This is a genomic window from Burkholderia reimsis (assembly GCF_003294055.1).
Taxonomy (GTDB): domain Bacteria; phylum Pseudomonadota; class Gammaproteobacteria; order Burkholderiales; family Burkholderiaceae; genus Burkholderia; species Burkholderia cepacia.
Genome location: NZ_QMFZ01000043.1, coordinates 1 through 56549 on the forward strand (window position 1 = coordinate 1; position 56549 = coordinate 56549).

Genomic DNA, 56549 nt, shown 5'->3' on the forward strand with positions numbered 1-56549 from the left:
ACCCACCCGCTCGCGCCGACGCGCCTCCCACCGAACTGGTCCTGAAGACGACCGCGCCGCGCTTGCCGGCGCAGTTGCTGGCCCGCGCGCGGCTGAGCCTCGCGTCGCCCGCTTTCGACGGCCGGCCGGTCACGCTCGTGCAGGCGCCAGCCGGTTACGGCAAGACGTCGCTGCTCGCGCAATGGCGCCGCGAGACCCTCGCGCTCGGCCGCGCGGTCGTGTGGCTGTCGGCCGACGAGCGCGACGATGCGCCCCGGTTGCTGCAGGGGCTCGTGCAGGCGGTGCGGACCGGTTGCGCCCGGCCCGGCTTCGGGCGCCTGATCCCGCCCGGCGCGGCCGACGCGGCGCGTGCGCTCGAGGGCGTGACCGCCTGGCTGGCCGAGGTCGCGCAACTGTCGATCGACGCGCTCCTGATCGTCGACGATGCGGAGCGGTTGCCGCCGGCCGGCCTCGAGGCGCTGACCTACGTGCTGCACAATGCGCCGCAAAACCTGCATGTCGTCGTCGCTGCGCGGCGCGGCCTCGACCACACGGCCGGCGACCTGCTCGCCGGCGGGCAATGCACGCTCGCGGGCCCCGACTGGCTGCGCTTCACGCTCGACGAGACGATCGCGCTGGTCGGCGCGCGTTTTGCGCAGCGGGTCGATGCCGACGCGTGCGCGCGGCTGTTCGAACGCGTCGACGGCTGGCCGCTCGGCCTGCAGCTCGCGATGGCCGCGATGGCGCGCTCGGCCGATCCGCGCCAGGCGGTCGACGCGCTCGCCGCCCGCGTGGACGGCACGCGTGACCGCCTCGTCGAGCTGCTGCTCGCGAACCTGTCGGCCGACGACACGGCGTTCCTGATCCGCACGAGCGTCGCCGATCGCCTGCATCCGTCGCTGTGCGCCGCGCTGCTCGACGACGCGGACGCGCCTGGCCGTCTCGCGCGGCTCGCCCGCGACACGCCGCTGTTCATCGCGTCGGACGATTCGGACTGGTGCCGCCTGCATCCTCTCGTGCGCGACACGCTGCGCGACCGCCTGGCCGCGGACGCCGGGCGCAACGCATTGCATGCGCGTGCGGCCGCCTGGCTCGACGCGCACGGGATGACCGAGGAAGCCGCGCGCCACGCGTATGCGGCCGGCCAGTTCGAGGTGGCGTACGCGCTCGCGCAGCGCTGCCTCGAGGATGCGATCAAGCAGGGCCGCATCAACGACGTGCTCGACTGGCTCGCGCTGCTGCCCGACGCGGAGCTCGACAAGCGCCCGACGCTGCGCATCGCGGTCGCGTGGGCACTGGCGCTCGGCGAGCGCCACGTCGAGGCGCAGCGCCAGATCGCGGGCATCCTCGCCGACGCCGGCACGCCCGCGGCGATGCGCTACGAATGCGCACTGATCCTCAGCGCGGCCGCGTATTACGCCGACGAAATCGACCGTTTCGTCGAGCTGTTCGAACCGTGGGCCGACTTCACGCCGCCGGCGGCGACCTGGCTCGCGCAAATGCACGCGAACCGGTTGTCGGCGCGCGCGATCATCGTCGGCGAACCAGCGCAGGCGCGCCGCTTCCAGCACGCCGCGCCGCGCGGCGAGACGGCGGCCGGGTTCGGCTACGTCGCGCGCTGGGGCGAGCTGATCACGGGCCTGAGCTACCTGCGCGAAGGCCAGGTCCGGCTGGCCGACGACACGTTGTCGCCGGCGCTGGCACGCGCGGAAGCCGATCTCGGGCGCCGCCATCCGCTCACCTGCATGCTCGCGGCGATGTGCGCGGCGCTCGCGTACGAGGCCGACCGCGTCGACCAGGCCGCCGCGTTGCTCGCGAACCGGCTCGACGTGCTCGAACATGCGGGCACGCCCGATACCGTGCTGCTCGGCTATCGCACCGCCGCGCGCATCGCGCTGCTGCGCGGCGTCGAGCACCGCGCGATCGACCTGCTCGAAGCGCTCGACGCGATGGGCGTCGCGCGCCGCCTGCCGCGCCTGTCGGTCGCGAGCCTCGCCGAACAGGTGCGCATTCACGCGGCGCGTTATCGCGAGGCGACCTGCCATGCGCTCGTCGAGCGGATCGATGCGATCGCGGCCGCCGAGTTTCCGTCGCACGGGCCGTTGTGGCGGCGCCCGGTCGTGCTGCTGCAGGCGAGCGCGCATGCGGGTGCGGCGCTGGCCGCGCGCCGCTGGGACGACGCGCGCGCGGCGCTCGACGAAGCGGCGGTGCTGGCCCGTGAAATGAGCATGGGGCAGGCGCGCATCGAGATCATGGCGCTCGGCGCGTTCGCGCGCGAACAGTCCGGGGGCGGCGGCCGCGCGCTGCTCGACGAGGCGATGAACCTCGCGGAGCTGTTCGGGCTCACGCGCACGCTCGCCGACGCGCATCCGGCCATCGCCGACTGGGCACGCCGCGCCGGCGACGAAGCGGCCGCCGGCGCCGGCCCCGCGCGCCACGCACTGCCGCCGCCGCGCATCGTGCCGCCCGCCCCGCGCGGCGCGGCCAGCCCGCGCGCGGTGCCGAGCGTCGTCTTGACGCCGAAGGAGCGCGCGATTCTCGAGCTGCTCGCGCGCAACCTGTCGAACAAGGAGATCGCGGTGGCGCTCGCCGTCGGCGAGGAAACCGTGAAGTGGCACCTGAAGAACCTGTTCGGCAAGCTCGACGCCAGCTCGCGCAAGCATGCGGTGCGCCGCGCGCTGGTGCTCGGCCTGCTCGAAAGCGCGCCGTAACGCCGGTTCCGCTGATCGGGCGGCGCCCCCGCCTTCACCTCCACCTCCACCTCCCGCGATTCTCCGCAACCCTGCCCCCCGCGCATGGGGGGGAGCGGCCGCCCGCCGTTGCGTAGTCTTTCCGCATGGCTCACGCGGGCGCCGCCTGTCACGTCTTCCCGCCCGCCTCGTTGCTTCCCCGCTTCACCCGGACGGGCTCGATCCCGTCCGGTCCAATACGACCCTGGAGACTTCATGAAGACGAAACTGGCCGCGCTCGCGGCGCTTGCCGGCTGTTCGGCGCTCGCGCACGCGCAATCCTCCGTCACGCTCTACGGCGTGGTCGACACGGGCCTGCTGTACCAGAGCACGTCGGCGGCGTCGTTCAGCCCCACCGCGCCGAATACGGGCAAGGTGTTCCGCATGAAGGACGGCGGCATCTACTCGAGCTTCTGGGGCATCAAGGGCAGCGAGGACATCGGCGGCGGCTACAAGGTCAACTTCAAGCTGCAGGGTTCGTTCGACAGCGGCACCGGCAAGCTGCAGCTGAGCGATACGCCCGGCGCCGTCGCGATCTTCAACCAGGTCGCGTCGCTCGGCGTGTCGGGCCCGTTCGGCACCTTCACGGCCGGCCGCCAGATCGTGCCGATGATCTATGCGATGGCCGACACCGACGTGCGCAACGCGCAGTTCTTCGGCAGCGTGCTGACCGCGTGGCTCGGCCTGAACACGGCGGCCGGCTGGCCCGGGACGAGCACCAACGGCGCGATCGGCGCGCTGTACGACAGCAATGCGCTCGTCTACCAGTCGCCGGTGTTCGCAGGCGCGTCGATCGCGCTCGAATACGCGCCGGGCGGCGCGGCCGGGCAGTTCCAGGGCGGCACGCGCGAATCGGTCGTGCTCAGGTATGCGAACTACGGGCTGACCGCGTCGGCCGTGTACTACAACGGGCACGACACGAACCCGGCGCCGGGTGTCGCGCCGACCGGCGTCGACAACAACCGCTTCGTCTACGTCGGCGCGAAATACACGATCCGCGACTTCTCGGTGTCGGCGTCGTACGGCAACGGCCGGAATCCGTCGCATGCGGACAAGGTGAACCTCGACATGCTGTCGGCCGGCATCGGCTATCGCTTCACGCCTTTCCTTCAGGTGAGCTCGGCCGTGTATTACCTGAAGGATCGCAACGTCTCGGCGAACAAGTCGACGTCGGTCGTGCTCGCGGCCGACTACAGCCTGTCGAAGCGCACGACGGTCTATGCGCAGGTCGGCCACGTGAACAACCGAGGCACGATGGACCAGATGCTCGTGTACGGGCAACCGGTCGCGCCGGGCGTCGGCACGACGGCCGCGATGGTCGGGCTGCGGCACAACTTTTGATGGCTGCGGGGCATGTGGCGGACGTGCGGCCGCCATTGGGGACCCTCGGCGGCCGCCGCCAGCATCGATCGCCGGGATCGGCTACAGTGGGCGTTTTCGGCGCGCGCCGTCCCGCCGCCGCGCCATCGACCGTGGCGCGCGGCAGCAAGGACGGTGCGCAAGTCATTCACTTCGACGAGCGAACCTTCATGCCCGATCTGTCCGCCTTCCCGATCACGCAAAAGTGGCCGGCCCAGCATCCCGACCGTCTCCAGCTCTACTCGCTGCCGACGCCGAACGGCGTCAAGGTGTCGATCATGCTCGAGGAAACCGGCCTGCCGTACGAGCCGCACCTCGTGCGCTTCGACACGAACGACCAGTTCTCGCCCGCGTTCCTGTCGCTGAACCCGAACAACAAGATCCCGGCGATCATCGATCCGGACGGCCCCGACGGCAAGCCGCTGCCGCTGTTCGAATCGGGTGCGATCCTGATCTATCTCGCGGACAAGACGGGCCAGTTGATCCCGAAGGATCTCGCGGGCCGCTACGAGACGATCCAGTGGGTGATGTTCCAGATGGGCGGCATCGGGCCGATGTTCGGCCAGGTCGGCTTCTTCCACAAGTTCGCCGGCCGCGACTACGAGGACAAGCGCCCGCGCGACCGCTACGTCGACGAGTCGAAGCGCCTGCTCGGCGTGCTCGACGCGCATCTCGCGAACCGCCAGTGGGTGATGGGCGATACCTACACGATCGCCGACATCGCGATCTTCCCGTGGGTGCGAAATCTTGTTGGTTTCTATGAAGCGGGCGATCTGGTCGGCTTCAGTGAATTCCGCAACGTCAAGCGGGTGCTCGATGCGTTTGTTGCGCGTCCGGCTGTTGCGCGTGGGCTCAATATTCCGGCGCGGGGCTGAGCGGCTGGGCGGGTCGCGCGTTGTGCGGCCCGCGTGGCTGCGGACTTGAAACGCTCGCTGCATTGGGCGGCGGGCTTTCGGGAGGCATTGCGATTTTCCGGGGAATGCTGGGGAGACGGTCGGTGTTCGGCCATTTTCGGCCGGTGGCCAGATGTTTGAGACGGACGCCGGAACGCCTCTTGGAAGCGCTACAGCAGTCAGTCAATCTTCTAAAATTGACTCTTGGCGACTTAGGATGCATCGGGACACCCCCGTAATCTCACTCCACTTTGTGTTAAAAAAGAACACGGTTGTGGTAATACTATGCAAGTCTTGGGGTGGAAAATCGCCCGCTAACTAGATCTCCGCAGATCGCACAAGGGCTTGAGATCAACGGCGCGGGCAGTTTCAAAACAGATTTTTGTCACTTTTCGAGGGAGCATTAATGAGCGCCGACACGTGGCTTGAGTTAAGCGAGAAAACTCTTACCGAAGAGTTTGATAACATCAGCCAATCTCTGACTAAGTTTAAGTTCTTGCGTGTTGATTCGCCAGAAGATTTACTCGCGCTGAGAAAGTTCCTGTTTTCCTCAATGGAAGCAGGCTTCTTTAAGTCCGGAAAGCATATGAAAGCTTTCATGCTTCTTAACTATGATCCTAAGTTTAACAACGAACTAGGCATCAGTAGAAAATGTTTTGTTGACAAGGACTCGGCCAAATCTTGGATGGGCAAGATGCAGAAGGAGTTTCATCCTGATGCCTCGATTGATCGGCAGAAAGAGAAAGCGAGCCAAGAAGGATCGGCTCAAGACTATAGTCTTGATGAAGTTAGTCAAGCGATAAACGTGCTTTACAAAAAAATGACGGGAAAGGCATGAGCAATCTTTCTGTTAGATATTACGATCTAAATGCACTTTCCGACCCATTCATTATTAATGAAATTTCTCAGGCCACGATAGATCAGCTAGATAGGGGTAATGTGGAGGTGATCGCCAACGCTTTGTATGCAAATACAAAGATTTGCGTGAATGGCATTCCCTACATAAAAGTAAATGGAATTGCAAGCATTATCAGAACAGGGAACTCAGGTTTGGAAAGAGCACTTGTCTACCAAGGAATTCCTGGCCTCCTGCCCAAGTCAGAAGTTGTTTCTATTGACGGATACGATCACATTTCGGGGCCGTCTTTAGCAGCGATTCTTGACGCCAGAATAGCGACGAGAAGTGGCAAAACAAGACAATATTTGACAATTGCCTTAAACCTTTATAGGCAAATTTTGCTCGCCCCGGGGGTTAGAGATCTGAAGGAAATATTTTTTGAAGAAATCAACGCAAGACGGTCGGATCTTAAGAAAGAAAGGATTGGTGCATTTGGAATTGCTCATTGTGAGTTTACGGGCGCGCGTATAGAAGATTTTTCTAAAGTGGAATTTTCCCATATCGATAGTGTCGTTTATAATCCGAGTAGAGCGTTGGACATCACGAATGGAGTTATTATTCTTGGCTCGATTCACGCCGATATGACGCGCCAAGGGATTCATACCTTCGAGGAAGTCTACCAGTATTGCGTTTCGCGCAACTACTCTACTGCTTGGGCCGAATAGGACGAGCGAGTTCTTGTCTGGGCTCACCGCGAATTCTCGCGGTCTAATGGTCGCCTGTAATCGCAAATGGCTGTAACGACCAATTAGGTGCTGGCTGCCAAGAGTCAACAAGCGGCCGCAGCACTTCGAGACCGTACGGCCCGTCGACGGTTGCCGAACAGCGTGCTCGGTCACTGTTTTTTTGGAGAGTCTAAGATGTTGCTTGCACAAACCGTGAATTTCCCGTACGGCGGACGATCGGTAATAGAGGAATCAGCCTTCGCTCCTTATGCAAGCGACGTATCATTGGGGTGCCGCTCCTTTAGTGGCTACATGATAGATGGTGACTTGCGCTTATAATTAATTGTCGAATTATTTTTTGGGAGCCAATCTTGCCTGAGTGGAGTAAGTACCGCGTTGGTACACCATCGACCCGGAAAAACTGGGTGAATACAGATTGCCAGAAATTTGATGCAGTTGGGCACGTCGCACATCTGGATGCTGCGATAAACATAATCCGAGATGGCAAGATAAAGCCAGGGCTCGTTTTTGATCATTCACGGTTGAACAAGAGCCGAACTTTGGTGTCATGGGCGTCGCCGAATTACTGGTCAAATGGGTACAGATACGGAAACGTGCGATTTGATTTTAATTTTCGCGATTTGGTTGAGAGGAAAAGATATTATTGGGTAGAGGCCATTGATTATCAACCAGCTGCTTGTCGCATCTTAATCACGGATCAGGATTACGCCGGTCTTTTGACGCCCTACGATCCACAATTACACGACGGGCCGTGGCGCTTTGATAGTTCAAGCAATATTGACTACTACAATGGTGATTTCTGTCTTGAATTTATGTTTGAACAAGAGATTGAACTCGCTGGTATGTGCGATCTGTCATTCGTAGATCATCACTCTAAATTCTGCTCGATATACCGATCGGACCCAGGGCGCTGCGATGAGAAAGGGGAAATTGGTGGAAGAGCAGGCGCAACGTTTTTGGGGAAAGTTACTGCTGGCGCACTTGATTTGTCGGCCGTTGCGCAGTACTGGGTCCAAAACACGGGTGAACTTTCCAATCAATTTATCTACGGACTTAGCTTCGTCGCACGACGAGTGACTCACAATTGCAAATTCGTAGGAAATTTGACGGCAAGCAATCAAGCCGCAATCAGTGTTGCACGGGCAATTATGAACGCAATGGCAATTGGACACAAAGATGAGATTGTCGCGCTTGCCAGTATGTTTCAATCCGAAACTGATCTACTTCAGACAGTCGCCAATCTGATAAATGATTCACTTGGATTAAGCAAATCAGCAGAAATCCTTCGCGCGCTGACCGATTAGGGGCTCGCTGGTTTTGGGACATTATCTCGTGCTCGTCGGTCGCAGCGAACGGCCAGAGAGGTTCGCAGACCCGCCACTAGATTTTTGAAGTCGATAGACGCCTTCGGGTCGCCAAGCGACATCCACGAAAATTCACGCAGAACCGTGCTTTTGCCCGCAGCGTGCATTTGCGTGACGAATTCCGCGGCGCTACTTTCCTTCCGGCTCTCCTGACGCCCCGCCCCCCACCCCCGCCAGCAGCTTCTCCAACAGTCGCGACAACTGCGCCTGCTCATCATCCGACAACACGGCCAGCAACTGGCGCTGGTTGTCGATGTGCGCGACGACCGCTTCGTCGATCAGCGCACGACCGGCGTCGGTCAGCGCGACGAGCGTGCCGCGCCCGTCGGCCGGGTTCGGCCGGCGCTCGACCCAGCCGGCCTTCTGCAGCCGGTCGATGCGCGCGGTCATCCCGCCCGACGACATCATCAGCGCGTCATACAGCGCCGTCGGCGTCAGCGCGAACGGCGCACCGCCGCGCCGCAGCGTCGCGAGTACGTCGAATTCGCCCGGCTGCATCCCGTAGCGCGCGAACAGCGGATTGAGGCGGTCGCGCGCGATCACGAGCGCCGCTTCCTGCAACCGCCCCATCACCACCATCGACGACGCGTCGAGATCCGGACGCTCGTTACGCCATTGCGCGAGCGCATGCGCGGCTCGATCCACCTGATCCATTAACCCTCCTCGGCCCACTAGTTATCTTGACGTCGAGATAAATCGGCGTTTATCTTGATGTCGAGATACTTTACATGAAAATCGCGCGGCGCCCTTCCGGGGCCGCGCACCGATTTCGAGGGCCTTGCGATGAATCGCTTCACTTCCCCCGGATGGCGGCTCGCCGCCATCGTGCTCGTCGGGCTGAACCTGCGGCCGGCGCTCGCCGCGGTCGGCCCGCTGCTCGACATGATCCAGCGCGCGACCGGCATCGGCGACGGCGCGGCCAGCCTGCTGACGACGATCCCGATCCTGCTGATGGGGCTCGGCGCGCTGAGTGCGCGGCGCCTGCAGCGCGTGACCGGCATCGCGGGCGGTGTGTGGCTCGGCGTCGCGCTGATCGGGCTGGCGTGCGTGTCGCGCATCGGCGCGCAGCACGCGTGGCTGCTGCTCGCGAGCGCCTGCTGCGCGGGTGTCGGGATCGCGATGGTGCAGGCGCTGCTGCCCGGCTTCGTGAAGGCCCATTTCGCGACGCGGATCGGCGGCGCGATGGGCGTCTATTCGACGTCGATCATGGGCGGTGCCGTGCTCGCGAGCGTCGTCGCGCCGTTCGCCGCGGCCCGCTGGGGCTGGCTCGCCGCGCTCGCGGGCTGGGCGCTGCCGGCCGCGGTGGCCGCGCTGGCGTGGCCGCTGGCCAGCCGCGGCGGCAACATGCTTGCCGCCGGGCCGGCGTCGGCAACGCATGCGCGGCCGTCGCGCTCGCCGCGCGCGTGGCGGCTCGCGCTGTTCTTCGGCATCGCGACCGGCGCGTACACGCTCGTGCTCGCGTGGCTGCCGCCCTACTACATGCGGCTCGGCTGGTCGCCGACGGCGGCCGGCAGCCTGCTCGGCGGCGTGACGCTCGCGGAGGTCGTCGCGGGGCTGACGATCTCGGCGACGATCGACCGCCTGCCCGATCGCCGGCCCGCGCTGCATGCGGCGATCGCGTCGCTGTTCGTCGGCTTGCTGGTGATGCTGGCCGCGCCCGAAGCGCTCGCGTTGCCCGCCGCGCTGCTGATGGGCGCGGGGATCGGCGCGCTGTTTCCGCTGTCGCTGATCGTCACGGTCGACCATGCGGCGACGCCGGCCGATGCCGCATCGCTGACGGGGTTCGTGCAGGGCATCGGCTACCTGATCGCCGGGCTGTTTCCGTTCGCGGCCGGCATCGTGCGCCAGCATCTCGCGGACCTGACGCCTGCGTGGGTCGCGATGGCCTGCCTGTGTGTCGCGCTGTTCGCGCTGGCCGCGGGGTTTGCGCCGCGGCTCGCGCGGCGTTTTGCGCGTGCCTAGCGCGGGCCGGGGAACACGGCCGTTGCCGCTCGGCTGCGGCCGCCGCTCAGTTGACCGGCTCGCAGAAAGACACCTTGTCGCGCAGCGCCTTGCCGGCGGCAACCGGATCCTGCCCTGCCGGCAACGTCACGGAAACCGACGTGTGCTCGGTCGTGCTTTTCGGCTTCAGCCCCGGCCAATGCGTCTCTTTCCAGGTAGCGATCCAGTCGAGCTTGCCGGCACTCGCACCGGGCACGAAGCGCAGCCGCAGCGAGCCGTCGAAGTCTTCGCTGCAATGCGGCGAGTGCTGGTACTCGCGTTCGGAAAAGCATGCGCGAATCTGCTTGTCGCAACTGAACGGCAGCTTCGATATCCGTGGCGTGCCCGCATGCCCGCCATTCGGCCGCAGTTCGACGAAGTCGGCATTTTCCCAGCTTCCGCCGCCGCCCGAATAGCTTTCGGACCATCCGGCCAGCACCGCGACCGCGAAGCGCTCGCTGCCGAGCGGGTACAGCGCCGGGTAGATCCCGAGCGGTGGCGCCTCGCCATCGCCGTCGACGCGGTCGGCGGGCTGGTAGTCGGAGAAATCCCACCGCTGCAGGACTTTCCAGCCGGTGGCGGACGCAAAGCTCACCTTCAGCAACTGCGGGCCGGGCAGGATCGCATAGTAATTGCCGGGCGCGTCGTTCCTGACCCGGTACAGCGACGGCGCCTTGCTTGCGTCGCTTGGCTGGCCTGCCGTACCGCAGGGTGCCGAAACCAGTTGGCAGACCCTGGGTATCCAGTCGCGATCGGGCACGGCGGCTTTCGCGACCTCGACGAACGGTATGGCGCGGGCTTCGTTTGCTTCGGCGGTGGCTTGCGCTGCGGATACCGCCAGCAAAGCGGACGTCAATCCCGCCAGGCCGAAAATGACCGATCGAATACCGTGATTCATTCAGCAATGTCCTTGTGATTGACTGCGGCGCGACGGCATGCGCGATACCGAACGCAAATCGTCGACCCTGACGCGGAAGCTACGTTCGCGGCGCACGCGACAACGCATCGTACTGGAGCGTGGTCGTGCTCAACCTGATCCCCGTCGTCGGCATAGCCGCGTCGATCCTGATCCTCGGCGAATCGGCAGCACCGATCTACTTCGCCGGCGATGCGATCACGATCGACGCGGCGCTCTGCACGCACCTGCGCGAACGCCGTGCCCCTGCGTGATCAACCCTCACTCGCGTACAACGTCGAATCCGCAAACCCTTCGGCGTCGAGCACGCGCCCGATCAGGATCAGCGCGGTGCGCTCGATCTGCGTGCCCTGCACCTTGCCGACGATGTCGGCGAGCGTGCCGGTCACGCGTTCTTCGTCCGGCCAGCTCGCGCGATAGATCACCGCGACCGGGCAATCGGCGCCGTAATGCGGCAGCACTTCGTCGACGATGCGGGCGAGATGGCGCACGCCGAGATGGATCGCGAGCGTTGCGCGGTGCGCGGCGAGCGAGCCGAGCGCTTCGCCTTCCGGCATCGTCGTCTTGCCCGCAAAGCGCGTGAGGATCACCGTCTGTGCGACGCCGGGCAGCGTCAGCTCGACGCCGAGCGTCGCCGCGCATGCGGCCGTGGCCGTCACGCCGGGCACGATTTCGTACGGAATCCCGAGTGTCTTGAGACGGCGGATCTGCTCGCCGATCGCGCCGTACAGCGACGGGTCGCCCGAATGCACGCGCGCGACGTCCTGCCCTTTCGCGTGCGCGGCGGCGAGTAGCGCGACGATGGCATCGAGGTCGAGCTCGGCCGTGTTGACGACCTGCTCCGCGCGATGGCCGTCGAGCACGGCGGCCGGCACCAGCGAACCCGCATACAGGATCACCGGGCACGTGCGCACGAGGCGCTGGCCCTTCACCGTGATCAGCTCCGGGTCGCCGGGGCCCGCGCCGATGAAATACACCGTCATCGAAAAATCTCCGTCAATTCATGGGATGACCGGCCGCGCGGCGTCATGCGCGCGCGGCCGGATCGAGCGCGTCGATGAGCGCCGCGGTCGAGTCGAACGCGCGGTCGGCGTCGGGCAGCGGCGGCCGGCGCAGCATCACGACCGGCAGCCTGCGTTCTCGCGCGACGTCGAGCTTGGCTTCGGTGGCCGCGCCACCGCTGTTCTTGCTGACGACGACGTCGATGCCCGCCAGCGCGAACAGCGCGCGCTCGCCCTCCAGCGTGAACGGCCCGCGCGCGGCGACGACCTGCGCACGCGCGTTGCCGGGATGCGGGTCGAGGCAGCGCACGAGCCAGAACTGGTGCGGCGGGATCGCGTCGAGATGTGCGAGCGGTTCGCGCCCGAGCGTGAACAGCGGCCGCCGGAACGGCGCGAGCGCGGCTTCGATGCCGGCCCAGTCGTCGACCATGCGCCAGTCATCGCCGGGTTGCGGCGACCACGGCGCGCGGCGCAGCGCCCACAGCGGCACGCCCGCTTCACGCGCCGCGGCGGCGGCATTCGCACTGATTTGCGCGGCATACGGATGCGTCGCGTCGATCACGAGGCCGATGCCGGCGTCGCGCAGATACGCGGCCAGCCCGGCCGCGCCGCCGAAACCGCCGACCCGCACGTCGCAGCGCAGGTCGTCGGGCGTCTTGCCGAGGCCGGCGAGACTATAGACATGATGCGGGCCGAGCGCGCGCGCGATCTTCAGTGCGTCGCCGGTACCGCCGAGCAGCAGGATGCGCGCGCTCATCGCGCTGCCCCGACGAAGCGGCCCTGCCGGTCGATCGCGAACATCTCGACCGCTACCGACGGCGGCACGATGTCGCGCGCGACGCGCAGCGCGTGCGCACAGACGAGATCGCCGAGCGGCACACCGTCGGCGTGCGCGAGCTTCAGCGCTTCCTGGCTCGTGTTCGCGGCGCGCATCGCCGCCTGCAGTGCGTCGCTGGCGCCGGCCTCGGCCGCCCACTGCGCGAGCAGCGGCAGGTCGATGCTCGAATGGCGGCTGTGCAGGTCGAGATGGCCGGCCGCGAGCTTGCTGAGCTTGCCGAAGCCGCCGCACATCGACAGCCGCGCGACCGGCGCGCGCCGCAGGTGCTTGAGCACCGCGCCCGCGAAATCGCCCATCTCGATCAGCGCCATGTCGGGCAGGTGGTAGTGCGCACGCATCGCATCCTCGCTTGCGTTACCCGTGCACGCGGCGATATGCGTGATGCCGTTCGCCCGCGCGACGTCGATGCCCTGGTGGATCGACGCGATATAGGCCGAGCACGAGAACGGCCGCACGATGCCGGTCGTGCCGAGGATCGACAACCCGCCGACGATACCGAGGCGCGGGTTCATCGTCTTCAGCGCGAGCGCCTCGCCGCCCTCGACGCCGATCGTCACGTCGAAGCCGCCCGCATAACCGTGCTCGGCCGCGAGCGCTTCCAGGTGCGTCGTCATCATCTGGCGCGGCACCGGGTTGATCGCCGGTTCGCCGACCGGCAGCGTCAGCCCCGCGCGCGTGACCGTGCCGACGCCCGGCCCCGCGTGAAAACGCACGCCGGGCGCCGCCGCGAGCGCGACACGCGCGAAGATCAGCGCGCCGTGCGTGACGTCCGGATCGTCGCCGGCATCCTTGATCGTGCCGGCTTCCGCGCCGTCGGCCGTCGTCCGGCAGAACTCGAGCCGCATCATCACGCGCTGCCCCTTCGGCAGCACGATCTCGACCGCATCGTCCGCGCGCCCCGCGAGCAGCAGCCGCGCGGCGGCGAGCGACGTCGCGGTCGCGCAACTGCCGGTCGTGTAGCCGAAGCGTAGCGGCGCGGGCTGTTCGGGGGTCTCGTCGCGCATCACGCGTCCGTCGTATGCGTCGTGGCCGGCGATGCCGCCGTGTCGGCCGTGTCGACCGTGGCCGGCTTGCGCACGTCGTACAGCGTGACCGGCAGCGGCTGGCGCCACGTGTCGAAGCGGCCGAGCGGCTCGGCATGCGCGAGCGACACGCGCGTGAGCGTGCCGCCATGTGTCTCGCGCCATGCGGCGAGCGCCAGCTCGCCCTGCAGCGTGACCGCGTTCGCGACCAGCCGGCCGCCGGGCTTCAGCGATGCCCAGCACGCGTCGAGCACGCCGGCCGCGGTCGCCCCGCCGCCGATGAAGATCGCGTCGGGTGCGGCGAGCCCCGCGAGCGCCTCGGGCGCGCGGCCCGCGACGAGTTGCAGGCCCGGCACGCCGAGCGCGTCGCGGTTGTGCTCGATGAAGCGCTGCCGCTCCGCATGCGCTTCGATCGCGATCGCCTGGCATGACGGATGCGCGCGCATCCATTCGATGCCGATCGAGCCGCTGCCGGCGCCGACGTCCCACAGCAGCTCGCCGGGCACGGGCGCGAGGCGGCCGAGCGTCATCGCGCGCAGGTCGCGCTTGGTGAGCTGGCCGTCGTGGCGGTATGCATCGTCGGGCAGGCCGGGCGTGAGTGCGCGGCGCGGCGCGTCGGGGCCGGCCCGGCAGTCGAGTGCGACCAGATTGAGCGCGGCCGTTTCGGCGACGCGCCAGTCCTGCGCGAGCCCGTCGAGACGCCGCTCGAGCGGGCCGCCCAGATGCTCGAACACGCTGATGCGCGTCGGCCCGAAGCCGCGTGCGACGAGTTCGGCCGCGACGGCGGCCGGCGTCCGGCCGTCGGCGCTCAGCACGAACAGGCGGCGGCCCGGCAGCAGGTGGCGCGCGAGCGCCGCAAGCGGACGGCCGACGAGCGAAACCGCGCCGACATCCTGCAGTGCCCAGCCGAGGCGGGCGGCCGCCAGCGACAGCGACGACGGCGCGGGCAGCACGCGCCATTCGTCAGGGGACAGCGAGCGCGCGAGCGTGGCGCCGACGCCGAACAGCATCGGGTCGCCGCTGGCGAGCACGCAGACGGGCGACATGCGCCGTGCAAGCACGCCCGCAAGGTCGAACGGCGACGGCCACGCTTCGCGCGCGGCCGGCAGCCGTGCGGGCAGCATGTCGAGATGCCGCTTCGCGCCGACGACGAGCGTCGCGTCGAGCAGCGCGCGGCGCGCGCTGCGGCCGAGCCCCGCGTAACCGTCGTCGCCGATGCCCACTACCGTCAGCCACGCCGTCATGCACCCTTCCCCATCGTTCGATTCCATCCCGTTTGTTGCGATGCGCGGCTGCCGGAGCGCCGCGCGTTGATTCGTTTCCATGGCGTGCGCGTCGCCCGACGGCCGGTGCGACACGGCCACGACGTCAGCCGAGCGGCACGCCGACGACAAACGTCAGCAAGGCCAGAACCATGCCGCCGATCGACGCGATCAGCAGCCAGCCGAGCAGCAGCCACATGAGCGGCTGCGCCCCGCTTTTCCTGTACAGGAGCGTGCCGCCCGCGACGATCGGCACGCCGAGGCCGGCGAGCCCGACATTCTTCGGCCACTCGGCCGACGGTGCAAGCGGGATCAGCACGCATGCGAGCAGGACCCATGCGGGGATGGCCAGCAGGCCCAGTGCGATGCCCATGCCGAACAGTTCCGTCCTGCCGAGTTTCATGGCGGATGCCGGCGCTCGCCGATCTGATGTCGAGGCGCCAATCCTACCATTTGCGAGACAGCGCAAAACCGTCTGCGGCCATGCTGCGACGCCGTTGCGCGACGCACCGCCGATGCCGGATCGTCGCGAAAATCGGGTATCCTACGGCCGTTCGTTCGCCGGTGCCCTTCGGGGCCGAAGAGGGAACACAGGGCGCACCACGCGCCGCTGTGGCTGCCCCCGCAACTGTAGACAGCGAGCCGATCTCCCCCTCATGCCACTGGTTTCACCGGGAAGGCCGGGAGCCGGCGCCGACCTGTCAGCCAGGAGACCTGCCGGCCAGAAAGTGCGTGCGTGCCAGTCGGCGTCGGGCGGGGTGTACCGACGCGTTGGCCGCGGCGCGACACTGCCCCCGTACCCCGTGAGTTCCGCCCCCGATTCGATTCCTGCGTCGCCCGTCGTGCGCCCGTCGGCTTGCCCGGGGCTCGTGCGCGTGGTCACGGCCGCCGACGGCGGGCTGTGCCGGATCAAGCTGCCGGGCGGCCGGCTCGATGCGCGTCAGGCGCGCGCGATCGCCGCCGCCGCGCGTGCCTGTGGCTCCGGCGCGATCGACGCGACCAATCGCGCGAATCTCCAGCTGCGCGGCATTCGCGCCGACGCGGCCGACGCGCTGATACGCGCGTTGCTCGACGCGGGCCTCGGCCCGTCCGTCGACGCAACCGAGGATGCCGTCGCCGATACCGCCGCGCTCGCCGCGAGCGACGACGTCCGCAACGTGATGCTCAGCCCGCTCGCCGGCGACGACCCCGCCGCCCTCGTCGACAGCCGCGCGCTCGCCGCGCCGCTCCTCGACATGCTGGCGCGCGAGCCGCGCCGTGGCGAACTGTCGCCGAAATTCTCGATCCAGCTCGACGGCGGCGAATCGGTTGCGGCGCTCGATCATCCGCACGACATCTGGCTGGCCGCGTGGCGTCGCGGCGACGGTGCGGTGCGCATCGCGGCCGGGCTGGCCGGCTGCCCGCCGGTCGCGCACGACGCCCGACCGGCCTCGGTCGATGTCGCGCCCGATCAAGGTGTCGCACTGGTCCGCGCGCTGCTGCTCGCGTTCCTCGATCTCGCACCGGCGGACGTCACGCGGATGCGTGCCCTGCTCGCGACCTGCGGCGAACGCGCGCTGCTCGAGCGCGCGCGGCACTATGTGCCGTTCGCGCTTGCGGCCGATCCGGCGCTCGCCGGCTGGCGTCGCGCGCGCACCGATCCGGCGCTGCGTTTCGGCGTACACCCGTCGCGAGATGCCGCGCGCTGCCACGTCGGCGCGCAATTCCCGCTCGGCCGGCTCGACGCCACGCAACTGGAACGGCTCGCCGCGCTGGCCGAAACCGACGGCGACGGCACGCTGTCGATGACGCCCTGGCAAGGCGTGTTCATGCATCGCGTCCCGCGTGAACGCGCGCCGGCCACGCTCGATGCGCTGGCGTCGCTCGGCCTCGTCTGCGCGTCGTCCGACCCGCTGGCGTCGCTCGTCGCGTGCACCGGCAGCGCGGGCTGCGCGAAGGCGCGCGCCGACACGAAACACGACGCGCTCGCGCTCGCCGCGCGCATCGGCCATGCGGCCGACGTGCACCTGACCGGCTGCGAGCGCCATTGCGCGCTGCCGCATCCCGCGACGCACACGCTCGTCGCGGTTGCGCCCGCGCACTACGACCTTTACCGGCGCGATGCGGCCGCGGGCCTCGGCGCCCCGCTCGCGCGCCATCTGACGATTGACCAGGCCGCGGCCCGACTGACGGGCATGCGGCACAGCCAGGACACCACCGATGCTTGACTACATTCGCGACGGGCAGGAAATCTACCGCCAGTCGTTCGCGACGATCCGCGCCGAGGCCGACCTGTCGCAGGTTCCGCCCGACCTCGAGAAACTCGCGGTGCGCGTGATCCATGCGTGCGGGATGGTCGACGTCGTCTACGACCTGCGCTTCTCGGCCGGCGCCGGCACGGCGGGCCGCACGGCGCTCGCGGCCGGCGCGCCGATCCTGTGCGACGCGCGCATGGTCGCCGAAGGCATCACGCGCGCGCGGCTGCCGGCCGGCAACCGCGTGATCTGCACGCTCGGCGAGCCGGAAGTGCCCGATCTCGCGCGGGATCTCGGCAACACGCGTTCGGCCGCCGCGCTCGAACTGTGGCGTCCGCAGCTCGCCGGCAGCGTCGTCGTGATCGGCAATGCGCCGACCGCGCTGTTCCACCTGCTCGACATGATCGACGCCGGCGCGCCGCGCCCCGCCCTGATCCTCGGTTTCCCGGTCGGCTTCATCGGTGCGGCCGAATCGAAGGCGCTGCTCGATGCCGACAGCCGCGGCGTCCCCTACGTCACGCTGCTCGGCCGCCGAGGCGGCAGCGCGATGGCCGCTGCGGCGGTCAACGCACTCGCGACGGAGGTCGAATGACGACCGCGCGCGGACGCCTGTTCGGGGTCGGCGTCGGCCCCGGCGATCCCGAACTGATGACGATCAAGGCGCTGCGCGTGCTGCAGGCCGCGCCCGTGGTCGCGTATTTCGTCGCGAAGGGCAAGAAAGGCAATGCATACGGCATCGTCGAGGCGCACCTGCGGGACGGGCAGACGCAACTGCCGCTCGTCTATCCGGTGACGACCGAGGCACTGCCGCCGCCGCTCTGCTACGAGACGGTGATCGCCGACTTCTACGACACGGCCGCCGCGGTCGTCGGTGCGCACCTCGATGCGGGGCGCGACGTCGCGGTGATCTGCGAAGGCGACCCGTTTTTCTACGGCTCGTACATGTACCTGCACGACCGCCTCGCGCCGCGCTACGACACCGAGGTGATCCCCGGCGTATGCGCGATGCTCGGCGGCACCGCCGTGCTCGGCCAGCCGCTCGTCTATCGCAACCAGAGCCTGTCGGTGCTGTCGGGCGTGCTGCCCGAGCACGAGTTGCGCACGCGGCTCGCGCAGGCTGATGCGGCCGTCGTGATGAAGCTCGGCCGCAATTTCGACAAGGTGCGGCGCGTGCTCGACGAGCTGGGGCTCGCGAAGCGCGCGCTGTATGTCGAGCGCGCGACGATGGCGAGCCAGCGCATCGTGCCGCTCGATGAAGTCGATCCGATGGCGTCGCCGTATTTCTCGCTGCTCGTCGTGCCGGGGGAAAAATGGCAAGGATGACGACCCCGCCCGCGATCGTGATCCTCGGCGCGGGCGCGCTCGATACCGCGCGGCGCATCCAGGCGCGTTATCCGGGGGCCCGCGTGCACGGCCTCGCATCGCGCGTCGCCGCCGACGTGCCGTTCGACGATCTCGGCGCGCACTTGCGCGAACTCTATGCACGCGGCCTGCCGATCGTCGCGCTGTGCGCGGCCGGCATCGTGATCCGCTGCATCGCTCCCGCGCTTGCCGACAAGGGCGTCGAACCGCCCGTGCTCGCGGTGGCGGAAGACGGTTCGGCGGTCGTGCCGCTGCTCGGCGGGCTGACGGGCGTCAACGTGATGGCGCGTGAAATCGCCGCCTGCGTCGGCGTCGCGCCGGCGATCACGACGAGCGGCGAACTGCGCTTCGGCGCGTGCGTGCTCAATCCGCCGGAAGGCTATGCGCTCGCCGATCTCGCCCAGGGCAAGCGCTTCGTGTCCGATCTGCTCGCGGGGGCGTCGACCCGCATCGACGGCGCGGCGCCGTGGCTCGACGATGTCGCGCTGCCGCGCGACGCCGCCGCGGCGCATGCGATCCGCGTGACGCCCGAAGCCTGGCGCGGCACGCATGACGAGCTCGTGATTCATCCGCGCAGCGTGGTGGTGGGCGTCGATGCGCACGCTGTTCACGCGGATGGCGCGCTCGCGGCACGCATCGCGGCGTCGCTCGACGCGCAGGGGCTCGCCCGGTTGGCGCTCGCGGCCATCGTGGCGCCCGCAGCGGCGATCGGCGATGCCGCGCTGGAGGACGCGGCGCACACGCTCGACGTGCCGCTTCGTTTCGTCGATGCAGACGTCGACGGCGACGGTGACGGCGGCGTACCGGCCGATGCGGCCGATGCGGCCGCGCTGCTCGGCCGCGCGTTGCGGGTCGTGCACACGCTGCGGGCCACGACGAACGGCATCGCATGCGCGGTCGCGTCGCATCCGGTCGATCCCGCCACGCTCGGCCGTGCGCGCGGCCGCCTGACGGTGCTCGGGCTCGGCCCGGGCGGCGCCGCGTGGCTCACGCCGGCCGCGCGCGCCGCGCTCGCGGACGCGACCGACATCCTCGGCTACACCACCTACGTGAACATGGCCGGCCCGTTCCGCGACGACCAGCGCGTGCACGGCACCGACAATCGCGAGGAGATGCAGCGCGCGCGCCATGCGTTCGAACTCGCGGCCGAGGGCCGGCGCGTCGCGGTCGTGTCGTCCGGCGACCCGGGTGTGTTCGCGATGGCCGCGGCCGTGCTCGAGGCACTCGACGAAGCGCGCGACCCGCACTGGGCCGCGGTCGACCTGCGCGTGGAACCCGGCATCTCGGCGTCGCTCGCGACGGCCGCCCAGGCCGGCGCGCCGCTCGGCCACGATTTCTGTGCGATCTCGTTGTCGGACAACCTGAAGCCGTGGGACGTGATCGAGACGCGCCTGCGGCATGCGGCGCAAGCCGATCTGGTGATGGCGTTCTACAACCCGATCTCGCGCGCGCGGCCGTGGCAGCTCGATCGCGCGCTCGATGTCGTGCGCGCGCATCGCACGGCCGATACGGTGGTCGTGCTGGGCCGCGACATCGGCCGGCCGGGCGCGACGCTCGCGACGACGACGCTCGGTGCATTGCGCAGCGACCAGGTCGACATGCGCACGATGGTGATCGTCGGCTCGTCGACCACGCGCCGCTTCGCGATCGGCGAGGGTCGCGAGTGGGTCTATACGCCGCGCTGGTATCGCTGAACCCGGTCAGCGCGCCGGCCTGACGCCGTGCGCGCGGGCATACGCCGTGCCGCCCGCCCCCCAGAACCGGTACACGAGCACGCCGACGACGGCCTGCGCGACGACCACGAACGCGACGCAGCCGGCCCATCCCCAGCGGTGCCAGCCGGGCACCGGCAGGATCGAGCCGAGGCTGCCACCGAAGTAATAACAGGACAGGTAGATGCCGATCGCCGTCGAGCGCGCGCTCGACGCCGCCTGCGAAATGAACGTGTTGGCCGACGCCTGTTCGACGAACACGGCGGTCGAGCTGAGCGCGAGGCCGGCCAGGATCACCGGCACGTGGTCGGACAGCGTGAGCAGCGCTCCGCCGATCGCGAGCGCGGCCGCGGCGAGCCCCGGTGCGCGCGGGCCGCGATGCCGCGCGAGGCGCCCTGCCAGCGGCGTCACGACCACCGCCACCAGGAACACCGCATAGATCGCGCCGATCCCGACCGTGCCGAAGCCGAACGGCGCGCGGGCCAGGCGCAGGCCGACGAACGTGAACGTCGCGACCTGCGACGCGAGCACGCATGCGCCGATCGCGAACGACGCGAGCAGCGGCCCGCGCGTGACGATGCGCCAGGCCGGCCCCGCACCCGCCTCCGTGTCGGGTTCGACACACCGCGCGATCGCGCCGGACGCCGGCAGGCTCGCGTAGATCGCGATGCCCGTGACGAGACACAGCGCCGCGACGACGTCGAGCGCATGCCGCCAGCCCCACATCGACGTCATCAGGTTGGTCGCGAAGCGGCCGGCGAAACCGCCGAGCGTCGTGCCGGCGACGAACAGCGCGCTGATCTCGGCCGACGTGCCGCGATCGAAGCGCTCGGCGATGTACGCGATCGACAGCGCGAAGACGAACGGCATGACCAGGCCGGCGGCAAAGCGCGCGCCGAGAAACGACGCGAAACCTGCCGCATGCGCGGACCACACGACCGGCAGCGCGACGGCCATCGCGGCCAGCGAGATCGCGATGCGCCGCTCGATGCGCGCGGCCAGCACGCCGACGAACGGCGCGATAATGGCGACGGCCGTCGTGGTGGCGCTCACGCCCTGCCCCGCGCGCTCCGCGCTGACGCCGAAGGTGGCCGCGAGTTCGTGCAGGATGCCCTGCGTCGAATACAGATTGAGAAACGCGGCGAAGCCGCAGAGAAAGAACGCGATGCGCGTGGTCCTGTCGTTCATCGGAGCTGCCTGGTCGTCGATGCCGACAGTCTGACGAGCGCGCCGTGCGCACGCCAATACCGTTTTCATCGCGATTGATACCGGAACGACAACAATGCTCGACCTGCGCCGCCTCCGCTATTTCGTGGTCGTCGCCGACGAACTGCACTTCGGCCGCGCGGCATTGCGCCTGCGCGTCGCGCAGCCGCCGCTCACGCGCCATATCGCCGCGCTGGAAAGCGAGCTCGGCGTGCAGCTGTTCGAGCGTTCGACGCGTGCGGTGCGGCTGACGCCGGCAGGCGCCGCGTTCCTCGAACAGGCGCGCAACGTCGTCAGCGCGGCCGCCGAGGCCGAGGCGAGCGCGCGCAAGCTCGCGCAAGGCATCGCCGGACGAATCGTGATCGGTTATGCGAGCGCCATTCCGATGTCCGACACGTTCCCGGACGTCATCCGCGCCGCGAGCCGGACGATGCCCGACGTCGAATTCGCGTTCCGCGAGGCGGCGACCGCCAGCCAGCACCGGCAGGTCGCGGACGGCACGATGGACATCGGTTTCGGCTGGGCATGGGGCGACGCGCCTGGCGTGCCGGTGGCGTCGCTCGTCGTGTCGCGTGAACCGCTCGTGGCCGCCGTGCCGGCCGGGAATGCGCTCGCGGGCCGCGCGAGCGTCGACGTCGCGGCGCTGGCGAACGAAACCTTCGTGACTTTTCCGCCGGGTTACGGCTCGGCATTGGCCGCGGCACTGGACGACCTGTGCGCGCAGGCCGGATTCGCGCCGCGCATCGGCGCGACCGCGGCACAGATCACGACGCTCGTGTCGCTGGTGGCCGCCGAACGCGGCATCGCGATCGTGCCGGGCTTCACGGCGACGCTGCAGCGTCGGGGTGTCGTGTACGTGCCGCTTGCCAGCGCGCGCGCGGTCGAGCAGATCCTGTCGTGGAGCGAGCCGTTTGCGTCGGCGTGCGTCGAACGCTTCGTCGCGCTCGCGCGCTCGCTTGTGCAGCCCGCATCGGCTTGACGCGAGTCAAGCGATCCGGATCGACCTTCCCCGTGGTTTCGGTGTTCCGGCTGCGCGACACCCTTTTCCACACCGATCACGTTTGCCGGAACGGTTGAGCGCCCTCACCGAATGCCGCAGGTGCCGCAGATATCGCCGGAATGACGCGCGCCGCACTGCCACCGTGACGCGCGTCCCGCATGCCGGCGCGGTCGCCCGCGAAATCGATGAGGGCTGCTCACTACCTCACTGCACCACGATGGTGTAAACCGCTCGCGCGTCAGCCAGTCCCCCGTCATTCGTGGCCGTGACGGTAAACGTGTACCGCCCGGTCTTCCTCGGCGTACCAATAATCCCGCCCGTATCCTGATTGAACTGGAGGCCCGGGGGCAACCCCCCGTTGGTCACCGTGAAGCGGACGGTCGCAGGCGTGTTCGTCGTGATTTTCGCGCCGTAGAGCGCGCCTTGAGTGGCGACCGGCAGGACGGCGGGGCCCAGTTGCGGTGTGGGTGCCGATACGGTCTGCGGAGCGCCGATCGGGACGCCTTCGGCATTCACCTGCTGCAACGACCAGCTTTGCCCGGGGGTGACGGACTTCAGGGTCCACGAGGTCGTCTGGTCGCGAAGCGCGGCCCTCTGCTTTTCGGTGAACGCGCCGAGATTCCTGGCGGTTTCCCACTGCTTGATCTTGTCGAGGATATCCGGCGTCGATTCTGCCGACAGCAGGAATGCCACCGTGCCCTGGAAGCCAATGCCGGCGTTGAGCGCCGCGCCGCGTGCGAGCCGGGTTTCGATCATGGTCAACGAGACGCCCGTGATATCGAACCATCCAAGCATGCCCGGCAGGTAGTTGGCCTGGTAGAAGGCGTTGTCGCGGTACAGCTGATCGATGTCGGAGTTGGACCAGCTCGCCCGGGTCAGCGTGTCCCATGCGTTCGAGGTCATCCGGCTCGTCTCGCTGATGTATCCGTCGTGCCCGGTCTGGGCGGCGTAGGTGCCGTTGATCAACCGTGCAATGCCGAAGCTGCCCCAGCCGGTATCACTGGCGGATTCCACCCCGTCGAAAGAGTGGGACCGGATGCCGACGTTGTTCCTGAGGGTGCCCAGCCGGGTGGCGATCTCGTCGATGATGCCGAGGCCGCCGATGGCCCCGCCGTACGAATTCACGATCACCCTCGCAACGGACGTGCCACGCGCGGCTTCGGCCGGGACGGAGCCCCACTGGCCTCGGGTCAGTCCACTGACTTGCCATTCGGTGACGCCTCTTTGGACCGCGTTGAACGAGATGAACTCGTTGCCGATACGCAGCATCTTCTCGTTGATCCCGTCCCGCACCGGCGCGAATCCGCTCAAGTAGAGCATCTTGCTCGTCATGTTCAACGGCCGGGACAAGGCGGCTTGACCGCCCAAGGCCAGGCGAGGATCCGCGGGCGGCGAAACGTAGGGGTCGATGGAGGTGGGCGGGCCGACGCTGATGAAGTCCGACATGGTATGGACGCCGACGCGGACGCCGTGCTCCTTTGCCGCCTCCACAAGCTTCTCGGCTCCGTTGTCGCTGTCGCCGAAGGTGGAGTCGAACTGATAATGCCCGGTGTATTTCCAGGGGCCGCGAAAATTCCGCGGCGAGTAGATGTAATTGATTCCCGCGCTGTTGGCGAATCGGGCGGCCTTGCCGACATTGCCGGTGTCGAGATCGTCCAGCACGAAAGACGACTGGCCGCTGGCCTGCGCCACTTTCTGCCACTGGCCGTTCTGGGTCGGATACGGGAGGTTTTCACCCGAGGCAATGAACGACAACAGGGTCGTCACGAGCTCCGGTGCGCCGCCGTACAGCGCAATCTTCGATCCGATGACCGAGCCCGCGCTGTCGAGCGGGCCGAGCGGGATCGGATAATCATTCGGATTGAGCCGGTCGCGCCGGCGCGTATAGTCGAACGTGAAGGCGCGCAGCACGGCGCCCCATGACGTCTTCGCCGCCACGCACCACGGCTCCAGCGCCGCCACGTCCACGTTGTAAGGATTGGGGATGACGTCGTTTTCCCAGCCGTATTGCGGATATTCCTTGGGCCACGCGCCTTCGGTGCGGTCGTTGAGCGGCTTGAGGCCGATCGCGAATTCGTTGTCTCGCACCACGCCCGCGGCTTCGCCGACGGTCTGGTTGATCGCGACAGGCAACGGCCCCCACAGCAGCGTCTGAACGTCGGAAGCGGGATCGGTCGATACGCGGGTGACTTCAAAGGTGGCGTAGCCGTTTTTCTGCAGGACGCGGACATCGACCTCGAATGCGAGGCCGGCATCGTTCACGAAGGACAGCGTGTTGTCGGCGGACGACCATCGGACGCCGGCGGGCTTCGCCAGTATGCCGTTGATCACGAGCCTGACGAGCGGGACGGATTTCCCGGGCGAGATGTAGTTGCGGCCGCTGCGGGAATCGATGAGTTCGACGACAGCGCCGGTGGAGTCCAGGCCGAGCGTCAAGTAGCCGGCCGGAATGTGTAGAGTGCTTGTCATGTTTCGACTTTCCTGACGAAAATGGCGGGGCCGCGAGCGACGCCAATGGCGGCCAGCCGCAGTGAATGGCTGCGGCTGGCCCGCCGCCGCAACTGCCTCGTCAACCTTCCGGCGGTGAAGCCGTCACAGTTGGAAAGAAGCAGCGACCGCATGACTCCGGTTCGGGTTTTATTGGCTCGGAACTTCGGCGATATACGAAACGTAGAGGTTTTGCCCCCAGTCGCTGCCCGAATAATTCGGAAACACCCTGTCTTCGCGGGTGATGTTGACGTTGAATCCGGTCGTCGTGACCTGGGTCACCGTCACCGAGAACGTGTCCGGATAACTGGATCCGTCGTTGGGGTCCTGGAGGGCCGTCACGACCACGATGGGCGCGGTCGAAAACGTGCCCGGAAACGTGATTTGCGCATTGAAAGGCGGGTTGATCCAGGAATCCCGATTACCGCCCTGAACGCTTCCGACTGCCTGCTTTGCTACGATTCTTTCCAGCATGTTGAGCTCCTGATGGATGGAACGACGTAAGGTCTTGAGTGAGCCTCGCGCGAATGCACTTCGCTCGAAGACAAAGTTATGCCGCGCATGCGTCGAAAGCGATTACACGTGATTACATGATCGAGGCGGCCATCAAGGGGCGTAGAAAGCGACGATTTCATGTCGAAATCGACGGCAATTTTGTCCTGGTTCACACCCGATGCATGACGGAACGATGTCGAATCGGCAAGATCGTTACGTATCGGGAATCAAATAACAAAAAGAACAACTAACCATTCACTATTCGACGCGAATCCTCCAAGATGGGCACGCCGCCGGCCGGGCATGCCCGGTCGCCCGACCGGCGGCGATACGCGGGCCAGCGTATCCCTCTTCCACTTGGAGAACACAATGCACAACAATGTGTTGCCGCGTTTCATCCCGCGCGCGTTTGCCGCGGGTTGCCTGCTCGCCGTGGCGAGCGTGTCCCAGGGCGCCGGCGTCTATGCGCCCTATGTCGACGTGACGCTCTATCCGACGCCGCTCGTCGACCAGATCGGCGTCCGGCAAGGCATCCAGCAGTTCACGCTCGCGTTCGTGGTCGCGGGCAACGGGTGTACGCCGTCGTGGGGCGGCGTGCAGCCAATCGGCAACGGCGCGAGCGGCGGCCTGCTGACCGCGCTGTCGACGTCGATCGCGAGCTATCGCGCGAAAGGCGGCGAAGTCGCCGTGTCGTTCGGCGGCGCGAACGGCACGCCGCTGATGCAGGCATGCTCGACGGTTCCCGCGCTGGCGGGCGCGTACCAGACCGTGATCGACACGTACGGCCTCACGCACATCGACTTCGACATCGAGGGCGCGTCGCAGCTCGACACGGCCGCGGTCGCGCGCAACTTCCAGGCCGTCGCCCAGCTGCAGGCGAGTTATGCGGCGAAAGGCAAGCCGCTGCACGTCACGCTGACGCTGCCGACGATGCCGACCGGGCTCACGCAGGACGGCTTGAACGTCGTCAACGCGGCGATCTCGAACCGGACCGTGTTCGATGCGGTGAACGTGATGGCGATGGACTACGGCCCCGCGAACATCGACATGGGGGCCGCCGCGATCAGCGCCGCGCAGGCGCTTTACGCGCAACTCGATACGGCCTTCAAGTCGGCCGGCCAGCCGAAGACCAACGCCCAGCTCTGGCAGATGGTCGGCGTCACGCCGATGATCGGCGTGAACGACGTGCAGGGCGAAACCTTCACGCTCGCGAATGCGCAGAGCGTGCTGAACGCGGCGGTCGCCAACGGCTACGGCTTCTTCGGCAACTGGTCGGTCGGCCGCGACCAGGCGTGTCCGTCCGGCGGCACGTATGCGTCGCCGACCTGTTCGGGCGTCGCGCAGCAGCCGTACGCGTTCGCGACGATCTTCAGGCAGCTCGACGGCAAGTGGGGTGCGGGCGTCACGCAGGATCCGAACTACGGCGGCGGCTCGGACGGCGGCACGCCGCAACCGGGCGCGCCCTGGGCGACCGGCCAGGTCTATACGGCCGGCGCGACCGTCACCTACCAGGGCACGACGTATCAGGCGCAATGGTGGACGCAGGGCGACGTGCCCGGCCAGGCCGCCGTGTGGAAACCGGTCGGCGGCGGCACGGCCACGTGGTCGGCGACCACCGCGTATTCAGGCGGCACCTGCGTGATGTACCAGGGCGCGAAATACTGCGCGAAATGGTGGACGCAAGGCGACAACCCGAGTGCGGGCGGTGTGTGGGTGAAGTCGTGATGCCGCGGATCGGCCGTCGTTAGGGCTGCGCGTGCATCGGGGGCCGTTCACGGCGATCGCGGCCCGATCGCCGGCGGACGGCCCGCGTCGCTTGCCGGCCCTCCTCCGGCACGCCCCGCCCTCCGTCAGCCGCGCGCGTGCTCGGCGAGCAGCCTGGCCTTCGCGTCGACGAGCAGCGCCGCATGCGTATCGCGATGCTGGCGGATCCGCTCGGACGGCCCGACCACCGACAGCCCGTACCAGTCGCCGTCGAGCGTCAGCGCGACCGCGATCGCCGACAGCTCGGGCGCGCTCTCGCCGAAGTTCTCGGCCCAGCCGAGTTCGCGAAACCGTGCGGTTTGCGCGACGAGCGCGGGCAGGTCCGCCACCGTCGCGTCGGTGAAGCGCTCGAACGGCAACTGCGCGCCGAGCGCCTGCTGCGCGTCGCCGGCCAGTTCCGCGAAGATCGCCTTGCCGATCGAGTTCGCATGCAGCGGGCGGAGTTCGCCCGGCTCGCGCGTATAACGGATCGCCTGCTCCGATTCGACGACGTCGAGGTAGGTGACCGACACGCCCTGGATCTTGCCGAGCACGGCCGTCTCGCGGCTCGCGTCGCGCAGCGCGACGAGATGCGGATGGACGATGTCGACGACCGGGTCGGTCGCATCGATCGCCGCGGCGATCGTCTGCAGGCGGCGCGTCGGGTAGTAACCGCCGCGCCTGCGCACTTCGTACAGGTAACCGCGGCTCACGAGCGTGCGCGCCATCGCGAGGCAGCTCGACGCCGGCACATTGAGCAGGCGCGCGAGTTCGGTGAGCGGCAGCGGCCGCCGTTCGGCGGCGAACAGCTCGAACAGGTCGAGCGTGCGGGCAACGAGTTTGACGTCCATGACGAGCGCTTGAATCGGAACGGGAAACCGCGCGCCGGGCCGGCCGCCGGGTCGGTACGGTCAGTACGACTTCGGCAGCCCGAGCACCTTCTCCGCGATGTAGCAGAGGATCAGTTGCGGGCTCACGGGCGCGAGCCTCGGAATCATACACTCGCGCAGGTAGCGCTCGACATGGTATTCCTTCGCGTAGCCCATCCCGCCGTGCGTCGCGACCGCCGTCTGGCACGCCTGGAACGCGGCTTCCGCGCCGAGGTATTTCGCGGCGTTCGCTTCCGCGCCGCACGGCTGCCCCGCGTCGTAGCGCGTCGCGGCCTTCATCACCATCAGCCACGCGGCCTCGAGCTGCATCCACGCCTGCGCGAGCGGATGCTGGATCGACTGGTTCTGCCCGATCGGCCGGCCGAACACGACACGCTCGCACGCATACTGCGTCGCGCGGCGCAGCGCGGCCTGCCCGAGGCCGATCGCCTCCGCCGCGATCAGGATGCGTTCCGGATTCAACCCGTGCAGCAGATAGCGGAAGCCGTCGCCTTCGTTGCCGATCAGGTCGCCTTCCGGCACGCGCAGGTTGTCGATGAACAGCATGTTCGAATCGACCGCCTTGCGGCCCATCTTCTCGATCTCGCGCACCTCGACGCGCGACCGGTCGAGATCGGTGTAGAACAGGCTCAGCCCGTCGGTCGGCTTCGCGACCCGGTCGAGCGGCGTCGTGCGCGCGATGATCAGCATCTTGTTCGCCACCTGCGCGGTCGAGATCCAGATCTTGCGCCCGCTCAGCACGTAGTGGTCGCCGTCGCGGCGGGCCTGCGTGCTCAAGTGCGTGGTGTCGAGGCCCGCATCGGGTTCCGTCACCGCGAAGCACGCCTTGTCGCGCCCGGCGATCAGCGGCGGCAGGAAACGCGCCTTCTGTGCGTCGTTGCCGAACACCTGCACCGGGTTCAGCCCGAAGATGTTCATGTGGACGGCCGATGCGCCGGACAGGCCGGCACCCGAGGCGCTGATCGTGCGCATCATCAGCGCGGCCTCGGTCATCCCGAGCCCGGCTCCGCCGTGCGCCGGGTCCATCGCGATGCCGAGCCAGCCGGCCTCGGCAAGTGCCGCGTGGAAATCGGCGGGAAACCCGCCCGCGCGATCGCGTTCGAGCCAGTAGTCGTCGCCGAAGCGCGCACAGATTTTCTCGATCGCGCTTTCGATTGCGCGCTGGTCGTCGGTCAGGTCGAACTGCATGGATGGCTCTCCGGGAAAAGGCCGAGCGGCCGCGCCGCTCTGAGGAAAATGCCAGGCGGCGCCAGGGGTTGCGCCCGGCGGAACGTCCCCTTGCGGGATGACCCCGTCGGGGCGCCCGCACGGCGCGGCAGGCCTGGGGCGCTCACAACGGAAACACGCCGACGATCACTGCGGCAAACACCATCAGCACCGTGGCGGCGAACAGGAACGGAATCGTGAATTTCTGATGCTCGGCAAGCTCGACGCCGGTCAGGCCGACGATCAGGAACGTCGCGGGCGTGAGCGGGCTCACCGGGAACCCCGTCATCATCTGGCCGAGCAGCGCGGCCTGCGCCATCTGGATCGGCGGCACACCGAGCAGCTTCGCGCTTTCCGCGAGCACCGGCAGCACGCCGAAGTAGAACGAATCGGGGTCGAACAGCAGGCTGAGCGGCATCGACAACAGCCCGAGCACGAACGGCATGTGGCGCGCATGCTCGACCGGCACGTGCGCGACCACCACGTCCGCCATCGCCTTCAGCATCCCGGTGCCGGACATGATGCCGGTGAACGCGCCGGCCGCGAGCAGCACGCTCGCCATCATCAGCGCGGCCTTCGCATGCGCGTCGATCCGCTCGCGCTGGGCCTGCACGTCCGGGTAGTTGATCACGAGCGCGGCGACCGTGCCGAGCATGAACATCACCATCGGATCGACGATGCCCGACACGAGCGTGACGAGCACCACGAGCGTCAACGCGAGATTGATCCGGAAGCGTTCCGGCCGGCGTAACGCGCGCTCGGCATCGGTCAGCGCACGCGGCGCGATCGCGAGCGGCGCCGCGCCGGCACGATCGAGCCCGAGCCGTTTCGCCTCGCGCACGCCGAGCACGTACGCGGTGCCGAATACGAACACGAGCCCGACGATCTGCACCGGAATCATCGGCATGAAGATCGCGGAACCGGGAATGTGCAGTGCCGCCGACGCCCGCAGCATCGGGCCGACCCACGGCAGGAAATTGACGCCGGCCGCCATCGACGCGACGCACGCGAGGATGCGCCGATCCATTCCGAGCCGCGTATAGAGCGGCATCATCGCGGGCAGCGTGACGAGAAACGTGACGGCGCCGGAGCCGTCGAGGTGAATCAGCAGCGCGAGCAGCGCCGACCCCATCACGATGCGCGGCGGATGGCAGCCGATCACGCGCAGCACGCCTGCGATGATCGGGTCGAGCATCCCGGCGTCGGTGAGGATACCGAAAAAAAGAATCGCAAAAACGAACATGCCGGCGATCGGCCCGATGTTCTGTACGCCGTGCACGATGAACTTGCCGGTCGCGAGCCCGAAACCGGCCGCGAGCGACGCGGCCACCGGCACGACGATCAGCGCGACGAGCGGCGACAGCCGCTTCGTGATGATCAGGCCGAACAGCGCGACGATGGCGATCGCGCCGATCCATGCAAGCATGATGCGTCTCCTCTTCAGCCGGTGCGCCCGTGCGTGGCCCGGCGTGGGGTTCGAATGGTCGTGCGGCACAGCGCCGCCGGTCGCGCGATACGCGCCGGCGGCCGCGATGCCGGTCAGTTCCGGCGCGGGGCGTTATCGCGGTCGTTATCGCGGTCGGTCGTGCAGCCGGTCGTGCCGGCGTCGGCGAATACCTGCGCCGCGTGTTCGTTCAGCGCGGGCGGCGGCCGCCGGTACGTGGCCGGCGTGCGGCCGAGCTTGATCGGCGACGCGATGCCGCGATGCCGGCCCAGCTCGACTTTCATCGCCCGATGCGCGACATGCGGATGATCGAGTGCCGCATCGAGCCCGAGCACCGGCGCGCACGGCACGCCGCGGCGCATCAGCTGCTCGGCGAGCGCCGCGCCGTCGTGCGCGGCCAGCGCCGTTTCGAGCAGCGTGCGCAGCACGGCGCGGTTCGCGCTGCGCGCGCGGTTGTCCGCGAAACGCGGGTCGCCGGGCCAGTCGCGCGTGCCGAGCACGTCGCACAGTGCCGCGAACTGCCCGTTGTTGCCGACCGCGAGAAAGATGTCGACGCTCGCCGTCGGAAAACTGTCGTACGGCGTGATGTTCGGATGCGCGTTGCCGGTGCGCACGGGCGCGTTGCCCGAATGGAAGAAGTTCGGCGTGTGCGGATGCAGGATCGACAGCGCGCAGTCGAACAGCGTCGCTTCGACGAACTGGCCGCGGCCGCTCGCGTCGCGCTCGCGCAGCGCCATCAGCACGCCGAGCGCCGCGTTCAGCCCGGTGACGAGATCGACGATCGGCACGCCGACCCGCAGCGGCGCGCCGCCCGCTTCGCCATTGACGCTCATCAGCCCCGCGAGCGCCTGCACGGCCGCGTCGTAGCCGGGCAACCCGCCGAGCGGGCCGTCCGCACCGAAGCCCGACACACGGCAATGGACGAGGCGCGGAAACCGCGCATGCAGCGCGTCGAAACCGAGCCCCCAGCGCTCCATCGTGCCGATCTTGAAGTTCTCGACGATGGCGTCCGCGCCTTCGAGCAGGCCGAGCAGCCGCTCGCGGTCGGCCGGTTGCGTCAGGTCGAGCGCGATGCCGAGCTTGTTGCGGTTCACGCCGAGAAAGTACGACGCGGTATCGCCGTCGAACGGCGGCCCCCACGTGCGCGTTTTGTCGCCGGACGGCGGTTCGACCTTGATCACCTCCGCGCCGTGGTCGGCAAGAATCTGCGTGGCGTACGGGCCGCCCAGCACCCGCGACAGATCGATGATGCGCAATCCCGCCAGCGCCCCCTGCTGCTCGTGTTCCGCCATGCGTCCCGCTCCTGGTTCCGGTTGATCGGACTGCCGGTTCCGGCAGGTCCGGCGCCTGCGGCGCGACCGTCCGGATTCGACGAATAATTCTTGTGCGTGAATTTATATTCACACTGGGGAATTATGTTGTCAACCCCGGCGGCACCCTGAGACCGTGCGGAAGACTTCGCCGTGCGCAGGTGGAGACGACACCCGACACGGGCCGGTTGCGATGGCGCCCCGCCTTTCGCTAAGCTGGCGGGAAACCTCAATCTCGAAAAATTCAGGCGGACTATTCATGAAACGGATACTGCTGGCGGCCTTCGTGCTGGCGTCGACGCTGGGTGTCGGACATGCGCAAACCCAGACGTACCACTTCGGCGAGGGACAGACGCAGATGCCGGGGGGAACGCCGCACGCCACCGCGCCGACCGCACGGCACGCGAGCCCGCCGCCTCACCATCGGCGTGCCGTTCACAAGCGCCGCCATCCGCGCCACGTGAAGCCGACGCGCAGCGGGATCTACAAGCACACGTGACCCGGCGTCCGTTGCGCGACGCCGTGCATGGAACTGTCATGAACGACCGGTAGGATCGTTGCGGCTGCCTGCAAGCCGTCGCGGCCCGCCGCCGGGCAACGCGCCGCCGATGCGCACTTTCTCCACGATTCAGCACCTGTTTTGCCGAACATGAGTACCGGGCCGGACACCCTCGCCGTCATCAAGGAACGCGCCACGATCGTGTGCCGCCAGCACGGCAGCGTGCTGCTGGTCGCCCGCACCGCGTCGCGCTGGTCGCTGCCGGGCGGCACGATCCGGCGCGGCGAGACGCCGCTCGACGCCGCACTGCGGGAGCTTGCCGAGGAAACACGGCTGGAGGGGCTCGCACTCGACTACGCGGTGCAGTTCGGCGGGCTGACGAAGCTCCACCACGTGTTCGTGGCCGACGTCCCGGCGCACCTGACGCCGCGCGCGAGCAACGAGATCGCCCGCTGCAAGTGGTTCGCCGTCGACCGGCTCGACACGCTGCGGGCGAGCGTGCCGACACGCAAGATCATCGAGCTGCTGCGGCTCGACTGTTTTTCGGCGATCGCGAACGGCCGGCTGCGCTGACGTCGATCCCGCCCGCGCGCGTCACGTGCGCAGGAACGGGCCGGCCTTGCGTTCGAGCAGCGTGACGAGTTCGGGCTGCATGTACGCGTAGCGATCGGGAATGTCGAGGCAGACGACCTTCTTGTGCCGCAGATGCGTACCGAATTGCGCGGTCAACCTGGTCTTGTGCGCGCGCTCCATCACGAACACGACATCGGCCCAGTCGAGCTGCTCGGCGCACACGTGTGTGTCCGCATCGGGCGCGAGGCCCGCCGAATCGGTTTCGACACCCGGCCACGCGGCGAATACCGCTTCGGCCGTCGGGCTGCGCAGCCGGTTGCGGCTGCAGACGAAGAGTGCCCGTGTCATGTCGCTACGAGGTTCAACCTTGCGGAATCGTGCCCGGCCGGACGTACGCGAGCATGTGCGACACGTAGTCGGCCTTGCCGAGTTCGACGCCATGGTGGCGCAGGATCCCGTAAGCGGTGATCGCGTGGAAATTGAACTGCGGCAGTGCCCAGTCGCGCGCGTACTGCTCGCCCGTCATGTCGAACGCGATCCCGTTCGGCATCTCGAGCGCGATCGGCAGCGCGCCGCCGCCGTCGAGCGCATCCGGCGCGAGTTCGCCGAGAAATGCGAGCGTGCCGGCGATGATCGCCTGCGCATCGGCGAGCGAGCCGGGCTGCGCATCCGCATTCCATCCCGCCTCGCGCAAGGCCAGCAGTGCAGCCGGCAACGGTTCGCCACGCAGCCGGTGGATGGGCTCCATGGCCTGGAAGCACGAGAAGCGCACCTGTGCCGCGAGCGGATACATGTCGGGCGCCAGCTTCAACGTCATCGCCGTGTCGGGCGCGTCGCCCGCGGCCTGCCGGTGCGCAGCGGCCTTGTCGAGCCACGCGGTCTGTGCGCGCAGCATGTGGGTGAAGGTCGGAACGAGAAGTTGGGTCGGTGTCACGCGTGCGCTCCTGGGTCGGGTTGTCATTTGCGCCACGATAGCAGCGTCGGTGCAAACGTGCATCCCGGCCCGGGTGACGAGCGCGATTCGATGCGGATTCAACGATCCGGCAACGTGACGCAAGCGTGCGCGTGTGCCCCTACCGCAAGACGATCGCGGCGCGCGGCCGTTGCTGCCCGGCCTCAAGGCTTGCCGTGCCGGGCCAGGAACCGGTCGAGCTGCGACGCAAACGCCTTGCCGTCGCGCGCGCTGAACGGCGCCGGCCCGCCCGTGTCGATCCCGGCGCTGCGCAACTGGTCCATCATCGCGCGCGTCGACAGGCGTTCCTCGATGTTCTCGCGGCTGAACCAGTTGCCGCGCGGGTCGAGCGCATGCGCGCCCTTGTCGAGGACGGCGGCGGCCAGCGGGATGTCGGCGGTGATCACGAGGTCGCCGGCTTCCGCCAGCTCGACGATCCGCGCATCGGCCACGTCGAAGCCGGCCGGCACCTGCACCGCCTTGATGAACGGCGACGGCGGCGTGCGCAGGAACTGGTTCGCGACCAGCGTCACGCAGATTTCGGCACGACGCGCGGCGCGAAACAGCATGTCCTTGATGACGGCGGGACACGCGTCGGCATCGACCAGTACTTGCATGGCGGTTTTTTCCAGTGGGCAGAAGCAGAAGCGGCGATCATAGCGCACCGCGGCCGGCGATCAGCCGGCGCGGCCCGTGCACAGCGCGTCGGCCGTCACCCACTGCGCGCCCCACGCGGCGGCCAGCCGCTCGCCCTGCCCGATCCGCACGGCCGCATCGTCGAAGTCGACGAACACGACGTGATCGGCCGCCGCGGGTTTGGCCGGCATCTCGCGCGTGCGTCCGTCGGACAGCACCCACAGCCAGCGCTGCTTGTCCGGGTCGCGCCGCGCCGCGCGCGCGAGCAACTGCGCGGCGGCCGCGATGCCGTCCGCGAACGGCGTACCGCCGCCACCGTCGACCGGTTCGAGCCAGCGCGCATTCCACCAGCGCGGCACGGCCGGGCCGAAGCGCCGCGCGGCGCCGTCGCCGCCGAAACAGATCAGCGCGGTTTCGACTCGATCGCGCGCGGCCTCGTCGAAATACGCGACGATCAGCCCCTTCGCCAGTGCGAGCCGCCCGCGCGACAGCATCGACGCCGAACAGTCGAGCACGAAGCAATGCAGTGCGTCCGGTGCGCCAGCCCGCTTGCGGAAGCGCAGATGGCCGCGATGCAACGGATCGCCGCGCTTCGCGGCGAACGTCGCCGGCCATGCGACGGCCGTGCCGGTGCGCGCCGTACCCGGCACGCGCGCGGCTGCGCCTGGCTGCCATCGAGGACCGCGAACGGCGTTCGCGGCGGCGCCGGCTCGATGGCTCAGTGTTTTTTTAGCGGCAGCGGCACCACGCTTTTCACGTCGCGCAGCCCCGCCGGCTCGGGCCGCAGGTAGCCCCAGTCGCCCTGCGCGACGGCGGCGCCGTTTCCGCTTGTGGCCGGTTGATCGTCCGGCTGCTGGCGTGCATCCGGCGGCGAACGGTCGTCGCGTGCGCGATCCGGCTGCGACGCGCCGGACGACGGCGGCGCACCGGTATGGCGCCGGTGCCGCAGCACGGCTTCGGCCACGCGCGCCACATGCGACACCGTCACCGCATCGGCCTGCTCCAGTGCGGCGAGCGCGCGCGCCGCGCGCAACATCACGAGGTCGGCACGCAGCCCGTCGACGGCCGCGTCGATGCACAGCGCGCTGACGTGCGCATGCACCGCATCGCCGAAATCGAGCGTCGCCAGCCGTGCGCGCGCCGCGTGAATCCGTTCGCCGAGTGCGCGCTGCGCGGAGGCATGGCACGCGCGGAACGCCTCCGGATCGAGATCGAATGCAAGCCGCGCCTTCACGATCCGCTCGCGCTGCGCGGCGTCGAAGCAGTTCTCCAGTTCGACCATCAGGCCGAAGCGGTCGAGCAGTTGCGGACGCAGCTCGCCCTCCTCGGGATTCATCGTGCCGACGAGCACGAAGCGCGCGTCGTGCGCGTGCGACACGCCATCGCGTTCGACGATGTTCACGCCGCTCGCGGCGACGTCGAGCAGCGTATCGACGAGCCCGTCGGCGAGCAGGTTCACCTCGTCGACATACAGCACGCCGAGATGCGCCCGCGCGAGCAGGCCGGGCCGGAAGCGCACGCCGTTGTCGGCGAGTGCATGCGCGAGGTCGAGCGTCCCCGTCACCTGCTCGTCGCTCGCCGACAGCGGCAGCGTGACGAACTGCCCTTCCGGCAACAGCTCGGCGAGGCCGCGCGCGGCGGTCGATTTCGCGGTGCCGCGCGGGCCGCTCACGAGCACGCCGCCGAGCGACGGGTCGATCGCGGCGAGCAGCAGCGCCTGCTGCAGCGCGTCCTGTGCGACGAGCGCCGCAAACGGAAAAACCGCGCGCGCGCGGTGCGTCGTCGGATCGGTCATCGCCGTCCCCCTTCCTGGAGTTGTTCGCTGTCGAGCCAGACCGTTTCGATCCGCTCGCGATAGTCGCCCGGTTGCTGCCACAGGCCGCGCTGCATCGCCTCGACGAAGCGTTCGCAGATGCCGTGCAGCGCCTTCGGGTTGTGCCGTTCGAGAAACGCGCGGGTGGCGTCGTCGAACAGGTATGCGTCGGCGACGAGCGCGTACTGGTGGTCGGACAGCACGCGCGCGGTCGCGTCATAGCCGTACAGGTAGTCGACGGTCGCCGCCAGCTCGGCCGCGCCCTTGTAGCCATGGCGCTTCACGCCGTCGAGCCATTTCGGGTTGACGACGCGCGAACGGATCACGCGCGCGATTTCCTCGCGCAGCGTGCGCATCTTCGGCGCGACCGGGTTCGCGTGGTCGCCGTGGTAGATGCTCGGCTGCTGCCCGGACAGGTGCCGCACCGCCGCGGTCATCCCGCCCTGGAACTGGTAATAGTCGTTCGAATCGAGGATGTCGTGCTCGCGGCTGTCCTGGTTCTGCACGACCACGTCGATCGTCGCGAGCCGCTCGCCGAACACGTCGGCCGCGGCGTCGCCCGCGCTGTTCTGCGCATACGCATGGCCGCCCCACTGGCGGTACGCCTCCGCGAGATCGGCGTCGGTCTGCCAGCGGCGCTGGTCGATCAGGTCCTGCAGGCCCGCGCCGTAGCTGCCCGGCCGCGCGCCGAACACGCGCCAGCCGGCGCGGCGGCGCGCTTCGTCCGGCGCCACGCCCTGTGCGACCCACTTCGCGCGTTCGCGCTCGATGCGCGCGCGGATCGGGTTCAGTTCCTCCGGCTCGTCGAGCGCGGCCACCGCCTGCACCGCTGCGTCGAACAGATGCATCAGGTTCGGGAACGCGTCGCGGAAGAAACCCGATACGCGCAGCGTCACGTCGATGCGCGGCCGGTCGAAGATCTCGATCGGCAGGATCTCGAAATCGGTCACGCGGTGGCTGCCGTGCGCCCATTTCGGCCGCACGCCAAGCAGCGCGAACGCCTGCGCGATGTCGTCGCCGCCCGTGCGCATCGTCGCCGTGCCCCACACCGACAGCCCGATCGCGCGCGGATAATCGCCGTGATCCTGCAGATGGCGCTCGATCAGCTGCTGCGCGGATTTCAGGCCGAGCGTCCACGCGGCCTGCGTCGGCACCGCGCGCGTGTCGACCGAGTAGAAATTGCGGCCGGTCGGCAGCACGTCGGGGCGGCCGCGCGACGGCGAGCCGCTCGGCCCCGGCGGCACGAAGCGGCCGTCGAGCCCGCGCAGCAACTGACGCATTTCCTCGCCGCCGCACGCGTCGAGCGCCGGCAGCAGCGTCGCGCGAACGCGCTCGATCACGGCGAGCGTCTGCGGCCAGTCGCCGGGGGGCGGCGCGTCTTCCGCGCCCGTATGGCTGCCGTCGGCTGCACACAGCCTGTCCAGCCATTGCTGCGCGAGCCGTTCGAGCCGCTCGCGCGTATCGCCCGCATGGCGCCACGGCGATGCGTCGAGCGCGTGCAGGATCGCCGGTCGCGGGCCGACCCACGGCGCGGCCCAGTCGGCCGCGAGCGGGTCGAAATCATCGCCGAGCGCAAGATCGCGCGCGAGCGCGCCGATCAGTCCTGCGCGTGCGCCCTTGCCGTCGCCGACCGGAAAGCGCGCGAGCGCCAGCAGCGTGTCGCGCCGCTGGCGCCCGGCCGGCGACACGCCGAACACGTGCAGCCCGTCGCGAATCTGCGCTTCCTTCAGTTCGCACAGCCACGCGTCGACGCGCGTCAGCAGCGCATCCTCGTCGCCCGCGTCGCGCGGCGGCGACACGCTCAGCTCGTCATGCAGCCGGTGTTCGGCGATCGTCGCGAGGATCGTCTTGCGCAGCAGCTTCGCGCGCCGCGCATCGACCATCAACGCTTCGTAGTATTCGTCGACCTGCCGCTCGAGATCCTGCAGCGGCCCGTAGTTTTCCGCGCGCGTGAGCGGCGGCATCAGGTGATCGACGATCACGGCCTGCGCGCGGCGCTTCGCCTGGCTGCCCTCGCCCGGATCGTTGACGATGAACGGATAAAGATGCGGCAGCGGCCCGAGGGTCAGGTCGGGCCAGCACGCGTCGGACAGCGCGACGCTCTTGCCCGGCAGCCATTCGAGGTTGCCGTGCTTGCCGAGGTGGATGACCGCGTCGCTGCGATACGCATCGCGCAGCCAGAAATAGAACGCGAGATACGCATGCGGCGGCACGAGATCCGCGTCGTGGTAGCTCGCGTAGTCGTTCTCGCCGCGCGAGCGCGACGGCTGGATGCCGACGAACACGTTGCCCGCGCGCCAGCCGGCGATCGTGAAGCGCCCTTGCCGCAGCGTCGGATCGGCTTCGGGCAGGCCCCAGCGTTCGTTCAGCGCATCGCGCACGGCGGCCGGCAGCCGCGCGAAATGCGCGACGTAGTCGGCCAGCGGGAAGCTCTGGAAGGCGGGGCGCAGCGCATGCACGGCCGCGTCGTTGGTCACGCCTTCGGTGAGCCGCGCGATCAGCGCGTCGCCGTCGGGCGGCAGGTCGGCCACCGCGTAGCCCGCGTCGCGCAGCGCCGCGAGCACGCGCAGCGCGGACGCCGGCGTATCGAGCCCGACACCGTTGCCGATCCGCCCTTCGCTTTGCGGATAGTTCGCGAGAATCAGCGCGACGCGCTTGCTCGCGTTGTCGAGCGTGCGCAGCCGGCACCAGCCGCGCGCGAGCGCCGCGACGAACGCGATCCGCTCGGCGTCCGGCTGGTAGCGCACGACGTCGACCTCGGTATGCGGGCAGCGGTACGCGAGCCCCTTGAAGCTCACCGCGCGGGTGACGATCCGGCCGTCGACCTCGGGCAGCGCGATATGCATCGCGATGTCGCGCGCATGCAGGCCCTGGTTGTCGGCCACCCACGCGTCGCGATTGCCGCCGGACAGGATCACCTGCAATACCGGCGCGTCGCCGGCGAGCACGTCGTGTTCCGGGCTGTCGATCGCGCCGGCCGCGAACGCGGTCGTGTTCAGCACGAGTGCGACGTCGTGCGTGTCGCAGAGCTGCGTGATGACTTCGCGGCTCACCGCATCCTTCAGCGACGTGACCGCGATCGGCAGGGGATTCAGCCCCTCCTGAACGAGCGCATCGGCCAGCGCGTCGAACACGGCCGTGTTCGCGGCCTGCCAGTGCGCGCGATAGAACAGGATCGCGACGACCGGTGCGCCCGGCGTCCAGCGCGGCCGCCAGTCGTCGACGCTCGCGCGGTTGCGCGCCGGGTGATACAGCGCGGCGGCCGGCAACGGGCGCGGCGGTTCGGGTTCGTCGCCGAACCCGAGTGTGTGGAATGCGATGCTGCGCAGCAGCGCCTCGGCGTTGTGCACGCCGCCTTCGCGCAGGTAGCGCCACCACAGCCGGCACAGGCCGGGCGCGACCGTGCTCTTCGCGACGAGGTTCGGGTCTTCCTGCAGGTCGCCCGAGAACATCGCGAGCTGCTGCGCGCGCTTCGACGCGAGCGACACGGCCTGCTCGATCCCATACGGCCAGTACGCTTCGCCGCCGAGATGATCGATCACGACCGCCTTCGCGTGCTGCAACACGTCGTCGACGTAGAAATCGACCGACGCCGGCTGCCGCAGGAACGTGACGTTCGCGAGCCGCACGCTCGGGAAGCCGGCCGGCAGGTGCGGCACGACGCTGGCAAGCAGCGACAGCGTCGTGTCGGCCGAGCTCAGGATCACGATGTCGGCCGGTTGCTGGTCGATCCGGACGACACCCTGCGTATCGTCGACGAAACCGCCCGGCGTGGTGCGCAGCAGATGCATCGTGCGTTACGCCTGTTGCGGTTCGGCCGCGCACGCGGCGTCGAACGCGTGTTGCAGCGCGGCCGCGTCGAGATCCTCGCCGATCAGCACGAAGCGGCTCGCGCGCGTTTCGCCGTCCTGCCAGCGACGGTCGAAATAGCTGTCGAAGCGGCGGCCGACGCCCTGGATCACGAGCCGCATCGGCGCGCCGGGCAGCGCGGCGAAGCCTTTCGCGCGGTAGATCGTGTGCGCTTCGACGACGCGCTGCAGCGCGGCGATCGTCGCCTCGCGCGTGCCGGCGTCGCCCGACACGACCACCGAGTCGAAATCGTCGTGATGGTGATCGTGATCGCCGTCGTCGGCCGAGCCGTGATGGTCGTGGCGCAGGTGGATCGTTTCTTCCGATGCCGATTCGAGGCCGAGCAGCATCGCGAGATCGAGCTCGCCGCGCGTCGCGCGCACGATCTTCACCTGCGGCGGGATCTCGTCGCGGATCGCGGTTTCGATCTGCGCGAATTCCGCGTCGCCGACGAGATCGGCCTTGTTCACGATCACGAGATCGGCGGATGACAGTTGATCGGCGAACAGCTCGTGCAGCGGCGATTCGTGGTCGAGGTTCGGGTCGGCGCGGCGCTGCGCGTCGACGGCCTGCGGGTTTTCCGCGAACTGGCCGCTCGCGGCGGCCGGCCCGTCGACGACGGTCACGACCGCGTCGACCGTGAAACTGTTGCGGATCGTCGGCCAGTTGAACGCCTGCACGAGCGGCTTCGGCAGCGCGAGCCCGGACGTCTCGATCAGCACGTGGTCGATGTCCGCGCGGCGCTCGACGAGCGCTTCCATCACCGGATAGAACTCTTCCTGCACGGTGCAGCACAGGCAACCGTTCGCGAGTTCGTAGAGCTGGCCCGATGCTTCGCCCTGCGCACCGTCGGCATCCTCGCAGCCGATGCCGCAACCCTTGAGGATTTCGCCGTCGATGCCGAGTTCGCCGAATTCGTTGACGATCACCGCGATGCGGCGGCCTTCGGCGTGTTGCAGGATGTGGCGCATCAGCGTCGTCTTGCCGCTGCCGAGAAAGCCCGTGACGATCGTGACGGGCAGCTTGCGTAGGGTCATGGAATATCCAGGTTGGTAAGGGAGAGTCACGCCGAGATCGTCACGTCGATCTCGTCGTAGCGCTTCAGCCGGTAGATCAGGGCCGACACGAGCCAGCAGGCGAGGAACAGGCCGATCACGACATAACCGAGCATGCCGAAGTGCGACGCCACCATCGACGCGAAGTCCCACACCGGGCCCTGCAGCGACAGCTTGTCCGCGAGCAGCGCCAGCACCTCGATGCCGCCGATCAGCGCGGCGACCAGCACCGACACGAAGGTGATCGTCATGTTGTAGTAGATCTTGCGGATCGGCCGCACGTACGCCCAGCGATACGCACCCATCATCAGGATGCCGTCGGTCGTGTCGACGAGCGTCATGCCGGCGGTGAACAGCATGGGCAGCGCCATCACCGACCAGAACGACAGGCCGCCCTGCACCTGCGCCGCCGAGATGCCGAACAGCGCGATCTCGGTCGCCGTGTCGAAGCCGAAGCCGAACAGGAACCCGACCGGATACAGGTGCCAGCTGCGCGACACGAGCCGGAACAGCGGACGGAACAGGCGCGCGAGCACGCCGCGCTGGTTCAGCAGCATGTCGAGATCGGCGTCGACGATCGGCTCGCCGCGCCGCGCGGCGCGAAACGTCCGGTAGACGGAAATCAGGATCAGCAGGTTCGCGATCGCGAGCACCAGCAGGAAGAACGCCGATACGCTCGTGCTGATCACGCCGCCCCACGCTTTCATGCTCTCGAAGCGCGCGAGCGACGCGGCCGTGAGCGTCACCACGACCGACATCACGATCACGACCGTCGAGTGGCCGAGCGAGAAGAACAGGCCCGCGCCGAGCGGGCTGCGCCCCTCCTGCATCAGCTTGCGCGTGACGTTGTCGATCGCCGCGATGTGGTCGGCGTCGACCGCATGACGCAGCCCGAACACGTACGCGAGCAGCGCGGTGCCGAGCAGCACGGGCTGGCCGTGGAAGGCGGCGAATGCCCAGATCCACGCGCCTGCGTTGAAGGCGATCAGCAGCGCATAGATCGCGACGATCTTGCCGCGCAACCCGGACGGACTGTCGTTGAACAGGCGAAACAGCGAATCGAGCATGACGCTCCCTTGCGAACGGTCGACATGAAGAATGCCAACACGGCCGTCGCTGCGCGGCCCCGCGCGATCCGGCCCTTCGTCGCACCGGAACATGCGCGCTCGCGCAGGCGGCCGGACGTCGGGAATCGGGAAACGCTCGGGTGTCGGGCACGCTGCGGCCGTGGACGATGCGCCGCCTCCCCGCGGCGCTGAACCCCAACGTTTAGGCCGGTATCCGGGCTGACGAACACGCCGCTTCGCCTTCCCGGATGCACAAGGCATCCAGTGGCGGTCGTCCGCATGCGCGCGGCATGCGGCGAAGCGGCGCTGCATCGCGGCGGGCACGATGCGTTCGCTTACCGTTGCGGGGGCAGCACAGGTTGGCTCGACTGCGACGCAGGCAGGCTCCCTGTTTCCCGTTTAACTGCGCGCGCCGGAGCGGCGCGCGCGAGCACCAAAACGCGTGCGAGTGTAGGCGCCGGGGGCGGGAGCGTCAAGGCGGCGAGTGGCCAGGCTGGCCGGATGAACCGGCGGGCAGCGATCCGGCGCGGGTTTGCCGGGAAAATCGTTCGACTGTCTGACGCACCCGACAACCCGTGCGGGATCGAACGCGAAGCAGTACGACTCGCCATCCGAAGCGGTTTTTCAGAATTGACGGTCGTTCACGTTGTCCGCAATCGCAAGGCCAGCGCCGCAGCAGGTGCAGCGCGGGGTTGCGCGCAGAAACGTTCATTCTCTTTGGAGATTCGGATGATTGACGTTGCGCAGCCGATATTCGATTGTCCGGTTCAGACAGTTTTCGATGATCGAGATAAACCACTGCGACACATTCGTTCAGACCATGAATATTGCCCGATTGTATGTGGCCATCGTCGTATGGCTGTCGATGGCGCTCTTGTTTCCGTTTGCCCTGAAGGGGATGGATTCCCCTCTTGCAACGGTCGCGAAAGTACTGATGTGGTCGTACTGCATTCTGCAAACGCTACGGGAATCGAAGCGGTGCTTGTGAAGCAGCCTGCTGCGACAAAGAGCCGATCGCGTATATCGCACCTGTTTCGCAATCGGCATCGAGCCGCATCGGCCGCCGGCGCACTGGCCGGTGCCGCGGTCTGTGGCCCGAATCGCGGCGTCATCGGCGGCAGTTCCGGCTCGTCCGGAGGCTCGGGCGGTTGCCGAAGCCTTACCTGAAACACCTGGCGACTGTGCGCCGCCGCGCTTTGCGGGATCGGGGCATGGCCTTCATTTGCTCGGCGACATGTTCGCCGAGCGTCGCACAGACCGACGACGGGTAAGCGCCCACCCCGCATGCGTTTGCGCCGATGCGCTGTGCTATCGTATGCGCCGCGTTCGGTGCTCGCATGCGCATTCCGTGCATGCAGTTAAACGGGAAACAGGAGGCGGATCGCCGCCCTGCCTGTGCTGTCCCCGCAACGGTACGCCGCCCGCGCGACGCGCTTCCCCGCGCACGCGCCCATGCCGCCCACGATGCCACTGCCCTTCCACCGGGCGGGAAGGCTGCGGCCTGGCAAGCGGCCAGCCCGGATACCGGCCGACGCAAGGGGCGAGCCCGATGCTCGCCGAACGCCCGATCCGCGGGGGACGGATCGGGTGCGCATTCCGCCCGCGTTCGCGCGGGCTTCGCCCGATCCGTTATGCGTTGCCTGTCTGCCGGCCGCCGATGTGCCGCCCGCCTTCCCCTTTCCACTGTTTCGACACGGTGCGCGCCGTGCCGCGCCCGATGAGCCGCGCGTGGCTCATCGGCGCCGGCCCCGGCGACGCCGACCTGCTGACGCTCAAGGCCGTCCACGCGATCGGCTCGGCCGACGTGCTGCTCGTCGACGATCTCGTGAACCCCGACGTGCTGCGCCATGCGCGCGCCGACGCCCACATCGAGCACGTCGGCAAGCGCGGCGGCCATGCCTCGACGCCGCAGGAGGCGATCGTCGCGGCGATGCTCGCGCATCTGCGCGCGGGCCGCAGCGTCGCGCGGCTCAAGGGCGGCGACCCGTTCGTGTTCGGCCGCGGCGGCGAGGAACTGGCCGCGCTCGGCGCCGCGGGATTTCGAGTCGAGGTCGTGAGCGGCGTCACGGCGGGCATCGCCGCGCCGGCCGCGCTCGGCATCCCGGTCACGCAGCGCGGCGACGCGCAGGGCGTGATCTTCGTCACGGGCCACGGCGCGGGCGCCGACGAACCCGACTGGCGCGCGCTCGCGGCCACGCGCATGACGATCGTCGTCTACATGGGCATCCGCCGGCTCGACACGATTGCAGCCGCGCTGCGCGAGGGCGGCCTGCCCGGCGACACGCCGTGCGCGGCGATCGAGAATGCGACGCGCCCCGAACAGCGGCACGTGCTCGCGACGCTCGACACGCTCGTCGAACAGGTCGGCGCGACCGGCATCGGCTCGCCGGCCATCGTCGTGATCGGCCGCGTCGCGGCGTTCGCCGACGATCCCGCGGTACGTGCCGCACTCGGCAGCCGCGCATGATGCGCGTCGCGATCGGTGTCGGTTTCCGCGCGGACGTGACGGCCGCGCAACTCGATGCCGCGATCCGCGTCGCGCTGATGCGGTACCCGGCTGCCGAACCGGCGCTCGTCGCCACGCTCGCCGACAAGGCGCGCGCACGCGCGCTGCGCACGCTGTGCGCGAGACGCGGCTGGCCGCTCGTCGCGTTCGACGCGGCACAGCTCGCGAGCCGCCCCGAACTGGCCGTGAGCGGCCCGTCGGATGCCGCGCTCGCCCGCTTCGGCGTCGCGGGCGTGGCCGAGCCGTGCGCGCAGCTCGCGGCGCCGCACGGCCGGCTGCTGGGCCCCAAATCCATCCGGGACGGTGTGACGGTCGCACTCGCCGGCCCGCTCTGAACCCTTTGTTTCGCTTTCTTTCGACAGGACGAATCCGATGAAAACCGACGCCGAATCCCATCAACGGATGACCGAACGCCGCCGCGCGGGCCACGAGAAGAAGCAGGCCGCCGCCGTCAACGAAAAGGGCCTGCTGATCGTCAACACCGGCAACGGCAAGGGCAAGAGCACGGCCGCGTTCGGCATGGCCGTGCGCGTGCTCGGCCACGGCATGCGGCTCGGTGTCGTGCAGTTCATCAAGGGCGCGCTGCACACGTCCGAGCGCGACTTCCTCGGCGCGGTTGCCGAATGCGATTTCGTGACGATGGGCGACGGCTACACGTGGAACACGCAGAACCGCGACGCCGACATCGCGACCGCGCGCAAGGGCTGGGACGAGGCGCGCCGGATGATCGAAAGCGGCGATTACCGGATGGTGATCCTCGACGAGTTGAACACGGTGCTGAAGTACGAATACCTGCCGCTCGACGAAGTGCTCGCGACGCTTGCCGCGCGTCCCGACTCGGTCCACGTCGTCGTGACCGGGCGGCATGCGCCCGATGCGCTGATCGACGCGGCGGACCTCGTCACCGAGATGCGGCTCGTCAAGCATCCGTACAAGGAGCAAGGCGTGAAGGCGCAGCGCGGCGTGGAGTTCTGAGCATGCCCGCCTGCCCCGCGCTGTTCGTCAGTGCGCCCGCGTCGGGCCAGGGCAAGACGTCGGTGACGGCCGGCCTCGCGCGGCTGCACCGCCGGCTCGGCCGCCGTGTGCGCGTGTTCAAGACCGGGCCCGACTTTCTCGATCCGATGCTGCTCGAACGCGCGAGCGGCGCCCCGGTTCATGCGCTCGATCTCGGGATGGTCGGCGAGGCCGGCTGCCGCGCATTGCTTGCCGATGCCGCACGCGATGCCGACCTGATCCTGATCGAAGGCGTGATGGGGCTGTTCGACGGCACGCCGAGCAGTGCCGACCTCGCGGCTGCGTTCGGCGTGCCGGTCGTCGCGGTGATTTCCGCGAAGGCGATGGCGCAGACGTTCGCGGCGATCGCGTTCGGGCTCGCCCGGTTCCGGCCGGGGCTGCCGTTTCACGGCGTGCTCGCGAACCGCGTCGGCTCGGCCCGGCACGCGGAACTGCTGCAACAGGCGCTGCCCGACGACCTGCGCTGGCTCGGGCACGTGCCGGCCGATGCGGGCATCGCGCTGCCGGAGCGGCATCTCGGCCTGCACCAGCCGGCCGACATCGACGATCTCGACGCACGGCTCGATCGCGCGGCCGACGTGCTCGCGCAGACGGCGCTCGCCGAATTGCCGCCCGCCGTCGCGTTCGCCGAACCGGACGCCGCGGCGCCGCTGCCGCGTGCGCTCGCCGGCAAGCGGATCGCGATTGCGCGCGACGCGGCGTTCTCGTTCATCTATCCGGCGAATCTCGCGCTGCTCGAGGCGCTCGGCGCGCGGCTGTGCTTCTTCTCGCCGCTCGCCGACGAACCCGTGCCGGACGATTGCGACGCGCTGTTCCTGCCGGGCGGCTATCCGGAACTGCATGCGGCGACGCTCGCGGCGAATGACGCCACCGCACGAACCATTCGCTCGCATGCGGCGGCTCGCCGGCCGATCGTCGCGGAATGCGGGGGGATGGTGTATCTGTGTGAATCGCTGACCGACGTCGACGGTGTCACGACGTCGATGCTCGGGCTGTTGCCGGGGCGGGCGACGATGCAGCGCCGGTTCGCGGCGCTCGGCATGCAGCAGCTCGATACGCGTACCGGGCCGATGCGCGGCCATACGTTTCATTATTCGACGCTCGCGACGCCGCTGGAACCGGTCGCGAACGCGGCGCGCCCCGACGGCAAGCCGGGCAGCGGCGAAGCCGTCTATCGCCACGGCGCGATTGTCGCGACGTACATGCACCTGTACTGGCCGTCGAATCCGGAGGCGGTCGTGGCGCTGTTCGACGGCACGGCGTTCTGACCGAAAAAACGGCGAGGCGCCGCGATGTCAGGGTTTTTCGCGGCCCGGCGCTTCCGAGCGCGAAGTGCGGAGCACGGTGCCGTCGGGCGAGAAATGCGCGTTGAACATCGCGTCGCCCGATACGCCGCCCTCGGCCCAGTGCCAGCTCCACACCTCTTCGTGGCTCAGCGCGTATTGCGCGATCTCGGTCGGCTTGCCGAGCAGTTGGCGCACGTCGTCCTTCGACATCCCGGGCACGACCTTCGCGATGTTCGCCGCCGTCAGCGCCTGCGTGATCGACACGAGCCGGCCATCGGGCCCGAAATCGAGCATGTAGGTGCTCGTGCCGTACGGGCCACGCGGATATTCGAACCGCTGCGAGCCGTCGTCGCCCTGCCTGACCATTTCCGGCTTGCCCGCCTGGCGGAGCACGTCCTCGGTCGTCGACACGCCCGGTTGCAGATTGCCGAACGCCATCGGGTCGGGCTTGATCGCATTCACCGCGTCAGCCACTTTCTGGTCGTCGCACCCGGCTGCCAGAATGGCGACCGCACCGGCGGTCAGCACGGTCAGAAGCTGTTTTCGCATTTCATCCACACCTGTATTCATCGTGCCGGTCCGGCGTCGCGCGCAGCGTAGCACGCGACCTGTTCCGTCGATGTCAAGGAGCGTCAAATGCGGTACTACTACGGCCGCTGCGACCGGTTTTGCAGGCGCGGCAGCTCGCACGCCGCCGCGCCGCCGCATCACACCAGGAACGCCTCGGCCAGCTTGACCCAGTACGACGCGCCGGTAGGCAGTGCCGCGTCGTTGAAGTCGTAGCCGGGGTTGTGCACCATGCAGCCGCCCTCTCCGTCGCCGTTGCCGATGATCAGGTAGCAGCCCGGCCGCTTCTCGAGCAGGAACGCGAAATCCTCGCTGCCGGTGAGCGGCACCATCCCGTCGATCAGGTTCGCTTCGCCCACCCACTCGCGCGCGACGCCGCGCGCGAACGCGGTCATGTCCGTGTCGTTGACGAGCACCGGGTAGCGGCGCTGGTAGTCGATCGTCGCGGTCGCGCCGAACACGGCGGCCTGCGCATGCACGACTTCCTTGATGCGCGTCTCGAGCAGGTCGCGCACCTCCGGCTTCAGCGCGCGCACCGACAGCCGCATCTGCGCGCGATCGGGAATCACGTTCGGCGCCTCGCCCGCGTGGATCGCGCCGACCGTGACGATCGCCATGTCGAGCGGCGACACGTTGCGCGACACGATCGTCTGCAGCGCAATGACGATCTGCGCGCACACGACCACCGAATCGACCGCCTTGTGCGGCACCGCGCCGTGGCCGCCGCGGCCCTGCACGTCGATGACGACGGTATCGGACGACGCCATGAACGGCCCCGGCAGGAAGCCGAATTTGCCCGTGGGGAAGCCCGGCATGTTGTGCATCGCGAAGATCGCGTCGCACGGGAACAGCTCGAACAGCCCTTCGTCGAGCATCTTCTTCGCGCCGCCGAGCCCTTCTTCCGCCGGCTGGAAAATCAGGTTCAGCGTGCCCGAGAAGCGGCGCTCGCGCGCAAGATGCTTCGCGGCGGCGAGCAGCATCGCCGTGTGGCCGTCGTGACCGCAGGCGTGCATCTTGCCGGCGATCTTGCTCTCGTACGGCAGGCCCGTGGCCTCGTGGATCGGCAACGCATCCATGTCGGCGCGCAGGCCGAGGCGCTGCGTGCCGTTGCCGACCTTCAGCTGCGCGACGACGCCCGTGCCGCCCAGCCCGCGATGCACCGTGTAGCCCCACGACTGCAATTGCTCGGCGACGAGGTCGCTCGTCGCGAATTCCTCGAAGCCGAGCTCGGGGTGGGCATGGATGCGGTGCCGGATCTCGATCATTTCGTCGGCGAGGCCTGCGGGAATCACGCTGTGCGTCACGGTGTCGTCTCCTGTTTCTGCGGGGAATGTGCAGGCAAGGATAGTCGGTTCACCAGCAACCGGACAGACGAAAAGTCGTCGCGGTAGCAACCGATGGTTGCCGCATCTGGTACCGCACACGATAGGGGCTGACCGGCCATCCGGATGACTGCCGCACATGGTTCGGGCGAGCGAGACTGTGGGCTTGACAGCGATTTGACGAGCGCCAGGATTCGACGATGACCGTTCAAGCATCCGGAATAATGCCGACACATCAACGTGTTACAGGTAATTGTTCACTTTTTGACGCCTGTACATTTTTTGTGTACGCTGATGAGGAAGTGAACAAGCAATCGCCTCCGATGCCCGAGAACGCCCCCCTTCCGATGTCGGAACAGCACGTGCTCGACGAAGCCTGCGCCGCGTTCGGACGCGCGACCCGGCGCTTCGGCGCGCGGCCCGTGCGCGTGCCGGCCACGTATGCCGGGCAAGCCGACGCGATGATCCGCTTCGACGTTGCCGGGCACGTATTCGAGATGCCGGCCGCCGTGAGCCTGCGCGTCGAATCGCTGCCGGGCGCACTCGCGGCACTGCGCCGCCGCGGCGTCGCGACCGCGACACCCGGCGAGCGGCCGCTGATGCTGATCGCGCCCTATCTTTCGGCCGAACTGGCCGCCGGCCTGACCGACCAGGGCATCCCGTTTCTCGACACCGCGGGCAACGCATGCCTGATTCAGCCGGAGGCGACCGTGATGATCGCGGGCCGGCCGAAACCCGCGAGCACACCGCGCCGGCTGGCATCGCGCGCGACGACGCCGAAGGGGCTGGCCGTGATGTTCGCGGTCGCGACACAGCCGGGCCTCGTCGCGCAGCCGTATCGGACGATTGCGGCCGCATCGGGTGTCGCGCTCGGCACGGTCAACCTCGCGATGGACGACCTGATCGCGCGCGGCCTCGTCGGGCAGCGCCGCAATAGCGAGCGCCTGATACCCGACTGGCCGCGCTTCGTGCACGAATGGGTTGCGCTGTACCCGAGCCGCCTGCGCGCGAAACTGCCGAGCCGTCGTTATGCCAGCCTCGCGCCCGACTGGTGGCGCGATTTCGATTTCGCGTCGTTCGATGCGCGGCTCGGCGGCGAACCGGCAGCCGACCTGCTGACGCACGACCTGAAGCCGGCCGAGATCACCGTCTATACGCATGGCGCCGCATCGAACCGCCTGCTGCTCCAGGCCCGCCTGCGCCCGGACGACCACGGCGACGTCGAAATCGTCGAAGCATTCTGGCCGCACTCGCCCGCGCTCGACTGGCACGAGCCGCGCTTGCCGCTCGTACCGCCGCTCCTGATCTATGCGGATCTCGTCTCCTCCGGGGACAGCCGCAACCTTGCCGCCGCCGAACGGATCCATGACCGATACCTCGCCCATCCGCCCGCTTGAAGTCGACGCGCGCCGGCCGCTCGACCCGGCGGCGGTCGCGCTCTTGCAAGCGGTGAGCCATGCCTGCGCGCGCGTCGAGGCGGCTTTCGTCGTCGCCGGCGCAACCGCGCGCGACATCCTGATGTGGCACGTCCACGGCATCCGGCCGGTGCGTGCGACACGGGACGTCGACGTTGCGGTGTGCGCGGTGAGCTGGCCGTTTCACGCGCAGCTCGTCGATGCGCTCGTTGCGACCGGGCAATTCACGCGCGCACCGAAACAACAGCAGAAACTGCTGTTCGACAGCGGCACGCACGGTTTTCGCACCGAACTCGATCTCGTGCCGTTCGGGCCGCTCGAAACGCCGCCGGGCGAGATCGCGTGGCCGCCGGGCGGCGAATTCGTGCTGAATGTGCTCGGCTTCCAGGAAGCGGTGGACACCGCGCAGCCGGTGTCGATCGACGCACGCACCGTCGTGCCGGTGGCCAGCCTGCCGGCGCTCGCGCTGCTGAAGCTGCTCGCCTGGAAGGACCGGCGTGCACGCCAGAACAGCGATGCGTACGACCTGCTGTTCCTGCTGCGGAATTTTCACGATGCAGGCAATCGCGAGCGCATCTGGGATGTCGCCCCCGACCTGCTGGAACGGCATGCGTTCCAGCCCGGCCTTGCCGCGGCCGCGCTGCTCGCGCGAGACGCGAAACGGATTGCCTCGCCGCACACGCGCGACGCGATCCGCGTGCTGTTGTCCGACGAAGCGACTTATGCGACGCTCGGCCAGGATCTGCTGGCACGTGCGTTCGCGCTGTTGCCGGGTGAATTCAGCGATGACGCCAACCGGTATCTCGACGCATTTCGCGACGCCTTTCTCGAGGATTCACCCGCACCGCACGCATGACACGACGCTGTGGCGCCGCCGCGTCATCCCGCTTTCGCACTGCCGCGCTCAGGCTGCCCAGTCTTCGAGCGACAACCCGGCCACGCGGCCGAACTCCCGCCCGTTGTTCGTGACGAGCACCGCACCGGCCGCGATCGCATGCCCGGCGATCGACGCATCGTTCGCGCCGATCGGCATGCCGCGCGCGGCGAGATCGGCGCGAATCGCGGCCGTTGCATCGACGGCCGCCGTATCCCACGACAGCACGCCATCGAGCCGCGAGACAAAGGCCGTCACGAGTTCCGCATGCTTCGGCGAAGCCTTCCTGCCGACTGCGCCGAACCGCATTTCGGCGTAAGTGATGGCCGACACGACGATCCGGTGCTGCGCATTGACGCACGATTGCAGCCGCGACAGCACTACCGGCGGCCGCTCGCGCATGATGAACGAACAGATGTTCGTATCGAGCATGTAGAGCGTGGTCACTGGCCGGACTCCGTCGGCGCGGCGCCGCCGGAAAGGTCGAAGCGGCCGGACTCGATCACGGCCGGGCGTTCGGCGAGGAAATCGGCGTCGGCCAGCGGTTCGCTCGCGAACGAGAGCCACGTGGGCCGCACGGGCCGCAGCAGCAGCGTGTCGCCCTCGCGACGGATCTCGAGTTCCGTCACCCCCTCGAACTCCATGTCCTTCGGGATGCGGATTGCCTGGTTACGGGCGTTCTTGAAAATGGAAACGGTGCGCATGAGCCACTCCATGGGAGTACGATGCGCCCATTCTAGACATATGCTGGCATATGTCAAATTGAGGGAGCGCAAATCGGACGTCGCGCCCCACGCTGCCACGGGTGTTTTTGTCATGTTGCCGGCCTGTCGTCGATGAGGAGAGCGATCCATTCTTCACGACGCAGGCCACGCGGTCCATATCCCGAACGGCCGATGCCGGTGCGGCACCGCACCGCGCGCAACGTCGCACCGACGCTGCGCACCCGCGCCGTCACGGCAACCGGAAAGTGTCGAAGAATGTGTCTCGCTCGATCACGGTGAGCGCCGCGCGCTTGTGCGGGAAGTCGAACTCCTTCAGCGTGTAGAACCCGAGCCGGTGCATGTACGCGATGTGCCGAACATGATCGACGCGCGGCTCGCCGACGAGCCGCTGCGTGCGCGGTTCGTCGACGAACATGTAGTGCAGCACCCCGCTCCACCATGCATGCAGCTTGCCGGCGCTCTGGAACCGCGAGTCGCCGATCAGCAGGTGCAGCCCGCGATCGTAGTCGTGCGCATCGTAGAACGGTGCGAGACGATCCTCCTTCGCCCAGTAGAACTCGAAATAGCCGAACGGCGTGTCGTCGAAATAGCCGATCATCGGGTGCATGTGCGGATCGGCGAGCCGCTCGGCAAGATACGCCGCGTGCTCGTCGCGCGTGCCGCGCTGGTCCCAGAAATGCGCGACGCGATCGAGGTTCATCCAGCCGCTGAACAGGTCCGCATGCGCGTCGATGTCGACGGTGCGCAGGCTGAACGTCATCCCGACCTGCGGCATATGGCGTGCATAGATCTCGCCGGCCGGCGACGGCGGCCGCACCGGGTGCCGGTGGCCGTTCGTGATCGCATGGCGCAGCGGCATCCCGCCCGACGCGGGCGCCTTCAGCCACGGTCGCGGGTTCTGCCAGAAGGTCGTGCGCGATACCGTGAACCGCAGCGTGTCGCCCTCGGCCTGCGCGCCGTCGATCACGCCCTCGCGCACCGCGCGCGCCACGTACGACGCAACGGCCGCCGCATCGGCGCCGCCGAGCGGCACCGTGATCGTCGCCGCGTCGTATCGCGTGTCGGTGTTGAAGAGCGCGACGAACGCCGCGAGCAGTGCCTCCGGCGAATCGTCGGGCCGCCACGCGTCGAGCGAGCGCTCGGCGACCGTCATCGCCGGCCCGTGCGCGGCGCCGTCGAGCGCCGCGGCCACTTCACCTTCGACGGCGTCGGCGGCGCCGGCCGGTTTCGTCAGCGTGTCTTGCATCACAGTGCTCCCGCGTCGTGGCGATCGGCGAGAACGTGCAGCCCCCGCTCGAGCGCCGGAAACAGGCTGCGCTGGAAGTTGTTCCAGCGCAGTTCGAGAATCGTGTCGTCCGGTGCGATCGGCGTGTCGAGCACGTCGCAGATCACCTCGCCGGAATCGATGCCGTTGTCGACGTAGTGGAACGACGCGCCCGTCATCATCACGGGCTCGACCGACGACGTCGCGCCGCTCGCCCAGTCGACCCGTTCGCCGCGCGCGCCGTGCAGCGCGTCGAGCGTCGCCCATGCGCCGCGCCGCTGGTACGGCGAGCCGTCGGCGGTGATGCCCGGGTGGATGTTGGCGATGCGCCGGTGAAATCGCGCGCCGGGCCGCACGAGCTCGTCGAGGATCACGAGCAGCCCGTCGAGCACGACGACATCGGCTTCGAGTTCGAGCAGGCGCTCGAGCAGGCGGCGCTCGAACGCCTGTTTGCCGGCTGCACGCTCGCGTGCGTCGCGCGGCAGCCGCCGGTATGTCGACGCAATCGTGCAGAACAGTTCGTCGACCGGCCGGCCCTGCACCGTCAACCCTTCCGGCAGGATCCACGGGCGGCCCGGCGTGCGGGCGAAACCGTAGTCGGCCACCTTCGCGCGGTCGGCCGGCGAACCGTCGTCGTCGTCGACGATCACGCCCTTGAGCGTGTAGCGTTCGCCGAGCGGCGAGTCGTTCAGGCGCTCGACGAGGAATTCGAGCGGCGCCTTCATGTAGCGCGTGCCGCCCTGATAAGCGACCGGCTGGCCGGCGCGATCGGCCGCGCCGTTGCGCAGCGACTGGATGTAGACGAGATTTTTCTTCGGCATGGATGCGTCGTGGAAAAGCGGACGAAGGCGCCGCGGCCGGCCCGCGCCGGCCACGAAGGCCGGCCGGCGGGCCGCGGCGCGCATCGTCACCAGTTGTATTTCGCGGTCGCGATCACCGTGCGGTCGGTGCCGAACACGCAGACGTTCACCGACTGGCAGCCGCTGATGTAGTGGCGGTTGGCCAGGTTCGTCGCATTCACGGCGAAGCGCCAGTTGCGCGTGTCGTAGTGCACGCCCGCGTCGAACAGCGTGACGCTCGACACCGTCAGCGCGTTGTCGGACCCACCGGCCGACGCGCTCTGGTAGCGAACGCCGCCGCCGAAGCCCAGCCCCGCGAGCGCCCCCGTATGCCACGTCCAGTCGGCCCACAGCGACGCCATCTGGCGCGGACGCGGAATGTCGACCGGCCAGTTGTTCAGCGAGTTGTCGTTCGCCTTGATGACCTTCACGTCCTGGTAGACGTACGAGGCGATCAGCGACAGGTTCGGCGTGACCTTGCCGGTCGCACTCAGCTCGATCCCGCGCGAACGCACCTCGCCGGACTGTACCGACTTGGTGCCGCTGTCGTCCTGGCTCGGCAGCGCCGGCGTGATGCCGTTGGTCTGGTTGATCTGGTAGATCGCCGCGTTCAGCATCAGGTTCTTGCCGGGCGGCTGCCAGCGCAGGCCGGCCTCGATCTGCTTGCCGCGCGTCGGCTGCGGCAGCCCGCCGCCGAGCAGGTTCACACCGATCAGCGGGTTGAACGACGTCGCGTAGCTGATGTACGGCGACAGCCCGTAGTCGCCCTGGTACGTGAGGCCGACGCGGCCGGTGAACGCCGTCACGTCCGCCTTCGTCGACGTGCCGCCCGCGCGGTCGTCCTGGCGCATGTTGACCCAGTCCTCGCGGCCGCCGAGCGTCAGCGTCCAGCGGTTCCACTTGATCTGGTCCTGCGCGTACAGGCCGAACGTGTTCATCGCCGTGTACGTGTTGGTGCGACCCGTGGTCTCCGGGTTGGAGAACACCGACGTGGTCACGGGCGTGTACACCGGGTTGTAGATGTTCAACGGCGGCGCGGCGGCAATCCACTCGCTGTCGGTTGCGGTCTGCCGGTTGTACTGGAAGCCGAGCAGCAGCGTGTGCTGGAGCGGGCCCGTCGCGAAGCGGCCTTCGACGTTGTTATCGATGTCGAAGCGGCTGTAGTTCATCTGGAACACGCCGGCCCAGCGGCTGACATCGGTCGTGCTGCCCTCGACGAAGCCGTTGCCCCACACCGAGCCGTTGTCGAGCGACAGGTGCATCAGGCGGACGTTCTGCCGGAACTTCCAGGCCGAAGTCAGGTTCTGCTCGAACTGGTAGCCGACCGACCACTGCTTCTTGCGGTAGTAGTTGAAGTTCGGGTCGCCTTCGTACACGTCCTTGTTGATCTGGCCGCTCGGATTCGGCAGCACCGTGCCCTGCGCGGGCAGGAAGTTCGACGAGATGTCGCCCCAGTCCTGCAGGTACGTCGCGGACAGCGTCAGCGACGTATCCGCATTCGGGCGCCAGCGGAACGACGGCGCGAGCGCGACGCGCTGGTCGTTGTTCGGGCCGGTCAGCGCATTGCCGTCGCGCGCGACGCCGACGAACCGGTACGCGTACTTGCCATCCGGGTCGAGCTTGTCGCCCACGTCGATCATGAACTGCTTGCGCGCGTAGTTGCCGATCTGCACGCCGGCCTCGCGCACGCGCTCGCCGTCGGCGAGCTTGGTCTGCACGTCGATGATCGCGCCGGGGTCGCCCGCGCCGTACAGCACCGAGGTCGGCCCGCGCAGCACGGTGATGCTGTCGATCATGTACGGATCGACGCGCCAGCTCGCGAGGTTGATCGTGTTCGGCACCTGCAGCCCGTTCACGTAGGCGGTCGGCGTGAAGCCGCGCAGTGCCGCGTACCAGTCGGAACGGTTGTCCGAACCGTACGACGAGAAACCCGGCACGTAGCGCAGTGCCGCGTTCACGTCGGTCGCGCCGGTCATCTCGATCTGCTGCGCGGTGACGACGTTGATCGTCTGCGGGATCTCGTTGATCGGTGTATCGGTCTTCGTGCCGGTCCGGCTGCGCTTCGCGACGAGCCCGACCGTGCCGTCCCCTTCCGAGGCCGCGTTGACGTTGATCGTCGGCAGCGTACCGGTCGACGCACTGGCCGCCGCACCGCCCTGCGCACTGCTGGCCGACGCCGCGGCGCCTGCGTTCACGGCCGGCGCCGTCTGGGCATATGCCTGCCCCGCCGCCGCACCGAACGCCACGCTTGCCGCGGCTGCGATCGCACGCAAACGC

General features: G+C 68.3%; 51 protein-coding genes and 3 riboswitches (1 of these 54 running past the window's edge). Of the genes, 22 read left to right on the forward strand and 29 right to left on the reverse strand.

What is annotated here, in order from left to right:
* The 6 genes from DPV79_RS34370 to DPV79_RS42320 form a co-directional block, all read left to right on the forward strand.
* Positions 1 to 2690: winged helix-turn-helix domain-containing protein (locus DPV79_RS34370; RefSeq protein ID WP_113047499.1), on the forward strand; the 2690-nt coding region annotated here is incomplete at its 5' end.
* Between the two features lie 234 nt (positions 2691 to 2924).
* Entirely contained in the window at positions 2925 to 4049 is a 1125-nt protein-coding gene (locus DPV79_RS34375; protein ID WP_113047500.1) for a porin, read from the forward strand.
* Positions 4050 to 4237: 188 nt separating this feature from the next.
* Positions 4238 to 4942: a glutathione binding-like protein gene (locus DPV79_RS34380; protein ID WP_059653429.1), complete on the forward strand. Its 705-nt coding sequence runs from the start codon at positions 4238 to 4240 to the stop codon at positions 4940 to 4942.
* A 424-nt stretch (positions 4943 to 5366) separates the two neighbouring features.
* Positions 5367 to 5798, forward strand: coding sequence for a hypothetical protein (locus tag DPV79_RS34385; RefSeq protein WP_113047501.1), 432 nt, complete (start codon positions 5367 to 5369; stop codon positions 5796 to 5798).
* On the forward strand, positions 5795 to 6523 hold the full coding sequence (locus tag DPV79_RS34390) for a hypothetical protein (protein ID WP_113047502.1): 729 nt from the start codon (positions 5795 to 5797) through the stop codon (positions 6521 to 6523). The genes DPV79_RS34385 and DPV79_RS34390 overlap by 4 nt, the downstream gene beginning before the upstream one ends.
* 425 nt (positions 6524 to 6948) lie before the next feature.
* The gene (locus DPV79_RS42320) at positions 6949 to 7848 is read left to right on the forward strand and encodes a hypothetical protein (RefSeq protein WP_133295752.1); all 900 of its coding nucleotides are present in this window, start codon (positions 6949 to 6951) and stop codon (positions 7846 to 7848) included.
* Between the two features lie 189 nt (positions 7849 to 8037).
* Here DPV79_RS42320 and DPV79_RS34395 read toward each other — a convergent pair whose 3' ends face one another.
* Positions 8038 to 8553 (reverse strand): MarR family winged helix-turn-helix transcriptional regulator, encoded by a 516-nt coding sequence (locus tag DPV79_RS34395; protein ID WP_060056466.1) that lies wholly within the window; start codon positions 8551 to 8553, stop codon positions 8038 to 8040.
* Positions 8554 to 8691: 138 nt separating this feature from the next.
* Between DPV79_RS34395 and DPV79_RS34400 the strand changes: the two genes are divergently transcribed.
* On the forward strand, positions 8692 to 9870 hold the full coding sequence (locus tag DPV79_RS34400; RefSeq protein WP_113047503.1) for an MFS transporter: 1179 nt from the start codon (positions 8692 to 8694) through the stop codon (positions 9868 to 9870).
* 46 nt (positions 9871 to 9916) lie between these two features.
* Here DPV79_RS34400 and DPV79_RS34405 read toward each other — a convergent pair whose 3' ends face one another.
* Positions 9917 to 10786, reverse strand: a complete 870-nt coding sequence (locus DPV79_RS34405) for a hypothetical protein (RefSeq protein WP_059623572.1) — start codon at positions 10784 to 10786, stop codon at positions 9917 to 9919.
* Positions 10787 to 10911: 125 nt separating this feature from the next.
* On the opposite strand from DPV79_RS34405, the gene DPV79_RS42880 reads away from it, so the two are divergent.
* Positions 10912 to 11058, forward strand: a complete 147-nt coding sequence (locus DPV79_RS42880; protein ID WP_165843607.1) for a hypothetical protein — start codon at positions 10912 to 10914, stop codon at positions 11056 to 11058.
* Here DPV79_RS42880 and cobM read toward each other — a convergent pair whose 3' ends face one another.
* The 5 genes from cobM to DPV79_RS34430 all read right to left on the reverse strand — a co-directional run bounded on the left by cobM (position 11059) and on the right by DPV79_RS34430 (position 15330).
* Entirely contained in the window at positions 11059 to 11787 is a 729-nt protein-coding gene (cobM, locus tag DPV79_RS34410; protein WP_059653212.1) for a precorrin-4 C(11)-methyltransferase, read from the reverse strand.
* Positions 11788 to 11830: 43 nt separating this feature from the next.
* The gene (locus tag DPV79_RS34415; protein ID WP_113047504.1) at positions 11831 to 12562 is read right to left on the reverse strand and encodes a cobalt-precorrin-6A reductase; all 732 of its coding nucleotides are present in this window, start codon (positions 12560 to 12562) and stop codon (positions 11831 to 11833) included.
* On the reverse strand, positions 12559 to 13647 hold the full coding sequence (locus DPV79_RS34420) for a cobalt-precorrin-5B (C(1))-methyltransferase (protein WP_021163552.1): 1089 nt from the start codon (positions 13645 to 13647) through the stop codon (positions 12559 to 12561). The genes DPV79_RS34415 and DPV79_RS34420 overlap by 4 nt, the downstream gene beginning before the upstream one ends.
* Positions 13647 to 14909: a precorrin-6y C5,15-methyltransferase (decarboxylating) subunit CbiE gene (gene cbiE, locus DPV79_RS34425; RefSeq protein ID WP_113047525.1), complete on the reverse strand. Its 1263-nt coding sequence runs from the start codon at positions 14907 to 14909 to the stop codon at positions 13647 to 13649. Before cbiE ends, DPV79_RS34420 begins: the two co-directional genes overlap by 1 nt.
* 124 nt (positions 14910 to 15033) lie before the next feature.
* Positions 15034 to 15330 (reverse strand): hypothetical protein, encoded by a 297-nt coding sequence (locus DPV79_RS34430; protein WP_113047505.1) that lies wholly within the window; start codon positions 15328 to 15330, stop codon positions 15034 to 15036.
* A 142-nt stretch (positions 15331 to 15472) separates the two neighbouring features.
* Positions 15473 to 15663: riboswitch (cobalamin riboswitch) on the forward strand.
* Between the two features lie 106 nt (positions 15664 to 15769).
* On the opposite strand from DPV79_RS34430, the gene cobG reads away from it, so the two are divergent.
* From cobG to cobJ, 4 genes are read left to right on the forward strand one after another with little or no spacing between them, the layout of a single operon-like run.
* Positions 15770 to 17134 carry a precorrin-3B synthase gene (cobG, locus tag DPV79_RS34435; protein WP_279636634.1) on the forward strand — a complete coding sequence of 455 codons (1365 nt, stop codon included), beginning with the start codon at positions 15770 to 15772 and terminating at the stop codon, positions 17132 to 17134.
* Positions 17127 to 17753: a precorrin-8X methylmutase gene (locus tag DPV79_RS34440; RefSeq protein ID WP_027787410.1), complete on the forward strand. Its 627-nt coding sequence runs from the start codon at positions 17127 to 17129 to the stop codon at positions 17751 to 17753. Before cobG ends, DPV79_RS34440 begins: the two co-directional genes overlap by 8 nt.
* A complete protein-coding gene (locus DPV79_RS34445) occupies positions 17750 to 18484 on the forward strand; it encodes a precorrin-2 C(20)-methyltransferase (protein ID WP_111940187.1) in 735 nt (244 codons plus the stop codon). The genes DPV79_RS34440 and DPV79_RS34445 overlap by 4 nt, the downstream gene beginning before the upstream one ends.
* The gene (gene cobJ / locus DPV79_RS34450) at positions 18481 to 20217 is read left to right on the forward strand and encodes a precorrin-3B C(17)-methyltransferase (protein WP_113047506.1); all 1737 of its coding nucleotides are present in this window, start codon (positions 18481 to 18483) and stop codon (positions 20215 to 20217) included. The genes DPV79_RS34445 and cobJ overlap by 4 nt, the downstream gene beginning before the upstream one ends.
* 6 nt (positions 20218 to 20223) lie before the next feature.
* Here cobJ and DPV79_RS34455 read toward each other — a convergent pair whose 3' ends face one another.
* Complete coding sequence (locus DPV79_RS34455; protein WP_113047507.1) at positions 20224 to 21423, reverse strand: MFS transporter; 1200 nt, start codon at positions 21421 to 21423, stop codon at positions 20224 to 20226.
* Positions 21424 to 21517: 94 nt separating this feature from the next.
* On the opposite strand from DPV79_RS34455, the gene DPV79_RS34460 reads away from it, so the two are divergent.
* Positions 21518 to 22420, forward strand: coding sequence for a LysR substrate-binding domain-containing protein (locus DPV79_RS34460; protein WP_113047508.1), 903 nt, complete (start codon positions 21518 to 21520; stop codon positions 22418 to 22420).
* Positions 22421 to 22645: 225 nt separating this feature from the next.
* Here the strand turns inward: DPV79_RS34460 and DPV79_RS34465 are convergent, their stop codons facing one another.
* Positions 22646 to 24910 carry an Ig domain-containing protein gene (locus DPV79_RS34465; RefSeq protein ID WP_113047509.1) on the reverse strand — a complete coding sequence of 755 codons (2265 nt, stop codon included), beginning with the start codon at positions 24908 to 24910 and terminating at the stop codon, positions 22646 to 22648.
* 168 nt (positions 24911 to 25078) lie between these two features.
* Positions 25079 to 25402 (reverse strand): H-type lectin domain-containing protein, encoded by a 324-nt coding sequence (locus DPV79_RS34470; protein ID WP_048020561.1) that lies wholly within the window; start codon positions 25400 to 25402, stop codon positions 25079 to 25081.
* A 390-nt stretch (positions 25403 to 25792) separates the two neighbouring features.
* On the opposite strand from DPV79_RS34470, the gene DPV79_RS34475 reads away from it, so the two are divergent.
* Positions 25793 to 27148 carry a chitinase gene (locus tag DPV79_RS34475; protein ID WP_165843608.1) on the forward strand — a complete coding sequence of 452 codons (1356 nt, stop codon included), beginning with the start codon at positions 25793 to 25795 and terminating at the stop codon, positions 27146 to 27148.
* 125 nt (positions 27149 to 27273) lie between these two features.
* On the opposite strand, the gene DPV79_RS34480 is transcribed toward DPV79_RS34475, so the two are convergent.
* From DPV79_RS34480 to DPV79_RS34495, 4 genes are all read right to left on the reverse strand, one after another.
* The gene (locus tag DPV79_RS34480) at positions 27274 to 28017 is read right to left on the reverse strand and encodes an IclR family transcriptional regulator (protein ID WP_021160072.1); all 744 of its coding nucleotides are present in this window, start codon (positions 28015 to 28017) and stop codon (positions 27274 to 27276) included.
* Positions 28018 to 28077: 60 nt separating this feature from the next.
* A complete protein-coding gene (locus DPV79_RS34485) occupies positions 28078 to 29244 on the reverse strand; it encodes an acyl-CoA dehydrogenase family protein (protein WP_021160073.1) in 1167 nt (388 codons plus the stop codon).
* 142 nt (positions 29245 to 29386) lie between these two features.
* A complete protein-coding gene (locus DPV79_RS34490; protein WP_113047527.1) occupies positions 29387 to 30688 on the reverse strand; it encodes a CitMHS family transporter in 1302 nt (433 codons plus the stop codon).
* Between the two features lie 113 nt (positions 30689 to 30801).
* Complete coding sequence (locus tag DPV79_RS34495; protein WP_244321848.1) at positions 30802 to 31998, reverse strand: CaiB/BaiF CoA transferase family protein; 1197 nt, start codon at positions 31996 to 31998, stop codon at positions 30802 to 30804.
* Positions 31999 to 32275: 277 nt separating this feature from the next.
* Here DPV79_RS34495 and DPV79_RS34500 point away from each other — a divergent pair, with 277 nt between their 5' ends.
* Positions 32276 to 32515 carry a hypothetical protein gene (locus DPV79_RS34500; protein WP_060230661.1) on the forward strand — a complete coding sequence of 80 codons (240 nt, stop codon included), beginning with the start codon at positions 32276 to 32278 and terminating at the stop codon, positions 32513 to 32515.
* A 150-nt stretch (positions 32516 to 32665) separates the two neighbouring features.
* Complete coding sequence (locus DPV79_RS34505) at positions 32666 to 33088, forward strand: NUDIX hydrolase (protein ID WP_113047511.1); 423 nt, start codon at positions 32666 to 32668, stop codon at positions 33086 to 33088.
* A 21-nt stretch (positions 33089 to 33109) separates the two neighbouring features.
* Here the strand turns inward: DPV79_RS34505 and DPV79_RS34510 are convergent, their stop codons facing one another.
* The 8 genes from DPV79_RS34510 to DPV79_RS34545 form a co-directional block, all read right to left on the reverse strand.
* Entirely contained in the window at positions 33110 to 33436 is a 327-nt protein-coding gene (locus DPV79_RS34510) for a low molecular weight protein tyrosine phosphatase family protein (protein ID WP_059484578.1), read from the reverse strand.
* 13 nt (positions 33437 to 33449) lie between these two features.
* Positions 33450 to 34022: a DUF1993 domain-containing protein gene (locus tag DPV79_RS34515; protein ID WP_244321849.1), complete on the reverse strand. Its 573-nt coding sequence runs from the start codon at positions 34020 to 34022 to the stop codon at positions 33450 to 33452.
* Positions 34023 to 34204: 182 nt separating this feature from the next.
* Positions 34205 to 34657, reverse strand: a complete 453-nt coding sequence (locus DPV79_RS34520; RefSeq protein WP_021160082.1) for a YaiI/YqxD family protein — start codon at positions 34655 to 34657, stop codon at positions 34205 to 34207.
* 60 nt (positions 34658 to 34717) lie between these two features.
* Positions 34718 to 35326, reverse strand: coding sequence for a vWA domain-containing protein (locus DPV79_RS34525; RefSeq protein ID WP_113047513.1), 609 nt, complete (start codon positions 35324 to 35326; stop codon positions 34718 to 34720).
* A 68-nt stretch (positions 35327 to 35394) separates the two neighbouring features.
* Positions 35395 to 36471 carry a magnesium chelatase ATPase subunit I gene (locus DPV79_RS34530; RefSeq protein ID WP_113047514.1) on the reverse strand — a complete coding sequence of 359 codons (1077 nt, stop codon included), beginning with the start codon at positions 36469 to 36471 and terminating at the stop codon, positions 35395 to 35397.
* Positions 36468 to 40280, reverse strand: a complete 3813-nt coding sequence (gene cobN / locus DPV79_RS34535; protein WP_113047515.1) for a cobaltochelatase subunit CobN — start codon at positions 40278 to 40280, stop codon at positions 36468 to 36470. The genes DPV79_RS34530 and cobN overlap by 4 nt, the downstream gene beginning before the upstream one ends.
* Before the next feature lie 6 nt (positions 40281 to 40286).
* Complete coding sequence (gene cobW, locus DPV79_RS34540) at positions 40287 to 41375, reverse strand: cobalamin biosynthesis protein CobW (RefSeq protein WP_113047516.1); 1089 nt, start codon at positions 41373 to 41375, stop codon at positions 40287 to 40289.
* A 26-nt stretch (positions 41376 to 41401) separates the two neighbouring features.
* Positions 41402 to 42460 (reverse strand): HoxN/HupN/NixA family nickel/cobalt transporter, encoded by a 1059-nt coding sequence (locus DPV79_RS34545; protein WP_042975467.1) that lies wholly within the window; start codon positions 42458 to 42460, stop codon positions 41402 to 41404.
* A 188-nt stretch (positions 42461 to 42648) separates the two neighbouring features.
* Positions 42649 to 42913: riboswitch (cobalamin riboswitch) on the reverse strand.
* Positions 42914 to 43769: 856 nt separating this feature from the next.
* Positions 43770 to 44007, forward strand: a riboswitch (cobalamin riboswitch).
* 110 nt (positions 44008 to 44117) lie between these two features.
* Between DPV79_RS34545 and cobA the strand changes: the two genes are divergently transcribed.
* The 4 genes from cobA to DPV79_RS34570 are packed head-to-tail and all read left to right on the forward strand — an operon-like array spanning position 44118 to position 47248.
* On the forward strand, positions 44118 to 44927 hold the full coding sequence (gene cobA / locus DPV79_RS34555; protein ID WP_185730851.1) for a uroporphyrinogen-III C-methyltransferase: 810 nt from the start codon (positions 44118 to 44120) through the stop codon (positions 44925 to 44927).
* Positions 44924 to 45301 (forward strand): cobalamin biosynthesis protein, encoded by a 378-nt coding sequence (locus tag DPV79_RS34560; RefSeq protein ID WP_048020586.1) that lies wholly within the window; start codon positions 44924 to 44926, stop codon positions 45299 to 45301. The genes cobA and DPV79_RS34560 overlap by 4 nt, the downstream gene beginning before the upstream one ends.
* Positions 45302 to 45338: 37 nt before the next feature.
* A complete protein-coding gene (gene cobO, locus DPV79_RS34565) occupies positions 45339 to 45941 on the forward strand; it encodes a cob(I)yrinic acid a,c-diamide adenosyltransferase (RefSeq protein ID WP_021160089.1) in 603 nt (200 codons plus the stop codon).
* A gap of 2 nt (positions 45942 to 45943) precedes the next feature.
* Complete coding sequence (locus DPV79_RS34570; RefSeq protein ID WP_113047517.1) at positions 45944 to 47248, forward strand: cobyrinic acid a,c-diamide synthase CobB; 1305 nt, start codon at positions 45944 to 45946, stop codon at positions 47246 to 47248.
* Positions 47249 to 47275: 27 nt separating this feature from the next.
* Here the strand turns inward: DPV79_RS34570 and bamE are convergent, their stop codons facing one another.
* Together bamE and DPV79_RS34580 are read right to left on the reverse strand one after the other, a co-directional pair.
* Positions 47276 to 47815, reverse strand: a complete 540-nt coding sequence (gene bamE / locus DPV79_RS34575) for an outer membrane protein assembly factor BamE domain-containing protein (protein WP_059623530.1) — start codon at positions 47813 to 47815, stop codon at positions 47276 to 47278.
* 158 nt (positions 47816 to 47973) lie between these two features.
* On the reverse strand, positions 47974 to 49137 hold the full coding sequence (locus tag DPV79_RS34580) for a M20 aminoacylase family protein (protein ID WP_027787433.1): 1164 nt from the start codon (positions 49135 to 49137) through the stop codon (positions 47974 to 47976).
* Positions 49138 to 49478: 341 nt separating this feature from the next.
* Here DPV79_RS34580 and DPV79_RS34585 point away from each other — a divergent pair, with 341 nt between their 5' ends.
* Both DPV79_RS34585 and DPV79_RS34590 read left to right on the forward strand, forming a co-directional pair.
* Complete coding sequence (locus DPV79_RS34585) at positions 49479 to 50552, forward strand: type IV toxin-antitoxin system AbiEi family antitoxin (protein WP_113047518.1); 1074 nt, start codon at positions 49479 to 49481, stop codon at positions 50550 to 50552.
* The gene (locus DPV79_RS34590) at positions 50521 to 51426 is read left to right on the forward strand and encodes a nucleotidyl transferase AbiEii/AbiGii toxin family protein (RefSeq protein ID WP_113047519.1); all 906 of its coding nucleotides are present in this window, start codon (positions 50521 to 50523) and stop codon (positions 51424 to 51426) included. Before DPV79_RS34585 ends, DPV79_RS34590 begins: the two co-directional genes overlap by 32 nt.
* Before the next feature lie 48 nt (positions 51427 to 51474).
* Here DPV79_RS34590 and DPV79_RS34595 read toward each other — a convergent pair whose 3' ends face one another.
* The 5 genes from DPV79_RS34595 to DPV79_RS34615 all read right to left on the reverse strand — a co-directional run.
* Positions 51475 to 51891, reverse strand: a complete 417-nt coding sequence (locus DPV79_RS34595) for a PIN domain-containing protein (protein WP_021160096.1) — start codon at positions 51889 to 51891, stop codon at positions 51475 to 51477.
* Positions 51888 to 52148 carry a type II toxin-antitoxin system VapB family antitoxin gene (vapB, locus tag DPV79_RS34600; protein ID WP_021160097.1) on the reverse strand — a complete coding sequence of 87 codons (261 nt, stop codon included), beginning with the start codon at positions 52146 to 52148 and terminating at the stop codon, positions 51888 to 51890. Before vapB ends, DPV79_RS34595 begins: the two co-directional genes overlap by 4 nt.
* Positions 52149 to 52398: 250 nt before the next feature.
* Entirely contained in the window at positions 52399 to 53415 is a 1017-nt protein-coding gene (locus DPV79_RS34605) for a GNAT family N-acetyltransferase (protein ID WP_027787437.1), read from the reverse strand.
* Positions 53415 to 54254, reverse strand: coding sequence for a formyltransferase family protein (locus tag DPV79_RS34610; RefSeq protein ID WP_042975471.1), 840 nt, complete (start codon positions 54252 to 54254; stop codon positions 53415 to 53417). Before DPV79_RS34610 ends, DPV79_RS34605 begins: the two co-directional genes overlap by 1 nt.
* 86 nt (positions 54255 to 54340) lie before the next feature.
* On the reverse strand, positions 54341 to 56549 hold the 3' portion of the coding sequence (locus DPV79_RS34615) for a TonB-dependent siderophore receptor (protein ID WP_482764117.1). It continues 20 nt past the right edge of the window; the window shows 2209 of its 2229 coding nt (coding positions 21-2229); the start codon falls outside the window, past its right edge; its stop codon occupies positions 54341 to 54343.

What these genes read in the sequence shown, in the direction of transcription:
- DPV79_RS34505 (WP_113047511.1), top strand. Translation starts at nt 32,666, where the DNA reads ATGAGTACCGGGCCGGACACCCTCGCCGTCATCAAGGAACGCGCCACG.
- bamE (WP_059623530.1), bottom strand. Translation starts at nt 47,815, where the DNA reads ATGCGAAAACAGCTTCTGACCGTGCTGACCGCCGGTGCGGTCGCCATT.
- DPV79_RS34495 (WP_244321848.1), bottom strand. Translation starts at nt 31,998, where the DNA reads ATGGCGGAACACGAGCAGCAGGGGGCGCTGGCGGGATTGCGCATCATC.
- DPV79_RS34405 (WP_059623572.1), bottom strand. Translation starts at nt 10,786, where the DNA reads ATGAATCACGGTATTCGATCGGTCATTTTCGGCCTGGCGGGATTGACG.
- DPV79_RS34470 (WP_048020561.1), bottom strand. Translation starts at nt 25,402, where the DNA reads ATGCTGGAAAGAATCGTAGCAAAGCAGGCAGTCGGAAGCGTTCAGGGC.
- DPV79_RS34445 (WP_111940187.1), top strand. Translation starts at nt 17,750, where the DNA reads ATGACGACCGCGCGCGGACGCCTGTTCGGGGTCGGCGTCGGCCCCGGC.
- DPV79_RS34585 (WP_113047518.1), top strand. Translation starts at nt 49,479, where the DNA reads ATGCCCGAGAACGCCCCCCTTCCGATGTCGGAACAGCACGTGCTCGAC.
- DPV79_RS34570 (WP_113047517.1), top strand. Translation starts at nt 45,944, where the DNA reads ATGCCCGCCTGCCCCGCGCTGTTCGTCAGTGCGCCCGCGTCGGGCCAG.
- DPV79_RS34375 (WP_113047500.1), top strand. Translation starts at nt 2,925, where the DNA reads ATGAAGACGAAACTGGCCGCGCTCGCGGCGCTTGCCGGCTGTTCGGCG.
- cobO (WP_021160089.1), top strand. Translation starts at nt 45,339, where the DNA reads ATGAAAACCGACGCCGAATCCCATCAACGGATGACCGAACGCCGCCGC.
- DPV79_RS34415 (WP_113047504.1), bottom strand. Translation starts at nt 12,562, where the DNA reads ATGAGCGCGCGCATCCTGCTGCTCGGCGGTACCGGCGACGCACTGAAG.
- cobN (WP_113047515.1), bottom strand. Translation starts at nt 40,280, where the DNA reads ATGCATCTGCTGCGCACCACGCCGGGCGGTTTCGTCGACGATACGCAG.
- DPV79_RS34605 (WP_027787437.1), bottom strand. Translation starts at nt 53,415, where the DNA reads ATGCAAGACACGCTGACGAAACCGGCCGGCGCCGCCGACGCCGTCGAA.
- DPV79_RS34610 (WP_042975471.1), bottom strand. Translation starts at nt 54,254, where the DNA reads ATGCCGAAGAAAAATCTCGTCTACATCCAGTCGCTGCGCAACGGCGCG.
- DPV79_RS34385 (WP_113047501.1), top strand. Translation starts at nt 5,367, where the DNA reads ATGAGCGCCGACACGTGGCTTGAGTTAAGCGAGAAAACTCTTACCGAA.
- cobA (WP_185730851.1), top strand. Translation starts at nt 44,118, where the DNA reads ATGTGCCGCCCGCCTTCCCCTTTCCACTGTTTCGACACGGTGCGCGCC.
- DPV79_RS34485 (WP_021160073.1), bottom strand. Translation starts at nt 29,244, where the DNA reads ATGCAGTTCGACCTGACCGACGACCAGCGCGCAATCGAAAGCGCGATC.
- DPV79_RS34490 (WP_113047527.1), bottom strand. Translation starts at nt 30,688, where the DNA reads ATGCTTGCATGGATCGGCGCGATCGCCATCGTCGCGCTGTTCGGCCTG.
- DPV79_RS34475 (WP_165843608.1), top strand. Translation starts at nt 25,793, where the DNA reads ATGCACAACAATGTGTTGCCGCGTTTCATCCCGCGCGCGTTTGCCGCG.
- cbiE (WP_113047525.1), bottom strand. Translation starts at nt 14,909, where the DNA reads ATGACGGCGTGGCTGACGGTAGTGGGCATCGGCGACGACGGTTACGCG.
- DPV79_RS34420 (WP_021163552.1), bottom strand. Translation starts at nt 13,647, where the DNA reads ATGCGCGACGAGACCCCCGAACAGCCCGCGCCGCTACGCTTCGGCTAC.
- cobJ (WP_113047506.1), top strand. Translation starts at nt 18,481, where the DNA reads ATGACGACCCCGCCCGCGATCGTGATCCTCGGCGCGGGCGCGCTCGAT.
- DPV79_RS34560 (WP_048020586.1), top strand. Translation starts at nt 44,924, where the DNA reads ATGATGCGCGTCGCGATCGGTGTCGGTTTCCGCGCGGACGTGACGGCC.
- DPV79_RS34510 (WP_059484578.1), bottom strand. Translation starts at nt 33,436, where the DNA reads ATGACACGGGCACTCTTCGTCTGCAGCCGCAACCGGCTGCGCAGCCCG.
- cobM (WP_059653212.1), bottom strand. Translation starts at nt 11,787, where the DNA reads ATGACGGTGTATTTCATCGGCGCGGGCCCCGGCGACCCGGAGCTGATC.
- DPV79_RS34520 (WP_021160082.1), bottom strand. Translation starts at nt 34,657, where the DNA reads ATGCAAGTACTGGTCGATGCCGACGCGTGTCCCGCCGTCATCAAGGAC.
- DPV79_RS34590 (WP_113047519.1), top strand. Translation starts at nt 50,521, where the DNA reads ATGACCGATACCTCGCCCATCCGCCCGCTTGAAGTCGACGCGCGCCGG.
- DPV79_RS34545 (WP_042975467.1), bottom strand. Translation starts at nt 42,460, where the DNA reads ATGCTCGATTCGCTGTTTCGCCTGTTCAACGACAGTCCGTCCGGGTTG.
- DPV79_RS34460 (WP_113047508.1), top strand. Translation starts at nt 21,518, where the DNA reads ATGCTCGACCTGCGCCGCCTCCGCTATTTCGTGGTCGTCGCCGACGAA.
- DPV79_RS34500 (WP_060230661.1), top strand. Translation starts at nt 32,276, where the DNA reads ATGAAACGGATACTGCTGGCGGCCTTCGTGCTGGCGTCGACGCTGGGT.
- DPV79_RS34465 (WP_113047509.1), bottom strand. Translation starts at nt 24,910, where the DNA reads ATGACAAGCACTCTACACATTCCGGCCGGCTACTTGACGCTCGGCCTG.
- DPV79_RS34440 (WP_027787410.1), top strand. Translation starts at nt 17,127, where the DNA reads ATGCTTGACTACATTCGCGACGGGCAGGAAATCTACCGCCAGTCGTTC.
- vapB (WP_021160097.1), bottom strand. Translation starts at nt 52,148, where the DNA reads ATGCGCACCGTTTCCATTTTCAAGAACGCCCGTAACCAGGCAATCCGC.
- DPV79_RS34455 (WP_113047507.1), bottom strand. Translation starts at nt 21,423, where the DNA reads ATGAACGACAGGACCACGCGCATCGCGTTCTTTCTCTGCGGCTTCGCC.
- DPV79_RS34400 (WP_113047503.1), top strand. Translation starts at nt 8,692, where the DNA reads ATGAATCGCTTCACTTCCCCCGGATGGCGGCTCGCCGCCATCGTGCTC.
- cobW (WP_113047516.1), bottom strand. Translation starts at nt 41,375, where the DNA reads ATGACCCTACGCAAGCTGCCCGTCACGATCGTCACGGGCTTTCTCGGC.
- DPV79_RS34430 (WP_113047505.1), bottom strand. Translation starts at nt 15,330, where the DNA reads ATGAAACTCGGCAGGACGGAACTGTTCGGCATGGGCATCGCACTGGGC.
- DPV79_RS34380 (WP_059653429.1), top strand. Translation starts at nt 4,238, where the DNA reads ATGCCCGATCTGTCCGCCTTCCCGATCACGCAAAAGTGGCCGGCCCAG.
- DPV79_RS34390 (WP_113047502.1), top strand. Translation starts at nt 5,795, where the DNA reads ATGAGCAATCTTTCTGTTAGATATTACGATCTAAATGCACTTTCCGAC.
- DPV79_RS34480 (WP_021160072.1), bottom strand. Translation starts at nt 28,017, where the DNA reads ATGGACGTCAAACTCGTTGCCCGCACGCTCGACCTGTTCGAGCTGTTC.
- DPV79_RS34530 (WP_113047514.1), bottom strand. Translation starts at nt 36,471, where the DNA reads ATGACCGATCCGACGACGCACCGCGCGCGCGCGGTTTTTCCGTTTGCG.